Origin of the sequence: Frateuria sp., from assembly GCF_035944355.1 — a bacterium.
Taxonomy (GTDB): Bacteria; Pseudomonadota; Gammaproteobacteria; order Xanthomonadales; family Rhodanobacteraceae; genus Frateuria_A.
Genome location: NZ_DASZBH010000008.1, coordinates 1 through 52,954, shown reverse-complemented (window position 1 = coordinate 52,954; position 52,954 = coordinate 1). Strand labels below are relative to the sequence as shown.

The following is a 52,954-nucleotide window of genomic DNA, read 5'->3' as shown; positions in this document are numbered from 1 at the left end:
CGGCGTGGTTCGCCTGACCGGCACCGTGGGCAGCAACAAGGAGAAGAGCCGTGCGGTGCACGTGGCCCGCAAGGTCAAGGGCGTCAAGAGCGTGGACGCCACCGGCCTGACCGTGGAACCCAAGACCAAGAGCACCACCACCACGACCACGACGACCGAACCGGCATCCAGTTCGACCTCGGGCATGTAATCCACCCGGTTCGCCCGGAAACAAAAAGGAGCCCGCAGGCTCCTTTTTGTTTCCCCGCCGGCCGACATAAGCCGCATATCGGCCCGGAGAAGGGTCAACGGCGAAGCATGCCGCCGCCGAACTGGCTGTTGTCGCGGGTATCTTCGAGTTCCACGCCTTCCAGGCCCTGCGACAGGGTATGCGCATCGCCGCCCTGGGCCAGCTTGATGCGCAGGCGCACCTCGTTGGAGCTGTCGGCGTGGCGCAGCGCGTCCTCGTAGCTGATCTCGCCGGCGTGGTAGAGCTCGACCAGGCTCTGGTCGAAGGTGCGCATCCCCAAGTTGGTCGATTCCTTCATCACGTCCTTGATCTTGTGGATCTCGCCCTGGCGGATGTAGTCCTGCACCAGCGGCGTGCCCAGCAGGACTTCCACCGCCACCCGGCGCGCCTTGCCGTCGGGCGTGGGGATCAACTGCTGCGCCACGATGCCCTTGAGGTTGAGCGACAAGTCCATGAACAGCTGCTGGCGCCGATCCTCGGGGAAGAAATGCAGGATGCGGTCGATCGCCTGGTTGGCGTTGTTGGCGTGCAGCGTGCACAGGCACAAGTGGCCGGTTTCGGAGAAGTTGATCGCGTACTCCATCGTTTCGCGGGTGCGCACTTCGCCGATGAGGATCACGTCGGGCGCCTGGCGCAGGGTGTTCTTCAGCGCGTTCTCCCAGTTGTCGGTGTCGATGCCGATCTCGCGCTGGGTGATGATGCAGCCCTCGTGCTTGTGCACGTACTCGATCGGGTCCTCGATGGTGATGATGTGGCCGGTGGAGTTCTGATTGCGGTAGCCCACCATCGCCGCCAGCGAAGTGGACTTACCCGAGCCGGTGGCGCCGACGAAGATGATGATGCCGCGCTTGGTCATCGACAGCGACTTGAGCACCGGCGGCAGCGTGAGCTCCTCGAAGGTGGGAATCTTCGATTCGATCCGTCGCAGCACCATGCCCACGCAGTTGCGCTGGTAGAAGCACGAGACGCGGAAGCGGCCCACGCCCTGCGCGGAGATCGCGAACTGGCACTCGTGGGTCTTCTCGAACTCCTCGCGCTGCGAGGGCGTCATCACGTTGAGCACCATGTCGCGCGCCTGCTGCATCGACAGCGGGCTCTGCGTGATCGGCACGATGCGACCCTGCAGCTTCATCGACGGCGCCACGCCGGCGGTGACGAACAGGTCCGACGCCTTCTTGTGCACCATCAGCTTGAGGAAGGAGGTGAAGTCGAAGTCGCTCATGGCGTGGTTCCTCCCGGGGCGGGGAACGGGGAACAGGGAACGGGGAACGTGAGGAACGAGGCGTGCTTGCAGGCCGGGCCCGGATCAAACGCCGGAACAGAGCCCAAGCTTGCGGGGTGCCGTGCGCCGCACGTTCCCCGTTCCCCATTCCCCGTTCCCCGCCTCACTTGAAAATATCCTTGTTCTTGGCATAGCCGATCGCCTCCTGCCGCGCGACGACGCCGCGCTTGACCAGGTCCTGCAGGTTCTGGTCCAGCGTCTGCATGCCGAACTGCTGGCCGGTCTGGATCGAGGAATACATCTGCGCGACCTTGTCCTCGCGGATCAGGTTGCGGATGGCGGGGATGCCGACCATGATCTCGTGCGCCGCGATGCGCCCGCCGCCGACCTTCTTCAGCAGCGTCTGCGAGATCACCGCACGCAGCGACTCGGACAGCATCGAGCGGACCATCGGTTTTTCGCCGGCGGGGAACACGTCGATGATGCGGTCGATCGTCTTGGCGGCCGAACTGGTGTGCAGCGTGCCGAACACCAGGTGCCCGGTTTCGGCGGCGGTCAGCGCCAGGCGGATGGTCTCCAGGTCGCGCAGCTCGCCGACCAGGATGTAGTCCGGGTCCTCGCGCAGCGCCGAGCGCAGCGCCTCGTTGAACCCATGCGTGTCGCGGTGCACCTCGCGCTGGTTGACCAGGCACTTCTGCGAGGTGTGCACGAACTCGATCGGATCCTCGACCGTGAGCATGTGCCCGTATTCATTCTTGTTGATGTGGTCGACCATGGCCGCCAGCGTGGTCGACTTGCCCGAGCCGGTCGGCCCGGTGACCAGGATCAGGCCCTGCGGCTGCTCGATCAGTTCCTTGAAGATGCGCGGCGCACCCAGGTCTTCCAGCGTCAGCACTTCGGAAGGAATCGTGCGGAACACGGCGCCGGCGCCGCGGTTCTGGTTGAACGCGTTGACGCGGAAACGCGCCAGGCCCGGAATCTCGAAGGAGAAGTCGGTCTCGTAGAATTCCTCGTAGTCGCGCCGCTGCTTGTCCGACATGATGTCGTAGATAAGCGAGTGGACCTGCTTGTGCTCCAGCGCTGGGATATTGATGCGGCGCACGTCGCCGTCCACGCGGATCATCGGCGGCAGGCCGGCGGAAAGATGCAAGTCCGAGGCTTTGTTCTTCACCGAGAAGGCCAGCAGTTCGGCGATGTCCATCGGGTTCCCCTTGAGCGTTCATCTGGATGAAAAGCGGCATTGCGCAGGGGACCGCCCGGCCGTGCGCCTGCGCGCACCCACCGTCGCCATGGAGCCGGCCATTCCACATCCCCCTTGCTTGCGGCCGATACTACTCGCGCCAATGGCTGTGGGGCCAGTAGGTTGCGGCATCTTCCTGCGGAAACTGCGACCGCCTCCCGGATGCGACGGCGCCATCCCATCGAAGCCCGGACGCCATCCGCCGGACAGCCGCTTCGGGTTAATGTAGCGGCCTGAAGCAACCTCTAAGGACCGGCATGACACGACTTGCCTTCATCGGCGGCGGCAACATGGCGCGCAGCCTGATCGGCGGCCTGCTCAAGACCGGCGCCGCGGCCTCTTCCATCCGCGTGGCCGAGCCGCAGGCGCAGGCGCGCGATGCGCTCGGGCGCGAATTCGGCGTGGTCACCTTCGCCGAGAACCGGCTCGCCGCCGAGGGCGCCGAGGTGCTGCTGCTGGCGGTCAAGCCGCAGGTCATGCCGGCGCTCCAGGCCGAGCTGCGCGACGTGCTGCAACGCCAGCGGCCGCTGCTGGTCTCGATCGCCGCCGGCGTGCGGCTGGACCAGCTGGAACGCTGGTTCGGCGCGCTGCCGATCGTGCGCTGCATGCCCAACACCCCCGCGCTGATCGGCGCAGGCGCCACCGGGCTGTGCGCCAACGCGCGGGTCAGCCCGCCGCAGAAGGCGCAGGCGCAGCACATCCTGGATGCGGTGGGCCTGACCCGCTGGATCGACGACGAAGCGCAGATGGATACGGTCACCGCGCTGTCCGGCTCCGGCCCGGCCTATTTCTTCGCGCTGGTGGAGGCGCTGGAGGACGCTGCCGTGGCCCAGGGCATGCCGCGCGACACGGCCCGCGCGCTGGCCGCGCAAACCTGCCTGGGCGCCGGCCGCATGCTGGCCGAGAGCGGCGAAGCGGCCGGCGAGTTGCGCCGGCGCGTGACCTCTCCCAACGGCACCACGCAGGCGGCGCTGGAAAGCTTCGCCGCCGACGGCCTGGCGCGCGTGGCCGCGCGCGCCCTCGCCGCAGCCACCCGCCGCGGCGCCGAGCTGGCCGCCGAACTGGACGCCAAGGAGTCCCGCCCGTGACCTACCTGCTCAATGCGTTTTCGCTGCTCGTGGAGATCGCCTTCGACGCGCTGGCCACGTTGTTCGTGTTGCGCCTGCTGGCCGAGGCCGGACGGGCCGACTTCCGCAACCCGGTCAGCCAGTTCGTCTACCGCTACACCAATCCGCTGCTGGCGCCGATCCGCCGCGTGCTGCCGAACTGGCGGCGCATCAACCTGGCCGCGCTGCTGGTGTGCTACCTGGTGATGCTGCTCAAGCGGCTGGTGCTGTTCGCGCTGATCGGCGCCTTGCCGCACGTGGGCGGCCTGCTGGTGCTGGCGCTGGCCGACCTGCTCGACTTCGTGCTGCTGTTCTACCTGGTGCTGGTGTTCGGCTGGTCGCTGCTGAGCATGTTCCAGGTCAGCCCCTACCACCCGGTACTGCAGCTGGTCGAGGCGATCGTCGACCCGCTGCTGCGTCCGCTGCGCGGCAAGCTGGTGGTGGGCATGCTGGATTTCTCGCCGGCCGTGGTGATGATCGTGCTGCTGCTCGCGCGCATCCTGGTCGCGGCGCCGCTGTTCGACTGGGGCAGCCAGCTCGCCCGCGGCTTCTGATCTAGCGCCGCGAGGCCCAGGCGCAGATGATCCGGTGCAGTTCGGCCAGCCCGTCGAACAGCGCCGCCGGCCCCGGCTGCAGGATGATCGGCGATTTGACCTCGTGCAGCTCGCCGTCGCGCACCGCGGGGATCGCCGCCCAACCCGGCCGTGCCGCCACCTTTTCCGGACGGAAGCGCTTGCCGCACCACGAGCCCAGGATGATGTCCGGCGCGCGGCGCACCACTTCGCCGCCATCGGCCAGGATGCGCTGTCTGGCCAGCGGCTCGCGCGCGAGTTCCGGGAACGCATCCTCGCCACCGGCGATGCCGATCAGCTCGGCCACCCAGCGGATGCCGGTGATGATCGGCTCGTCCCATTCCTCGAAGTAGACCTTCGGCCGTCGCGGCAGGCGCGCCGCCGCTGTCCGTATCTGCGCGATATGCGCTTCCGCGCGCTGCGCATAAGCCTCGGCCTTGTCGCCCGAGCCCACCATCGCACCCAGTCGCCGAACGTAGGCGAGGATGCCTTCCACGCTGCGGTGGTTGCTGATCCACACTTCCACCCCTGCCTTGATCAGCTCCCGCGCGATGTCGGCCTGGATGTCGGAAAAGCCGATCGCCAGGTCGGGCTCGAGCTTGAGGATCTCGCCGATCTTCGCGCTGGTGAACGCAGAGACCTTGGGTTTCTCCCGGCGCGCGCGGGCCGGGCGCACGGTGAACCCGGAAATGCCGACGATGCGATGCTCCTCGCCCAGCGCGTAGAGCACTTCGGTCGGCTCCTCGGTGAGGCAGACGATGCGTTGCGGGAAACCGCCCATCAGCGTCCCAACACGCTCACCGTGACCTTGCGCTGGTGCGGGTCGTGGCGGTGCTCCCACAGGTAGATGCCCTGCCAGGTGCCCAGCTGCGGCCTGCCGCCGTGCACCGGCACGGTGAGGCTGACGCCGGCGAGGATCGAGCGCACGTGGGCGGGCATGTCGTCCGGGCCTTCGGCGTCGTGCTCGAACATCCGGTCGCCGTCGGGCACGGCGCGCGCGAACCAGCGCTCGAGGTCGGTGCGCACGGTGGGGTCGGCATTCTCGCAGATCAGCAGCGAGCAGCTGGTGTGCTGGGTGAAGACGTGGGCGATGCCGGTCTGCACGTGGCTGGTGGCGACCGCGTCGGCGACCTTGCCGGTGACGTCGCTGAAACCGCGCCCGCGCGTGTGCACGACGAAGCCGCCCTGGGCGACGTGCGGCGCGGGCTGCGCGTGGGTCATGGATAGAGCAGCCGGCTGGTCCAGGTCTGGCCGTGGCGGCTCCAGCGCACGCGGTCGTGCAAACGGAACTGCGCGCCGTACCAGAACTCGACCATGTCCGGCTCCACCACGAAGCCGCCCCAGTGCGGCGGGCGCGGCACGTCGCGGCCCTCGAACTCCTTCTCGCACCGCGCCATGCGTTGCTCGAAGGTTTCCCGGTCGGGCAAGGTCTGCGACTGCAGCGAGGCCCACGCGCCGATCTGGCTGCCGCGGGCGCGACTGGCGAAGTAGGCGTCCGACTCCTCCGCCAGCAGCTTGCGCGCCACGCCCTCCACGCGCACCTGCACGCCTTCGCGCAAGTGCTTCCAGTGGAAATTGAGCGCCACCTGCGGGTGGGCTTCCAGCTGCACGCCCTTGTCGCTTTCGTAGTTGGTGTAGAAGCGGAAGCCGCGCTCGTCGGCCCCTTTGAGAAGCACGATGCGGGAGCTCACCCTGCCGGCCGCGTCGGCGGTAGCCAGGTTCATCGCCGTGGGTTCGGGATCGCCGCCGTCGATGGCCTCGTCCAGCAGCCCGAGGAAGGTATCCAGGATCTCGCGTTTGAGCATGACTCTTGCATCGTGGCGGCGCCGCGCCATCATGCGCGGATGACCATCGATGCTAGCACGCAGAACGTCGCCCTCGCCGGCTATCTGCTGGACCACTACGCCGGGCGCATCGCGCGTTCACGCCGCCCCTACATCCTGGGCCTGTCCGGCCTGCAGGGCAGCGGCAAGAGCACGCTGGCGCGGGTGATGAAAGCGGACGCCGAGTCACGCGGCTGGCCCACCGACGTGCTCACGCTGGACGACTTTTACTACCCGCGCAGCGAGCGCGAGGCGCTGGCGCGCGAGGTGCATCCGCTGCTGCGCACGCGCGGCGTGCCGGGCACCCACGAGATCGAGCTGCTGCTCTCGGTGCTGGCGGCCCTGCCGCAGGCGTCGGAAAAGCTGCCGGTGACCTGGCCGCGCTTCGACAAGGGCCGTGACACCCGCGTGCCGCCCTCGCGCTGGCCGAAGGTGAGCCGTCCGCCGAAGCTGGTGATCCTCGAAGGCTGGGCACTCGGGCTGCGCCCGCAGCTGCAGGCGGCGCTGGAGACGCCGGTGAACCGGCTCGAACGAGAGGAAGACCCGGATTGCCGCTGGCGCCACTGGGTCAACAAGCAGCTGCGCGCGTATCAGCCGCTGTGGCGCAAGCTCGATGCGCTGATCGTGCTGCAGGCGCCGAACTGGGATGTGGTGCGCCGCTGGCGCGGCGAGGAGGAGGAAGCCCTGCTCGCACGACACGCGCCGCTGGCGATGGACGCCGAAGCGATGGTGCGCTTCCTGGCCCACTTCGAACGTCTGAGCCGGCATGCACTGGCCACCCTGCCCGCGTTGGCCGACAGCGTGGTCGAGTACGACGACAACCGCCACGTCACTGGCATGGCCCACGCCTGACGCCTCTCCCTTAGCGAGGGAATTCGGTGAAGCGCCGCTCTCGCCACGAGACGGCGCAAGAGCGATGTACGAGCGGCGCCTTTCCCGCGGTCCCGCCCTCGCCCCGCCGCTCTCCCCCGGCGGGAGAGAGGCAAGCGGCTACCCGCCCAGCAATGCCGCGTAACCCGAGCGCGCGTCCGGCCAGCGCGGCACGAACCCGCTCGCGCGCAGGCGTGCATTGCAGAGCCGCTTGCTGCCGATGCCAGCGGGCGCAGGCCCTGCCGGTGGACGCGGCGCGCCGGCCAGTCCGGCCAGATGGTCGTACAGCACATCGAGCGGCAGCGGCGTGTCGTCGGCGCCCAGGTAAAGCGGGGCGGCATCGGGCAACAGGAGCAGATGGGCGATCGCCGCCGCGGCATCGTCGACGTGGATGCGGTTGGCCCAATGAACCCGCCCACGCGGCACGGCCACCGTGCCCGCACGCAGCCGATCGAGCAGTTGCAACCGTCCCGGCCCGTACAGGCCGGCCAGCCGCACCACCGTGGAAGCCACCGGCTGGGCCTCGAGCCAACGCTCCGCTTCGAGCAACACGGCACCGTTGAAGCCGGGCGGCCGGGCCGGCGTGTCCTCATCCACCCATTCGCCGGCATGGTCGCCGTAGACCGCGCTGGAGGAGACGAACAGCACGCGCCGCAGGGCTGATCGGTCCAGCGCCGCAAACATGGCGCGCAGGCCACCGAGGAAGACGGCCTCATAGGTGGCCCGGTCGCGCGCATCGGGCGCCGGCAGGTAGGCCACCCGGGTCATGCCTGCGGGCAGGCTGCGACATGTCGCGGGCGAGGTCAGGTCGCCGGCAAGCCAACCGATGCCGTCACCACGCTCTGCCGGCGGGCGCCGACGCAGCGCGAACACCTCGTGCCCCTGCGCACGCAGTTGGCGCGCCACGCGCAGTCCCACGTCGCCGCAACCGGCCAGCAAGACGCGTTCGCCCGTGGTTGCTAGCATGCGCGCATGAACCCCTCGTGCAACCTGTTCCTGGTCGGTCCGACCGGTGCCGGCAAGACGTCGATCGGCCGACGCCTCGCCGCGCATTATGGCCTGCCGTTCCTGGATCTGGACCAGGAGATCGAGCGGCATTGCGGCGTGGACGTGCGTTGCGTGTTCGAGATCGAGGGCGAGGCGGGTTTCCGCCAGCGCGAAACGGCGTTGCTCGATGAGATCACCGCGCGCACGGGCGTGCTGCTGGCCACCGGCGCCGGCGCCGTGCTCGATCCGGCCAACTGCCGGCACCTGGCCGAGCGCGGCTTCGTGCTGTGGCTGGACACCACCGTGGAGCAGCAGCTCGAACGCCTGGCGCGCGACACCAAGCGCCCCTTGCTCGCGGGCGAGGACCGGCGCGGCAAGCTCGAGGCGATGGCGCAGATGCGCGCACCGCTCTACCGCGCAATCGCCGACCTGCGCATGCCCGGCGAACACGAAGGGGTAGCGACGGCGAGCGAACGCTGCCTGGCGCTGCTCGACCAGCATTGGCAACGGCAGCAGGCCGCGTGAACCGCATGAACGAAACGGACGTCCGGACGATCGAAGTCGCGCTCGGCGCACGCCGCTATCCCGTGTGGATCGGCCATGGCCTGCTCGGCGACGGTGCCCGCTGGCGGGCGCGCCTGCGCGGGCGCCACGCGCTGGTGGTCAGCAATACCACCGTGGCGCCGCTGTATCTGGAGCAGCTGGCCAAGGGCCTCGACGGACTGCAGTGGTCGAGCTTCCTGCTGGACGATGGCGAGGCGCACAAGAGCTTCGCGAACGTCGGCCGGGCGCTGGACGCGCTCGCCACGCTGGGCGCCACCCGGGATGCCTGCGTGGTCGCGCTGGGTGGCGGCGTGGTCGGCGACCTGGCGGGCTTCACCGCGGCCTGCTGGATGCGCGGCATCGATTTCATCCAGATCCCGACCACGCTGCTGGCGATGGTCGATTCCTCGGTCGGCGGCAAGACCGGCGTCAACCTGCCCGCAGGCAAGAACCTGGTCGGCGCCTTCCACCAGCCGCGCGCGGTGGTCGCCGACGTCGACACCCTGGCGACCCTGCCCGACCGCGAATACCGGGCGGGCCTGGCCGAAGTGGTCAAGGGCGCGGCGATCGGCGACGCCGCGTTCTTCGCCTGGCTCGAAGCGCATGCCGATGCGCTGGCCGCCCGCGACACCTCCATCGTCATCGAGGCGATCGCGCGCAAGGTGCGCTACAAGGCCGGCGTGGTCGCCCGCGACGAAACCGAACGGGGCGAGCGTGCCCTGCTCAACCTGGGCCACACCTTCGGCCATGCGCTGGAAACCGCCGGCCGCTACACGGCCCTGTTGCACGGCGAGGCCGTCGCGATCGGGATGCTGCTGGCGGCATCGCTGTCCGAGCGGCTGGGCATGAGCGAATCGGCCGACGCCGTCCGCCTGCAGCGCCTGCTCGACCGGCTCGGCTTGCCGACCGCGATGCCGGCCGGTTCCGACCCCGAGCAGTTGCTCACCCTGATGCGGCTGGACAAGAAGAACACCGCAGGCACGCTGCGCCTGATCCTGTGGCGAGGCATCGGTCGCGCCGAGATCGTCGACGGCGTGGACGAGGCGCCGGTGCTGGCGGTGCTGCGCGAGGCCTCGTCCGCGGCTTCCTAGCAAGCGTCTGAGCCCCACCAGCACGATACCGCCACGTCGGCCGCACGCGGCCCTGCACGTACCACGCCGGCGGAAACCCGGGCGTCACCGGCCCCGGCGGACCACGCCCCGGCAGCAGCGACAACACGTGCGCTCGCCAGCCTTGCCGCGGCCTTCTAGAATGGCGCGCCTGCGGCGCCCTTGCCGCACCATCACGGACACCATGCGTCTCTACCTGCAAACCATGCCCGCCTCGGCCGAGGCGCCGCGCTACGTGCAGATCGTGCTTGAGCAGGACCTGCTCGGCGGCTGGACGCTGTACCGCGAAAGCGGCACGCAGGGCGGCAAGGCCACGCTCAAGCGCGAGCAGTTCCTCGAGCGCGACGCCGCCATCGCGGCGTTCGAGAAGGCGCGCGACGCGCAGCTCAAGCGCGGCTTCCGCGTGATGTTCGCCCAGGGCCTGGACGGCCCGCACGGCCGCTGACGACATGAACGCACCGCTGAAAAACGACCGCTTCCTGCGCGCCCTGCGCCGCGAGCCGACCGACACCACGCCGATCTGGGTGATGCGCCAGGCCGGCCGCTACCTGCCCGAATACCGCGCCACGCGCGAGCGCGCCGGCAGCTTCATGGGCCTGGCGCAGAACCCCGAGTTCGCCTGCGAGGTGACGCTGCAGCCGCTGGAGCGTTTCGAACTCGACGCCGCCATCCTGTTCTCCGACATCCTCACCATCCCCGACGCGATGGGCCTGGGGCTGTCCTTCGCCCAGGGCGAAGGCCCGCAGTTCGCGCGCCCCCTGCGCAACGCCGCCGACGTCGGGCGGCTGGCCGTGCCGGACATGGACCGCGAGCTGCGCTACGTGATGGACGCCGTGCGGCTGATCCGCACAGAGCTCGACGGCCGCGTGCCGCTGATCGGTTTCTCCGGCAGTCCATGGACGCTCGCCTGCTACATGGTCGAAGGCCGGGGCTCGCGCGATTTCGCCACGCTCAAGGCGATGTGCTGGAACGAACCGGCGCTCGCCCACCGGTTGCTCGACACGCTGGCGCGCGCGGTTTCCTGCTATCTCGCGGCCCAGGCCGCCGCGGGCGCGCAAGCGCTGATGGTGTTCGATACCTGGGGCGGCCTGCTCGGGCCGGCTCCCTTCCGCGAGTTTTCGCTGCGCTACATGCGCCAGGTGGTCGCCGCCTTGAAGGCCGACCCGCACGCACGCGAACTGCCGGTGATCCTGTTCTCCAAGGGCGCCGGCTTGCACCTGGCCGAAATGGCGGACTCCGGCTGCGCGGCGCTCGGCGTGGACTGGACCATCGATCTGGATCAGGCCCGCCGCGCGGTGGAAGGCAAGGTCGCGCTGCAAGGCAACCTCGACCCGGCCGTGCTGCGCTCCAACCCCGACGTGATCCGCCGTGAGGCGCGCGCGGTGCTGGACAGCTACGGCAACTATCCCGGCCACGTGTTCAACCTCGGCCACGGCATCACGCCGGAGGTCGAGCCGGAGCACGTCAAGGTGCTGGTCGACGAAGTGCACGCCCACGGGCGCAGCTTGCGGGCAGGCCGCTGATGGCCTGGCTCGTCACCAAGTACCTGGTCACCGCTGCCGTGGTGGTGCTGGTGTCCGAGGTGGCCAAGCGCAGCGACCGGCTCGGCGGCCTGCTCGGCGCCCTGCCGATGGTGACCCTGCTGGCGCTCATCTGGCTCCAGGTGGAGCACCAGCCGCAGCAGAAGATCGCCAACCACGCCTGGTACACGTTCTGGTACGTGCTGCCGACCTTGCCGATGTTCCTGATCTTCCCGGCGCTGCTGCCCCGGTTGGGTTTCTGGCCCACGCTGCTCGCTTGCGCCGTGATCACGGCGGCGTGTTTCGGCCTGTTCGCGCTCGCGGTGCGGCGGTTCGGGATCGAACTGCTCTAGGCTGCTCGAACGCCGCTTAACATACCCTGCTTGCTCTGTCCATACCTGCGGCGCATGATGAGGCCGCCGGCAAATGGCCGGTCGGCAAAAGGCAGGGGGTGCCGTCATGTCGCGAAGCAATCCTTTCAGCGCGCCGATTCCGGGCGCAGACGATGTTGCGCAACCGTACGTTTTTCGGTCGCCGACCACGCTGGGCAACGGCTTGCGAGGCGTGCTCGCCGCGTTCGTGCTGCTCACGCTGGCGGTCGTCGCCGTCATGCTCCACGGACTGCAGTTGCTCCAGCAGGGTATCGATACGGGCATCAGTACGGGCCTTCAGGACGAATTGGCAGGCACCGGCCGACTGCAATTGAACCTGTTCCGCCTGCAGCTGGTACTGATGCTGGCCTGCTATCTGTGGGCCGGTAGCTGGGTCCACCGGGTGGCCTGCAACGTCCGCGCGCTCGGCGCCAAGGGCCTGGACGACTCACCCGGCTGGGCGGTGGGCTGGTATGCCGTGCCGGTCATGAATCTGATGCGACCGATGCGGGCGATGACCCAGGTCTGGCTGGCGTCGCATGCGCCTACGCGCTGGCAGAAACTCGGCACGCCGCGGTTGCTGATGGCGTGGTGGTGCTTCTGGGTCGCGGGCAACCTGTGCTACTGGTTCGTCACGCAGTACCTGCGGCCGGAGCACACCTTCGAAGGCCTGCATACCCAGCAATGGTTGCTGCTCTGCGGGCAGGCGCTGAACCTGGTGGCCGCCGCGCTGTTCCTGCTCGTCGTGTCGCGGCTGACCCGCATGCAGGTGGAAGAGCGCGAGCGCCAGCAGGCAACGCCGGCGATCCCGACACCTTCGCTGGCCGACGCCTTCATCGCCTAGGCAATCGGGCCCCGATGCGGCCGACCCGAGGCCCCGGCTCGAGCCGGGGCCTTTTTGCTGCCTGCGCCGCCATGGCTTGGGGCCATCACGCCCGCCCCGTACAATCGCAGGCTTACCTTCCATGACGCGCGCGCCGCACGGCGCGCCATCGCGAGTCTCCGATGGACAAGAGTTTCGAGCCCGGCCAGATCGAATCGACGTGGTACGCCCGCTGGGAGGAAAGCGGCGCGTTCAAGCCGACCGGCCAGGGCGAGCCTTACTGCATCCTGCTGCCGCCGCCGAACGTCACCGGCACGCTGCACATGGGCCATGCGTTCCAGCAGACCGTGATGGACATGCTGATCCGCTACCAGCGCATGCGCGGCATGAAGACGCTGTGGCAGGTCGGCACCGACCACGCCGGCATCGCCACGCAGAAGATCGTGGAGAACCAGCTCGCCGCCGAGGGCAAATCGCGGCACGACCTGGGCCGCGAGCCCTTCGTCGAGCGCGTGTGGCAGTGGAAGGAAGAGTCGGGCTCCACCATCACGAACCAGATGCGGCGCCTGGGCGTGGCCGCCGACTGGTCGCGCGAGCGCTTCACCATGGACGAGGGGCTCTCGGCCGCGGTGCGCAAGGTGTTCGTACAGTGGTACCGCGACGGCCTGATCTACCGCGGCAACCGCCTGGTGAACTGGGACCCGGCGCTGGGAACGGCGGTGTCGGACCTGGAAGTCAACAACGTCGAGCGCGACGGCCACATGTGGTCGATCCGCTACATGACCGCCGACGGCGCGGGCTCGGTGGTGGTCGCCACCACGCGCCCGGAAACCATGCTGGGCGACGTGGCGGTGGCGGTGCATCCGGAGGATGAGCGCTACGCGCACCTGATCGGCACGATGCTGCATCTGCCGCTCACCGGCCGCGAGATCCCGGTGATCGCCGACGACTATGTCGACCGCGAGTTCGGCACCGGCTGCGTCAAGATCACCCCCGCGCACGACTTCAACGACTACGCCATCGGCCACCGCCACAAGCTGGAGCCGATCAACATTTTCACGCTCGACGCCAAGGTCAACGACAACGCGCCGGCGAAGTACCGCGGCCTGGAACGCTACGAGGCGCGCAAGGCGGTACTGGCGGACCTCGAAGCGGCGGGCCTGCTGGTCGAGACCAAGCCGCACAAGCTGCAGGTGCCGGTCAGCCAGCGCTCGGACGCGGTGATCGAGCCGATACTGACCGACCAGTGGTTCGTCGACCTCACCTCCGAGGTGCTGGCGGACGGCCGTCCCGGCGGGCGCACGGCGATCACCGAGCCGGCGCTGGAAGCGGTGCGCTCGGGCGCGATCCGCTTCGTGCCGGAGAACTGGACCACCACCTACACGCAGTGGCTGGAGAACATCCAGGACTGGTGCATCAGCCGCCAGCTCTGGTGGGGCCACCGCATCCCGGCGTGGTACGACGAGGCGGGCAACATCTTCGTCGGCGAGGACGAGCTCGACGCGCGCCGCCACGCGACCACCGAGGTCGTCGGAGCGCTCCGCCAGGACGAGGACGTGCTCGACACCTGGTTCTCCTCCGCGCTGTGGCCCTTTTCAACGCTGGGCTGGCCGATGCAGGGGCCGGTGCGGAACGAGCGCGGCGAGATCGTCGCCGACTGGAGCCAGGACAAGCTGTTCCTGCCCAGCGCCGTATTGGTCACCGGCTTCGACATCATCTTCTTCTGGGTCGCGCGCATGGTGATGGCGACCCTGTACTTCACCAGGCAGGTGCCCTTCCGCGAGGTCTACATCAACGCCATCGTGCGCGACGCCGAAGGCCAGAAGATGTCCAAGTCCAAGGGCAACACGCTGGACCCGCTTGATCTGATCGACGGCATCGACCTGGAACCGCTGGTGCAGAAATCCACCCGCTCGCTGCTGATCCCGCAGGTGCGCGAGAAGGTGGAAAAGCGTATCCGCAAGGACTATCCCGCCGGCATCCCGGCGATCGGCACCGACGCGCTGCGCTTCACCTTCGCGGCGCTGGCCAGCTACAGCCGCACGATCAACTTCGACATCAAGCGCGCCGAGGGCTACAAGGCGTTCTGCAACAAGCTGTGGAACGCGGCGCGCTTCGTGCTGATGAATGTGGATGAAGCCGGTAACGGGGAACGCGAAACGGCGAACGCGCGGCCGGCGACGGAGGCGGAGCGCTGGATTCTCACGCGTTTGAAGCACACGCTGACCGAGGTCGAGGGACACTACGCGACCTACCGCTTCGACCTGCTGGCGCAGGCGCTCTACGAATTCGTCTGGAACGAGTACTGCGACTGGTTCCTGGAGTTGTCCAAACCCGCCTTGAACGGCGACGACGCGGCCGCTGCCGCCTCCACCCGGCATACCCTGCTGGTGGTGCTGGAGACGGTGCTGCGTGCCCTGCACCCGGTCATCCCCTTCATCACCGAGGAGATCTGGCAATCGGTGGCCCCACGCCTGGGCATCCAGGCTTCGAGCATCATGCTGCAGCCATGGCCGACGGCCGCCGGGCTCCCGGCCGACGAGGCGGCCAGCGCCGAAATCGAGTGGGTCAAGGCAGTGCTCTCGGGCATCCGCCGCATCCGCTCCGAGATGAACATCGCGCCGGGCAAGACCATCCCGCTGCTGCTGGCCGACGGCGAGCCAGCCGATCGCACACGCGTGGCCAAGTTCGCCGCGCAGATCGCCTTCCTCGCGCGCACCGAGACGCCGCGATGGGTCGAAGCGGGCACCGAGGAGCCCGCGGCGGCCGCGGCGGTGGTCGGCAGCCTGCGCGTACTGATCCCGCTCGCGGGGTTGATCGATCTCACCGCGGAGAAGGCGCGCCTTGCGAAGGAAATCGCCCGCATCGAGGGCGAGATCCGCAAGTGCGAGGGCAAGCTAGGCAATGCCAGCTTCGTGGCCAACGCGCCGGCCGAAGTGGTGGCGCAGGAGCGCCAGCGCATCGTCGACTGGAGCACGCAGCTGGAGGCGTTGCGGGAGCAAGCACGCAAGCTGGGGTAGTCACCGCCTTACTGGCCACTCGATGCCGCATCCCCTCATCGAATCCTTCCCCACGCGAACGCGGGGGAAGATACCGACAGGCGGATGGGGCGCCCTTGGGCCGGATGCTGGTGAGCCTTTCCCACGAATCGCCCGTCCAGGCACCTCATCCCGCAGACCACACCCTCAGGCGACAAGGGGATGTTCCAACTTGCGCGTGGGCTCAGGAACCGGCCGGGTCCAGCGCCATTACGATGGCGTCCTCGCGCCCGCCCTTGGCCGGGTAATAGCGCGGACGCCGGCCGATCTCCTTGAAACCGACCGAGGCGTACAACTGCTGCGCCACCGGGTTCGACGGGCGCACCTCGAGGAACACCCGTTCGGCGCCGCTCCAGCGCGCCACGTCCAGCAGGCGGCCCAGCAGGTGACGGCCCAGGCCCTGGCCGCGCCAGTCCGGACCGATGCAGAGATTGAGCACGTGCGCCTCGCCGGCTGCCACCGACAGGATGCCGTAGCCGGCCACCACGCCGTCGCTGCAGAGCACCCAGCACGGGTGCCCCGCCTTCAGGCAGTCGCCGAAGATGCCGGCGGACCAAGGGAAGTCGTACGAGGCGTTTTCCAGCGCGCTGACCGCGGGCAGGTCCTCGCGACGCATGGCGCGCACTTCCACCCGTGGGCGCGCCACCGCCACCATCACACGCCCTCCGGCGCGGCGAGCGTTCGCCGCAACTGGCGCAGCGCGGTCCATAGCCGGCGTTTGCCCTCGCCGCTGGCAAGCACCTGCTGCGGCTCATCGGCGAGCACGATCTGCGCCTGATTCATCACCGCAGCGGGCAGCTCGCGCCCCAATGCATGTGCCTGTGCCTGGCCGAACACCAGGTAGGCGCGCACGGGCGGCACGGTGGCGGCGGGACGCCCATCCCGCACCAGGATGCGGCCGGCCCGCGCCAGTTCCGGCCCATAGGCGGCGAGCGCGCGGCCGAGCAGGTCCAGCTCGCGGGGCGCGCAACCCTCGGGCAACAGCACCACGCAGGAAGCCGGCGCGACCGCCGCCGCTGGCGCCGGCCCCGGGGACGGCTCGGCCGGCGCCGTGCCGATACGGCGCACCCATGGGGTGATGCCCAACGCGCGCAGCATCCGCGCGCGGCGCGCGGTGGGTTCGCTGCTGGCCGGCAGGGCGCTCACGGCCTGCCGCGGCGAATCCGCCGGCGATGCGCGGCGCGGCCCCACAGCGTGACCACCGGACCGGACAGCAGGTACAGCGTGAACACCACGAACAGCACCCGCGGCGGATCGATCAGGAAGGGCACCAGCACCAGCACGCCGGCCAGCACCCACAGGAACGGCACGCGGTCGCGCTCGCCCATCGGCAGCGACTTGAAGCTGAAATAGCGGAAGCGGCTGACCATCAGCAGCCCCACTACCACGGCCACCACCAGCGTGACGAAACACAGCACCTGACCGTTGATGTCCTGGCCCTCGGCGCGGAATTTCTCCACGCTCCACACGAAGGACATGCACACGGCGGCCGCTGCCGGACTGGCCAGGCCCTGGAAATAGCGTTTGTCGATCACTCCGACCTGGGTGTTGAACCGCGCCAGGCGCAACGCGGCGCAGGCGGCGTAGAGGAAGGCCGCGGCCCAGCCGATCTTGCCCCAGACCGGCCCGAAGCCCTTCAGCGAGGACAGCGACCAGTTGTACATCACCAGCGAGGGCGCCAGGCCGAAGCTGACCAGGTCCGACAACGAGTCGTACTGCACGCCGAACTCGCTCTGCGTGCCGGTCAACCGGGCCACGCGGCCGTCCATGCCGTCGAGCACCGCCGCGACGAAAACGGCGACCGCCGCCTCGGTGAAACGCCCGCCGATGCTCGCCACCACGGCGTAATAACCTGCGAACATCGCCGCCGTGGTGAACAGGTTCGGCAGCAGGTAAATGCCCCGGTGGCGCGGGGTGCGAACTGGCGCGTTCTCGCTCATGCAACGATCCGTGACGTACTGCGCGAGAGTGTAAACCATCGTCCGTCGCCTGCTCCCGCGCGCTTGAGTCCGGCGCGCCGGAGTGTTAACTAGTGCCGGGCCCACCCGCCGGAGAAACCCATGCGCCGCCTGCCCCTTGCCCTCGTGTTGCTGCTGCTCGCACCCGCGGTCGCGGCGCAGGTATACAAGTGGACCGATGCGCAGGGAACCGTGCACTACTCCGAGATGCCGCCTCCGCAGGGCACCGCCTTCAAGCGCATCACCACTACCGGCGTGGTCCAGGCGCCGCCGCCGGCGCCCAAGCCGGCCGGCGCCGAGCCCGACGACAAGCCCCAACCGGAACAACCCGCCCCGGTCGCCGACACGCCGGAGAACCGCGCCAAGCTGTGCAGTTCGCTCAAGGCCAACCTCGATACGCTCAGGAGCAAGGGGCCGGTGGTGATGGAGCAGCAGGGCAAGCCGGTCGCGCTGGACGACGACCAGCGCAAGCAGCAGATCGCCACCGCCGAAAAGCAATACGTGCAGTTCTGCTCGCAGTAACCGCCGGCAATCCCGACCGGCGGGGGCCGTATAATCGGCCTCTTTGCCGATCCGGATCGCCCGCCATGCGCCTCAGCCAATTCCACCTGGCCACCGTCAAGGAAGTTCCCGCCGACGCCGAAATCGCCAGCCACCGGCTGATGCTGCGCGCCGGCATGATCCGCAAACTCGCTTCGGGCCTGTATACCTGGACGCCGCTGGGCCTGCGCGTATTGCGCAAGGTCGAACAGGTGGTGCGCGAGGAAATGAACCGCGCCGGCGCCATCGAATTGCTGATGCCCGCCGTGCAGCCGAAGGAGTTGTGGGAAGAATCCGGCCGCTGGGACAAATTCGGCGACCAGCTGCTCAAGATCCGTGACCGCAAGGACCAGGAATTCTGCTTCGGTCCGACCCACGAGGAAGTCATTACCGACTTCGCCCGCAACGAGCTCAAAAGCTACAAGCAGCTCCCGCTCAATTTCTACCAGATCCAGACCAAGTTCCGCGACGAGATTCGCCCGCGCTTCGGCGTGATGCGCGCGCGCGAGTTCCTTATGAAGGACGCCTATTCCTTCCATCTCTCGGCCGAATCGCTCGGCGAAACGTACGAAGCGATGTACCGCGCCTACTCGCGCATTTTCAGTCGGCTGGGCCTTTCGTTCCGCGCGGTGCAGGCCGATACCGGCGCGATCGGCGGCAACGCCAGCCATGAATTCCAGGTACTGGCCGACTCGGGCGAGGACGCGATCGCCTTTTCCGACGGCTCCGATTACGCGGCCAATGTCGAAAAGGCCCAGGCGCTCGCGCCTGCCGTCGCACGTCCTGCCCCGCATGCGGAACTCGAGCGCGTGGACACGCCCACGCAGAAGTCCATCGCCGAAGTGAGCGCCTTTCTCGGCGTATCGCCGCAGCAGTGCATCAAGACGCTGCTCGTGCGCGGGCGCGATGGGCTGGTCGCGCTGTGCCTGCGCGGCGACCACGAGATCAACGAGGTCAAGGCCGGCAAGCTGCCCGAGTTGCCTGACCAATCGGTGCTCGCCTCCGAGGAGGAGATTCTCGCCGCCACCGGCGCGCGCCCGGGCTTCATCGGCCCGGTCGGCCTGCCTGTGGGCATTCCGGTGATCGTCGACCGCGATGCGGCGGTGCTCGCCGATTTCGTCTGCGGCGGCAATGCCGATGGCACCCATTACACCGGCGCCAACTGGGAACGCGACGCGCGCATCACCCGTGTCGAGGACATCCGCCAGGTCGTCGAGGGCGACCTCTCGCCCGACGGCCACGGCACGCTGCATATCGCCCGCGGCATCGAAGTGGGGCATATTTTCCAGCTCGGCGCCAAATACGCCCAGGCGCTGGGCGCCACGGTGCTCGATGACCAGGGCAAGAGCCAGGTGATGGTGATGGGCTGCTATGGCATCGGCGTCAGCCGCATCGTGGCGGCGGCGATCGAGCAATCGCACGACCCGGCCGGGATTATCTGGCCCGAAGCCATGGCGCCCTGGCGAGTGGCCGTTTGCATCATCAATCCGAAGAACTCGCCCGAGGTGACCGCGGCGGCCGAGGCGCTTTATCGCAAACTGGAACAGCGCGGTATCGAAACGCTTCTGGACGACCGTGGCCTGCGCCCGGGCCAGATGTTCGCGGACCTCGAACTGATCGGCATTCCGCACCGCGTGGTGGTGAGCGAGCGTGGCCTGGCTGCCGGCACGCTGGAATACCGCAGCCGCAGTGAATCGGACAACCGTGCCATTACCGAGGACGAATTGTTCACGCTACTGGCCGGAAAGTAGGCGCCCATTTGCACCATTAACGGGCCGTCGTTCCGCGCAAGACCGCTTATGGCTTCCTGATAATCCGCTCCTTTTGCAATCGCCCCCGCAATTGGGTGAGAATGGATCGGCACAGGACGCACCGCTCTCATGACGAGAAGCAAGGCACATAATCGAAAGACTTTCCGGGAGCCTACGCATGGCAGTCGATATCAAGAACCTCAATCACAACCAGCTCAATGAACTGATCAGCAAGGCGCAGGTGCGCCAGAATGAGCTGCGCAAGGAAAAGGTCGCCAAGCTGCGTGAAAAAATCCACGCGCTGGTGAAGGCCGAAGGCTTCACTTTCGAGGACGTTTTCGGCGGCGCCCGCAAGGCCCGCCGCAGCACCGGCACGGTCGCGCCGAAGTATCGCAACCCTGCCAATCCGGAACAGACCTGGTCCGGCCGCGGCAAGCGCCCGCGCTGGTTCAACGACGCGCTGAAGGCCGGCAAGAAGGAAAAGGATCTGGCGATCTGATTCCGGCGGCTGCCATGAAATGAAAACACCGGCCCAGTGCCGGTGTTTTTTTGTGCAGCCCTCACGCCCATGGGCTCCCGTTCCCGACGAGGAATGGGGACCGGCAACTCAGGCCGCGGTGCCGCCCACCGTCATGCCGTCGATCTTGAGCGTGGGCTGGCCCACGCCGACCGGCACGCTCTGGCCGTCCTTGCCGCACACGCCGATGCCTTCGTCGAGCTTGAGATCGTTGCCGATCATCGAGACGCGGGTGAGCACCTCGGGGCCGGAGCCGATCAGCGTGGCGCCCTTGACCGGCGCGGTGACCTTGCCGTCCTCGATCAGGTAGGCCTCGCTGGCGGAGAACACGAACTTGCCGCTGGTGATGTCGACCTGGCCGCCGCCGAAATTCACCGCGTACAGGCCGCGCTTGACCGAGCGGATGATCTCGGCCGGATCCTGCGCGCCGGCACGCATGTAGGTGTTGGTCATGCGCGGCATTGGCAGCTGCGCGAAGGATTCGCGCCGGCCGTTGCCGGTGGGCTTCATGCCCATCAGGCGCGCGTTCAACTTGTCCTGCATGTAGCCCACGAGGATGCCGTCCTCGATCAGCGTGGTGCACTCGCTGGGCGTGCCCTCGTCGTCGACGCTGAGCGAGCCGCGGCGATTGGGCAAGGTGCCGTCGTCGACCACGGTGACGCCGGGCGCGGCCACGCGCTGGCCGATGCGGCCGGCAAAGGCCGAGCTGCCCTTGCGGTTGAAGTCGCCCTCCAAGCCGTGGCCGATCGCTTCGTGCAACAGCACGCCGGGCCAGCCGGGGCCGAGCACGACGGTCATCTGCCCGGCCGGGGCATCGATCGAATCGAGGTTGACCAGCGCCTGGCGCACCGCCTCGTCGGCGAAGGCCAGCGCGCGGCCGTTCTCGATCAACTCGCGGTAGCCGTAGCGGCCGCCGCCGCCGGCGCTGCCCTGCTCGCGCCGGCCGCCGGCCTCGGCGATCACCTGCACGTTCAGGCGCACCAGCGGGCGCACGTCGGCGGCCAGGGTGCCGTCGGCGCCGGCCACCAGCACGGTATCCATGGTCGCGGCCAGGCTCACGATCACCTGCTTGACGCGCGGGTCGCGCGCGCGGGCATAGGCGTCGACTTCGCGCAGCAGCGCGATCTTGTCCGGATTGGGCAGGCTCTCGACCGGGTCGAGCGCCGGATAGAGCGCCCGCGCGCCGCCGAGCGCCAGCGGCTTGCCGGCGCCATTGCCGCCCTGGGCGATCGCACGCGCGGCCTTGGAGGCTTCCAGCAGCTGCGGCAGCACGATCTCGTCGGAATAGGCGAAACCGGTCTTCTCGCCGCTGATCGCGCGCACGCCCGCGCCCTGCTCGATCGAGTGGCTGCCGTCCTTGACGATGCCCTCCTCCAGCAGCCACGACTCGCTGCGCGAATGCTGGAAATAGAGATCGGCCGCATCGATCGACGGACCCATCAGTTGAGCGAAGACACGTTCCAGGTCGTGGGTGGCCAGACCACCGGGAGCCAGCAGTTTGTTCTCGACGTGGGCAATCAGTGAATCCATGGAGCCGGCGTCCTCGGGGCGAAAGGGATGACTATCCCACATGGGGCCGGACGGGGGCTTTAAAAGCGCGCCGCTGGCTGCGGCAATGCCACTCGCAGTTTCGCTACGGCGACAGGATCAACGGCCGGAACTCGATGCCGGCGCGGGTGCGGACGCGGCCGGGGCCGGCTGTACCTCGTGTTTCTCGATCAGGGTGAACACCGGCTTCTCCCAGCTGCCGCTGACGCGGTAGCGCGCGCTGGCCGCCTTGTTGAGGCCCTTGCCGAGCAGCCCCTGCACGGCGAAGCCGGCGGCAGCGCCGACCGGCCCGGCGACCACCGCACCGACCACCGGCAGGCTGTTGCCCAGGTGGGGCACCACGTAGACCTGCTGGTCGTAGTCGCGCGCGCGCAGGCCGGTGCGGCCGCGGATGTCGATGTCGGCGGCGGGGCCGAGGATCTTCAGGTTGTCGGTGGTGGCGTTGCCGCCGCCGAAACGGAAGTCGCCGCGGATCGAATCGAAAGCCAGCCCCTTGCCGAACACGTCACCGAAATCCAGCGTCAGCCGACGCGGCAGCTCGGCCACCGAAACCAGCCCGAACAGCCGTCCCACCCCGGGCCCAACCTCGAGGATGCGCCCGTGGCTGACGTCGACGGCGAGGCTGCCGTCCATCGTCGCCAGGGCGAGCGAGCTGGGCGCTCCCGGCCAGGTGGCGTCCAGCACGGCGTGCGTCTTGCCGCCGTTGAACAGTCCCTGGTAGCCGAAGGCGTTGAGCATGCTGCCTAAGTCCTGCGCGGAGAAATCGATGCGCATGTGGGTATGGCTGTCCTGCGCGTTGCCGTTCCAGTCCCCGCTGGCGTTGAGCTGCACGCTGCGCGACAGCGAGCGCAACTGGTCGATGCGCATGCCCTTGTCCGTCGGCCAGGTTTCCAGCCGCGCCTCGCCCAGCCTGGCGGTGCCCAGGCGCATGTCGCCCACCCACAGGTGCAGCGGCGGCAGGGCGGCCGGGTCGATGCCGGTGGCCGCGGGGTTGGCCGGCTCCTTCGCTGCCGCCTGGGCCTGGGCGGGCGCCGCCGCAGACTCCGCCGGCGCCGGCGGTGCTGCCTTGACCTCCGCCCCGCCGGCCGGCGGGGCGGCGCCCTGCGGCCAGTAGAGCCGCTGCAGGCGCGCCGTGATGCCGCGCTTGCGCAGGTCCGTCGAAGGCACGCCGACGTGGCCTGCCATCGCCTGACTGTCCACGTCGATGCCGAGCACGTCGGCCTGGGGCGTGGCCTGGATGCGCATGCCGGCGAATTCGTGTTCGAACACCAGCGCGCGGTCGGCACTGACGTCCAGGCTCTCCAGCCCCGGCCCTTCCCCGGCGCTGCCGGCCACTGCGTGTTGCACCCAGCCGGAGAGATCCAGCACGGAGGCATGACCACGGATGCGCAGGCCCTTGTCGGGCAGGCCCTCGGGCGCGGCCTGGCCGAGCCCGATCACTGCCGCGAGCGGCTGCATGTCGCCGGCGGGCAGGCGGAAGCGCGCGCGCATCACGTCGCCGAGCGCGAGGTCGAGGTCGCCCCCCTCCACCGGCACGCCCAATGTGAGGTGCAGCGGCAAGGCCGCGTCGGCAGGCTTGGACAGCGGGGCCGGCAGCGTGAGCGCGGTGCCGGCCAGCGTGCTGTCGGCGCTGAGGGTTTGCAGCAGCGCATCGCCGCTGCCGTGGCGGATGTCGAAGCCCAGCGTGTAGTCGCTGCGTCCCGCCGATGCGGCGCCCAGCCAGTCCAGTTGCGGATAGCCCTGGACCAGCTCGGCGATGCTGTAGCGCCCCTGCAGCCGCGCCGACAGCACGGTGTCGGCGCGGCCGGTGGCGCCGGCGATGGCCAGGTCCAGCGAGGAAGGCTGTCCGCGGAACCCGCCGGTGAGCGGGCCGGCGTGCATGCCGGCCGCGTCGAAGCTGAGCGGGCCGCCGAGCTTGTCCAGCTTGAGCTTCCACTCCGGCGCGTCCACGTCCACGTCCTTGAGCTGCGCGCTGCCGTCCAGCCGCAACGCCGCCACGTCCTTGACCGGCAGCGACAGGTGGAAAGCGAACGCGCCGCTGCCGCCCAGACGCAGTTTGCCGAGCGTATCGGCCTGGCGGCGGGCGATCGGGCTCTGCCGCAGGAACTGCAGCAGGCTCGCGCCGCTGCCGCTGCCCTGCGCGTTGAGATCGAGCACGGCGTCGCCGAAATCCGGAATCAGCGCCACCGCCCGCTCGAGCTTCACGCCGAGCGAACTGCCGCCGCTGGCCTGCACCAGCATGCCGTTGCCCACGAAGCTGGCCTCCGCATCGACACCGTCGGCGTGTGGCCAGCCTTCGCCGTAATCGAGCTCGAGGCCGCTGATCCGCGCATGCGCCTCGAAGCGGCCCTCGTTGTGGTGGAACGGCCAGTCCGCCAGGCTGCCGCGCACGACCAGGTCGCCTTCGTCGATCGTGCCGGCGACCAGCGCGCGGTCGAGCCATTCGATGGCCGTCGGCGGCATCGAGCCGGTGGGCCAGAACAGTTTGGCCGCCGGCACCTGCGCGTGATCGATGTGTGCGTACAGGTCCAGGAACGGCCGGCCGCCGTCGTCGGGCAGCGCGATGGTGCCGCGCGCGCTGCCGCCGAAACCATCGCCTTCGAAGGAAAGCGGATCGACACCGACCTGCCAGGCGCCATCGTCGTGCCAGGCGGCCACGGTGCCGGCCAGGCGCGACAGTACGAAGGGTTTGCGGAAGCTGTGCGACAGGTCGAGCACGGTGGCCTGTGCGGGCAATTCCAGCGCATAGCCCTGCGCATCCCCGCGCAGGCGGCCGTCGAGGTTGCCGATGCCCGGCAGCTTGCCCACCGCGTCGATGCCGGCATGGGCGAAGGTCGCCTCCAGTTGCTCCACGCCACCGGCACGCGACCACCGCAGCGCGGCCTGGCGCAGCAGGGCATGCGGGTGCCCGCCACCGAGCCACGCACCGAGCGCCGGGGCAAGCGAGGGCTTGAGCGCCAGCCACGGCAGCAACGGCGCCAGGTCCAGGTCGCGCACTTCCAGCGCCACGCGCGGACCGGACTCGGCCTGATGCAGCGCCAGCGCCAGCGCGCCGCCGCCGTCGGCGGCGTAGCGCACGTCGTAGCCGTCGGGGCGCTGCGTGATGCCGGCCAGCCCGCGCAGGGCACTCACCCGGGCGGTGCCCGCCGGCCCCTCGACGGCCAGGTCGGCAAGATCCAGGCGCAGCGTGGCGCGCACCACCTTGTGATCCTTCCAGTCCAGCCAGGCGGCCAGGCGACCGGTGCCGCTGCGGGCCGCATAGCCGTCGATCGCCACGTCGCCCATCAGCGCGTGCAAGTCGACCCGGTCGCCGGCCAGCCACAGGCGGCCCGCGCTGCCGTCCTCACGGAAGCTGCCAGCGCCTTGCCATTGGCCGGACGCGCCCTCGCGGCGCAGGATCGCGCCGAAGCGGATGCGGCTGCCCTGGCGGCTCAGCCGCAACTGGTCGGCCAGCAACCGGTAGTGACGGCCGCTGGCCTCGTCGGTGATCGCCAGCTGCAGGTCGCGCAACTGGATGCCCACCGAAACCGGACCCAGCGAGACACCCTGGCGCGAGCCGCCGTCCGGGCCGCCGATGCCGTTGACGTGCCAGCGCCCCTGCGCATCGCGGCCAAGGTCCAGCTCCAGCCCCCGCGCGCGCAGGTTGAGCAGGTGCCGTGAAGGCAGCAGCCAGCCGCCGAAGTCGATCTTCAGTTCGGACTCGGGCAGGCGCAGCGCGCTGCCTCCGGCCGCGCCGGGGCCGACGGTCACATCGCGCATCAGGAACAAGGGACCGGAGGCCTGCCAGCGTCCCTCCATCGAGGCGAAGCTCACCGGCCGCTGCAGGCGCTCGGAGAGCTGCGCGGCCACCCATTGCGGATGGCGCGCCAGCAACGGCAGCAGCAGCTGCGCCAGCGCCACCAGCACGGCCAGCGCCACCACGGCGACGCCGGCCGCCCAGCCAAGAGCACGCAACGGCAGGTGCAGGCGCCTGAGCCCGCGCGCGTTCACCTCGTTTCGCCCCGGCCGAGAGCCCGCCGCTTACAGCAAGACGACATCGAACTGTTCCTGCGAGTAATGCTCTTCCGGCTGGAAGCGTATGCTCTTGGAGATGAACTCCTCCAGTTCGGCGACCGCGGCCGATTCCTCCTCCAGGATGCGCGAGACCACCTTGGGGCTGGCCATCACCAGCAGCTTCTCGGCGTTGAACTGGCGCACGGCGCGGGTGATCTCGCGGAAGATCTCGTAGGTCACCGTCTCGGCGGTCTTCACCGTGCCGCGCCCGCCGCAGGCCGGGCAGGGCTCGCACAGCTGGCGCTCCAGGCTCTCGGTGGTGCGCTTGCGGGTCATTTCGACCAGTCCCAGCGCCGACATCGGGTAGACCGTGGTCTTGGCGTGGTCGCGCGCGAGGCCTTTCTCCAGCATGCGGATCACCTGGCGGCGGTGCTCCTCGTCGCTCATATCGATGAAATCGATGATGATGATGCCGCCCAGGTTGCGCAGCCGCAGCTGGCGCGCCGCCGCCTGCGCCGCCTCCAGGTTGGTGCGGTAGACGGTTTCCTCCAGGTTGCGCGTGCCGAGGTAGCCGCCGGTGTTGACGTCGATCGTGGTCATCGCCTCGGTCTGGTCGACGATCAGGTAGCCGCCGGATTTCAGCGGCACCTCCTTCTTCATCGCGCGCTGGATCTCGTCCTCCACGCCGTAGAGGTCGAAGATCGGCCGCTCGCCGGCATAGTGCTCGATGCGATCGTCCAGGCTGGGCATGAACTTGTGCACGAACTTGACCACTTTCTCGTGCGTCTCGCGCGAATCGACGCGCACCTTCTCGATGTCGTCGGTAAGCATGTCGCGCAGGCTGCGCAGCGGCAGCGAGAGTTCCTCGTAGACGCGCTCGCCCACCTTCGCCCTGGCGATGTTTTCCTGCACCACGCGCCAGACCTTGCTCAGGTAGGTCACGTCGAACGCCAGCGACTCGGCCGACTGGCCTTCCGCGTTGGTGCGCACGATGTAGCCCAGCCGGCCGCCCTCTTCGCCGATCAGGCCGCCGAGTACGTCCTTGAGCCGCGCGCGCTCGGCCTCGTCCTCGATGCGCGCGGAAATGCCCAGCGTCTTGGCATGCGGCAGCAGCACCAGGTAGCGCGAGGGAATCGACAGGTGGGTGGACAGCCGCGCGCCCTTGGTGCCGATCGGGTCCTTGACCACCTGCACCACGATCTCCTGGCCCTCGTGCACCAGCTCGCTGATCGACGGGGTGGTGTGGCCGTTGCCGTGCGCCTCGGCGCCCTCGGGCAGCGGCGGGCGCACGATGTCCGAGGCGTGCAGGAACGCCGCGCGTTCCAGCCCGATCTCCACGAACACCGCCTGCATGCCGGGCATCACCCGCTGCACGCGTCCCTTGTACACGTTGCCCACGTAGCCGCGGCGGGAGGCGCGCTCGACGTGCACTTCCTGCAGCATGCCGTTCTCGACCACGCCCACGCGGGTTTCGCGAGGCGTCACGTTGATCAGGATCTCTTCGCTCACACCCACCCCCGGAAACGTCCGTCTTTATAGCGGGTGGGCGCGCGGACTGTCGATGCGCCGCCGCAGGCTTCACGGGCGCGCCACGGATCCCGTACAGCGTGCTGGGCCAGGAGCTACCCTACTCGCTAGACTTGCCGCCCGCCCGTGCCTGCTCAAGGGACACCCATGAAGCTCCTGCTGGTGGAAGACTCAGAACGCCTGCGCTCGACCCTGCAACACGGGCTGCGCGGCGCCGGCTTCGCGGTCGACGCGGCCGCCGACGGCGTGGAGGCCAAGGGCTTCCTGGCCAGCTACGACTACGAGCTGGTGGTGCTGGACCTGATGCTGCCGCGACTGGACGGCCTGGGCGTGCTGCGCGCCTTGCCGGGCGGCGGGCGGCGGCCGCGAGTGCTGGTGTTGTCGGCGCGCGACCAGGTGGGCGACCGCATCGAGGCGCTCAACGCCGGCGCCGACGATTACCTGGTCAAGCCGTTCGCCTTCGACGAGCTGATGGCCCGCCTGCATGCGCTGGCGCGCCGCCCGCTGCAGGCGCAGCCGGCCGTGCTCAGCCATGGCCCGCTGGCCTGGGACCCGCTGGCCCAGCGTGCCAGCGTGGACGGTCAGCCGCTGGCGCTGACCCCGCGCGAGTTCGCCGTGCTCGGCCTGCTGCTGCGCCACCGCGGTCGCACCTTCACCCGCCAGGAGATCCTCGAGCGCACCGCCGGCAGCGATACCGAGGTGTCCGACCGCAGCGTGGAGGTGCTGGTGTTCGGCCTGCGCCGCAAGCTCGACGCCGCCGGCCTGGTCGGGCTGATCGAGACGCGCCGCGGCGCCGGCTACCTGATCCCGTGAAGCCGCCCTCGCTCGCCGCGCGCATCACCCTGCTGCTGGCGGCCACCAGCCTGGCGGTGCTCGGCGGCGGCGCGCTGGCGATGGACTGGCGCATCGACCGCGCCATGGACGCGCGCTTCCGCGGCAACCTGCTGACCCAGGCGCAGGCGCTGATCACGGTAGTGGAAGTCGAACAGGCCGCAGGCACGCCGCGCAATCCGCCCGCGCTGTTGGCGGGCGAAGGGCGCGTCTATTACGAGCTGCGCTGCGATGGCCTGCCCGTGCTGCATACCACGCCCCCGCCGCCGATCCTCCCGGCCGGTTGGCCGCAAGCGGCCGGAGTGGTTCCGCGCTTTGCCAACCTGCCGCATGCGAAGGGCCGGCTGGGCACCGTGATGTTCGCCTTCCAGGAACCCTCCAACCACGGCCCGCCCACCCGCAATTGCGCCCTGCTGTACGCGCAGGATCGGCACTCCTTCGACCGCCTGCTGACCGCGCTGGATTGGATCCTCGGACTGGGACCGGCGCTGGCCCTGCTGGTCGCGCTGGTGGCCGTGCCGCTGATCGTGCGGCGCGGGCTCCGGCCCGTGCGCGCGCTGGTCGAGCGCATGCGCGTCATCGGTCCGCACGCCCCCGGCCAGCGTCTGCCGGCCAGCGGCACGCGCGAGCTCGACCCGCTGGTGGCGCGCTTCAACGACGTGCTCGCGCGCATGGACGAAGGCCTCGCGCGCGAACGCCAGTTCGCCAGCGGCCTGGCCCACGAGACGCGCACGCGGCTGGCCGAGCTGCGCGCGCTCACCGAAGTGGAAAGCCGCTATCCCAGCGGCCGCAGCCTGCCCGACATCCTGCACGAGGTGGGGACCATCGGCGCCGAACTGGAAGCCACGGTGGCCGCATTGCTGCTGCTCACCCGCCTGCAGTCGGGCCTGGAACGGCCGTGCCTGCAGTCCCTGGCACTGGCGCCGTGGCTGGACCGCCAACTGCAGCGTCACCGCGCGCTGGCCGCCGGGCGCGGCGTGGCGCTCGCGATCGAAGGCACGCCGCCGGCGGAGCTGCACACCGATCCGGCGCTGCTGGAAGTGGCCATAGGCAACCTGCTCGGCAACGCCGCCGCCTATGCCCCCGCCGGCGATACGGTGCGGTTGCGGCTGGAACCGGCGCGGTTGCGTGTCGACAACGCCGCACCGGAGCTGGAGCCGCAGGACCTGGCCAGCTTCGGCCAACGCTTCTGGCGCAAGCAGCCGCCGCACGCCGGCCATGCCGGCCTGGGCCTGGCCCTCGCCCGCGCCGCGGCGGAGGCACTGGGCATGTCGCTGGATTTCGAATTGCGCGACGGGCGGGTGCACGCGACGCTGGCATGGAGGCCGGGCTGAGCGCGCCACCGTGGCTCCGCCTCGGGCGTGGATCGATGGCTTTCCGGTTTTGCTCGTCTTCACGGTCGCAGGAAACAAGCTGCCCGCCCGCACGTATCCCTCACCCGCCCGGCTTCTCCACCGTGCTCCTTACCTCTCGTTCCTCCCATTGCGCCCGCAACCTCGGCAGGCCCTGCGGGTAGTGCTGCTGCACGAAGCTGATGACGCCCTCGCGCACGGAGCAGCGCAGGTCCCAGTTGCTGCTCGAGTCGGCCGAGCTGGCCAGGATGCGCAACTGGATCGCGTGCTCGTTCGCATCGGTTACCTGCAGCACGCACACGCGCCCGTCCCATTGCGGCGCGGCCCTGCACAGGCGTTTGACCTCCTCGCGCAAAGGCTCCAGCGGCACGCGGTAGTCCAGCCAGAGATACACCGTGCCGATCAGCTGCGCGCTGGTACGCGTCCAGTTCTGGAACGGGTTCTCGATGAACCAGTTCAGCGGCACCACCAGCCGCCGCTCGTCCCAGATGCGCACCACCACGTAGGTGCCGGTGATTTCCTCGACACGTCCCCATTCGCCTTCGATGATCACCACGTCGTCCAGCCGGATCGGCTGGGTGATGGCGATCTGCACGCCGGCGATCAGGTTGCTCAGCACCGGCTTAGCCGCCAGGCCTACCGCCAGCCCGGCCAGCCCCGCCGAGGCGAGCAGGCTGGTGCCGATCTCGCGCACGCCCGGAACCATCATCAGGCAGGCGGCCAGGCCGACCAGGATCAGCAGCACGCTGGCCGAGCGCCCGAGCACGCGCGCCTGGGTGAGCACGCGGCGCGCGCGCAGGTTGTCCTTGGTGTCGACCGGGAAGCGGCTGCTGAAGAAGTACTCCACCGCGTTGACGCAGCGCACACCCAGCCAGGTAACCACCGCGACCAGCGCGATCGCCAGCCCCTGGGCCAGGGTCGCAGCCAGGTGCAGGCTGGCCGCTTCCGGCCGCGTGCGCAGGGCCACCACCAGCACCAGCAGCGGCACCAGCCAGCCCATCGGCGCGCGCGCCTGCCTGAGCATCTCGCGCGCCATCGGGTGGCCGTCGCTGAAGCGCCACAGCAGCGCGCGCGCCAGCCGGTGCGCCGCGATCGCGATCAGCAGCGCCACGATCACCGTCACGCCAAGGCGGATCCACGGCTGGTGGTTCCAGAGGTCCAGCAGGTTGTCCGTCATGCGGACCACCCTGCCCGGCTGCGCGTCCACGGCACGTGGTCAGGCCATCGCCGGAAGGTTCAGGCCGCCGCGCGCGTGCCTTAGAGTAGGCCGATGAACACAACGCCCATCCTCCTCGCCTGGAGCGGCGGCAAGGACTGCCTGATGACCCTCGGGCGGCTGCGCGCCGATCCGCAGTGGCAGGTGGTCGCGCTGCTGACCACCGTCAACCGCACCTACGGGCGCATCGCCATGCACGGCGTGCGCCGCGACATCCTGCAGGCGCAGGCCCGGGCGCTGGGCCTTGCGCTGCTGGAAGCGGAGATGGACTGGCCCGGCAGCAACGAGGCCTACGAGGCGGCCCACGAAAACGCGCTTGCCCAGGCGCGCATGCGCTGGCCCGGCATCCGCCATTGCGCGTTCGGCGACCTGTTCCTGCAGGACGTGCGCGACTACCGCGTACGTCAGCTCGGGCGCGCCGGGTGGCGTGCGGTGTTTCCGCTGTGGGGCGAGGACACCGCCGCGCTCTCGCGCCGCTTCGTCGGCGAAGGCCACCGCGCGATGCTTTGCTGCGTGGACACCCAGCAGCTGGACGCCGGCTACTGCGGCCACGCCTACGACGGCGCCCTGCTCGACGGCCTGCCCGCCGGCGTCGATCCCTGCGGCGAACGCGGCGAGTTCCACACCTTGAGCTACGGCGGCCCCTTGTTCGCCCGTGACTTGGCCCTGCGCCGCGGCGAATCGGTGCTGCGCGACGGCCGCTTCCAGTTCACCGATTTCCTGCTCGATGAAGCCCTCGGCTGAAAGGCACGTTCTGCCCGACCTGCTGCGACCGGGTCTGACGCTGGTGTTCTGCGGCACCGCCGCCGGCGAGCGCTCCGCGCGCGAAGGGGCCTACTACGCGCATCCGGGCAACCTGTTCTGGCGGGCGCTTTGCGAGGCGGGCATCACGCCGCGGCGGTTCGCCCCTGCCGAGTTCTCCATCCTGCCCGGGCTCGGCATCGGCCTCACCGACCTTGCCAAGCGCCACAGCGGCAACGATGCCGACCTGCCGCGCGATGCCTTCGACGTGCCCGCGCTGCTCGCCAAGATCGAACGCTATCGACCTCGCCTGCTCGCCTTCACCAGCAAGGCCGCCGCGCGCGCCGCCCTCGGCCGGCCGGTCAGCGCCTACGGTGAGCAGACCGAACGGATCGGCCGCACCCGCGTGTTCGTCCTGCCCTCGCCCTCGGGACAGGCGCGAAGGCACTGGGACATCGGTCCATGGCGCGAACTGGCGCGGCGCATGCGCGAGGGGATAGCCAGGGCCTGCCTCGCCAACGGAAAGCATCGGGAACACGCATGTGGCCCACAGGGACGGACGCTCTTGGCACCAGGCCCGCCGCGCAGGTAGGACTGCTCGCCCAGGCGCAACGGCAGTGCGCCGCATCGAAGAAAGCTAAGCTTTGACCTGTTGCGTCGCTGGCCAACATGGACGCTGACCTTGCGCGTCCATTGGCTTCAATCCACCGGCGTGTGGCGGTAAGCCGCCACGTCGCGCTCCATCACCGCCGGCGCGGCGTTGTTCCAGGCGTGGCGGACGTAGCTGACCACCGCGGCGACGTCCGCATCGCTCAACTGCTGGGCGAACGGCGGCATCGAGTAGGGGCGCGGATGGGTTGCGGTGGAAGGCGCGAAGCCGCCCAGCAGCACGAGGCGGATCGCGTTGATGCCGGTCGGTTCGGTGACCGAGCCGTTGCCGGCCAGCGGCGGATAGACGCCGTTGACACCTTCGCCGTCCTTGCCATGGCAGCCGGCGCATTGCTGCTCGTAGAGCCTGCCGCCGCGGGTGAGCAGCGCCGTCGTGTCCAGCGGACTCTCGACGGTCGCGGGCGCGGGCCGCGGCGGCAGCGAGCGCAGGTAAGTGGCGATGGCGCGCAGGTCGTCCTCGCGCAGGTGCTGGGTGCTTTGCATCACCACGTCGGCCATCGGGCCGAAGGCCGCGCCCTTGCCGGACTGGCCGGTCTTCAGCAGCGACACGATGTCGTCCGCGCTCCAGCCCTCCAGGCCGCCGTGGGCGCGCGTGCTCAGGTCGGGGGCGTACCAGTTCTGCGCGGGAATCTGCCCGCCGGTGAGCGCCTCGCTCTCGCGTGGCAGGCCGCCGAGGTTGTCGCGCGTGACGTGGCACTCGTTGCAGTGGCCCAGTCCCTGCACGAGATAAGCGCCGCGGTTCCACTCGGCCGACTGCTTGGGATCGGGCACGAACCCGCCGGGGCGGAAATACAGCGTGCGCCAGGTGGCCAGGCTCGCTTTCAGGTCGTAGGGAAAACGCAATGAGGGCGCCGCCGTTTCGCTGCGCACCGGCGGCAACGACTTCAGGTAGGCGAACAGCGCGAACGCGTCGTCGCGGCTGACCCGGGTATAAGAGGTGTAGGGAAACGCCGGATAGAGCGCGCGCCCGTCCCGGCCGATGCCTTCGTGCAGCGCGCGCCAGAACGCATCGAAGGACCATCGCCCCAGTCCGGTGGCGTCGTCCGGGGTGAGGTTGGGCGCGGGCACGTCGCCGAAGGGCGTAGCCAGTGCGCGCCCGCCGGCATAGGGCTCGCCGCCCTGGGCGGTGTGGCAGGCGGCACAATCGCCGAGGGTCGCCAGGTAGGCGCCGCGGGCGACCAGTGCAGGATCCTGCAGCCTCGCCTCGGTGGTGGTGGCCGCCGGCAGCGCAGGGTGGTGCTGGGCGGACAGCCACCAGGCGACACCGGCGATCGCCAGCACCAGCACGGCCAGGAACGTGCGCAGCACCCACTTCATCGTGCGGCCTCCGTCGCGCCGAGCACGCCGCAGGCAAGCGGCGGCGTGACCGAACCGGCAGGCTGCGCGTGGGCGCCGGCGGGCACCTCGCGGGTGGCCAGCCAGGCGGACACGGCGGTGATGTCGGCCTCGCTCAGGCGGTTGGCGACGGTCGCCATGCAGTCGGGCGCCACCATAGCGCGCGTATGCGTGCGCCACGAACCCAGCTGCGCACTGATGTAGTCGTAGGGCAAGCCGACCAGGCCGGGGATGTCGGGTTCCACGCCGGTCAGCTGCATACCGTGGCAAGCGGCGCAGGCCGGGATCTTGCGCGTGCCGTCGCCCTGGGTCGCCAAGGCCTCGCCGCGCCGGAGCATCGCATCGGAAATGCGCGGCAGCGGCGAGCGCTCGTAGGGTACCTGTTGAGTGGCGAAGTAGTGCGCGATCTCGTGCGCGTACTCCGGCGAGAGGCCGCGCACCGTGTACTCCATCGGCGCGTACTTGCGCAGGCCGTCCTGGAAATTCCGGATCTGCCGCGCGAGGTAGCCGGACGGCTTGCCGGCCAGGCGCGGAAAGAAGCCGCTCTGGGGCGTGCCCTGGCCCTGTTCGCCGTGGCAGGCGGTGCAGGCGGCGATGCGCTGCTTGAGCGTATCGGGCACGGTCGGCGCATCGGCGGCGCGCACCGCGGTGGTGAACACGGCGGCGGCCAGCAGCGCCGGCGCAAGGCACACGGAGGAAAGCAGGCTCATGGGTGGGATTATAGGTACCGTCCTGCGCGCGGCATGCCCATAAGGCGGGCTATGCTGCACCGGCGCGACACCATGCCGCACCGCACCCATTGCACACCGACTCACCGGAGGCCGCCGTGAAACGATCGCCCGCCCAGCTTGCCCCGTTCCTCACCCTGCTGCTCGCCGCCCCGGCGATGGCCGCTCAACCGGCTTCGCCGCTGGCCTGGGCCTCGATCGACCAGCTGCAGCAGCAGATGGACGCCGGCACGCTGGACAGCCGCACGCTGGCGCGTCAATTCCTCGAGCGCATCGAGCAGATCGACCAGGCCGGCCCCACGCTGCACGCCGTGATCCAGACCAACCCCGATGCGCTCACACTCGCCGCGTCGCTGGATGCCAGCCGCAGCAAGGGCAAGCGCGGACCGCTGTACGGCATCCCGGTGCTGCTCAAGGACAACATCGACACCGGGGACCGCATGCTCACCACCGCCGGCTCGCTGGCGCTGGCCGCCGCGCCGGCACCGCGCGACGCGGGCCTGGTCGAACGGCTGCGCAAGGCCGGCGCGCTGGTGCTGGGCAAGACCAACCTGAGCGAATGGGCCAACTACCGCTCCAACCATGCCAGCAGCGGCTGGAGCGGGCGCGGCGGGCAGACCAGGAATCCCTATGTGCTCGACCGCAACCCGTGCGGGTCGAGCGCAGGCTCCGGCGCGGCGGTGGCGGCAGGCCTGGTGACGGTGGCGATCGGCACCGAGACCGACGGCTCGATCATCTGCCCCGCGGCAAGCAACGGCATCGTCGGCCTCAAGCCCACGCTGGGCCTGGTCAGCCGCAGCGGCATCGTGCCGATCGCGCACAGCCAGGACACCGCCGGCCCGATGGCGCGCAGCGTGGCGGACGCGGCGGCACTGCTCAGCGTGATCGCCGGCAGCGACCCGCGCGATCCGGCCACCGCCGAAGCAGACCGGCATGCGACCGATTACACCCGCTTCCTCGACCCGAACGGCCTCAGGGGCAAGCGCATCGGCGTCGTGCGCCAGCTGGCCGGCGCCGAACCCAACGCCGACCGCGTGCTGGAGCGGGCGATCGCACTGATGAAGGCGCAAGGCGCGGTCATCGTCGATCCGGTTACTGTGCCCCATCTGGGCGACCTGGGCAGGCCGGAGCTCACCGTGCTGTCCTATGAGTTCAAGCACGACATCGACGCCTACCTCGCCACCCGGCCCAACCTGAAGGTGAAGTCGCTGGCCGACCTGATCGCCTTCGACAAGGCCCACGCGGCGCAGGAGATGACCTGGTTCGGCCAGGAGCTGTTCGAGGAAGCGCAGGCGCGCGGCCCGCTCACCGAGCAGAAGTACATCGACGCACAGGCCAAGGCCAAGCGGTTCGCCGGCCCCGAGGGCATCGACGCGGCGCTGGCCAAGGATCATCTGGACGCCTTGCTGGCCCCGTCGTGGGGGCCGGCGTTCGTCACCGATCTGGTGCTCGGCGACCACGTCGTCAGCGGCGATCCGACCGTGGGCGGCGCCTCGCAGCCGGCGGCGGTCGCGGGCTACCCGTCGATCACCGTCCCGGCCGGCTTCGCCCACGACCTGCCGGTGGGCATCGTGCTGTTCGGCGCCAAGTGGAGCGAGCCCAAGCTGATCTCGATCGCCTACGGCTTCGAACAGCACGCCAGGGCGTGGCAGGCGCCGCGCTTCCTCGACACGGTCGGCGGCAAGCCGGTCGCGACCTCGCCCTGACCCCATGCGTGAGCCGTGCCTGCAAAGCACGTTGACCTGCCCGCAGTGCGGGCACCGGTCGGCAGAAACCATGCCGACCGATGCCTGCCTGTTCTTCCACGACTGCCCCGCCTGCGGCGCGCTGCTCAAGCCCAGGCCCGGCGACTGCTGCGTGTTCTGCTCGTACGGCGACGTGCCCTGTCCACCGGTGCAGGCCGAGCGCGGGTGCTGCGGATAGGCCACAGGCTGGCCGAGCCGCAGCACGGCGACATCGTGATCATCGACTCGGCCGACCGGCGAGCGGCTGCTGAAACGCATGGTCGTCCTGCCTGGCGATCGCGTCGACTGCGCGGCAACGTGCCTTACCTCAACGGCGGGCCATTACCCGGCGCATCGCGAACGCGACCGGCTCGCCGACGACCAGGCGCAGCCGGCAGGTTATGCGGAGAAGTCTCTCGCGGGTCGCCATCACCGGCGGGCGCGTTATCCGCAGCTGCTGCGGCGCCTGCATGCTCCCCGAACGGGCGAGTTCAGACGGTCGAGGCCGCGGACTTGCGCACGATCAGCATCGCCAGCTCCAGCGATTGCTCGTAGTTGAGCCGCGGATCGACCATGGACTTGTAGGCGCGCTTCAGGTCCGCCTCGGACAGGTCGCGGGCCCCGCCCATGCACTCGGTGACATCCTCGCCGGTCAGCTCCAGGTGCACGCCGCCCAGGCGCGTGCCGGCCGCCGCATGGATGTCGAAGGCCTGGTCCAGCTCGCCCCGGATGTTGTCGAAGCGCCGCGTCTTGTAGCCGTTGGAGGTGCTCTCGGTGTTGCCGTGCATCGGATCGGCCACCCACAGAACGCGCCGCCCCTCGCGCCGGACCGCCTCGAGCAACGGCGGCAGCGCGCGGGCGATGTCGCCGTGGCCCATGCGATGGATCAGGGTCAGCCGGCCCGGTTCGTCCTGCGGGTTGAGTGCGTCGATCAGCGGCAGCAGCTGCTCGGGGGTAACCGACGGCCCGACTTTCACCGCGATCGGATTGCGGATGCCGCGGAAGTACTCCACGTGCGCGCCATCCAGCGCCGCCGTGCGCATGCCGATCCAGGGGAAATGAGTGGACAGGTTGAACCAGCCCGGATTGCGCGGCACCTGCCGGGTGAGCGCCTCCTCGTAGTGCAGCAGCAGCGCTTCGTGCGAGGTGAAGAAATCCACCCGCGAGAAGCTGGCGATCGGGCCGGCCAGGGTTTCCATGAAGCGCAGCGAATCGCCGATCGCGGCGACCATGCGGCGGTATTCGGCGGCCAGCGGCGAATGTTCGACCCAGGCCAGATCCCAGTATTCGGGGTGATGCAGGTCGGCGAAACCGCCGTCGATCAGTGCGCGCACGAAGTTCATCGTCAGCGCCGAATGCGCGTGCGCCTGGATCAGCCGCTGCGGGTCGGCACGCCGCGCTTCGGCGGTGAATGCCGGGTCGTTCACCACGTCGCCGCGGAAACTCGGCAGCGTCACGTCCCCGCGCGTCTCGGTGTCGGCCGAGCGGGGCTTGGCGTACTGCCCCGCAAAGCGGCCCACGCGCAGCACCGGCCGCTTGAGACCGTGCACCAGCACCAGGCTCATCTGCAGCAGTACCTTCAGCCGGTTGGAAATGACCGGGCTGGTGCAATCGGCAAAGCTTTCCGCGCAATCACCACCCTGCAGCAGGAAGCGCTGGCCATCCTGTGCCTCGGCCAGTGCCTGCTTGAGCGCGAGCACCTCCCAGGAGGTGACCAGCGGCGGCAGCGCGGCGAGCCGGGCGGTGGCCTGGGCCAGTTCGGCGGGATCCTCGTAATGCGGTTGCTGCAGCGCCACGCGCTGTTGCCAGGAGGCAGGCGTCCAGGCACCGGGCGAGCCGGCCAAGGGAATCGGGCGATCGTTCACGGTCGATCCTCGCAATCAGACGGTACGACGGCGCAGCGCCGCCGCGAGCGCGAGCACCGCCAGCGCTACGAACCAAAGCAGGGTCCAGGCGGGCATCGGCAGGCCGAGCACCGGCTCGACCTTGGCGCACTCGCCCGAGCCGGTGAACACCATGCGCAACACCTGCGCGAACGGGAAGGCGTCGAACATGTAATCGAGCGGCGGCCCGCACGAGGGCACCTGGTCGGCCGGCAGCGACTGGATCCAGAGATGCCGTCCGGCCACGGCGATGCCCCACAGCGCGCCCAGCCATACGCCGCCGACATAGACCCAACGCAGGCCGCGGCGCGGCCCGTGCAGTGCGCCGACCAGGAAGAACAACGCCATCACCAGGAAGCCGATGCGCTGGAAGATGCACAGCGGGCAAGGAGTCAGCCCCCACGCGTACTCGGTATACAGCGCAAAGCCCAGCAAGGCCACGCAAACCAGGAAGCCCACGAGGAAGCTGACGCGGTAGGACCAGTGCAGAGGATTCATGGCGGCATGTTGCGTTGCGGAAAGTCGACATTACCCGCTTGCTCGCCCGCTGTCAGCAAACATCGCCGGAAAACGAAAAACCCCGGCAGGTCGCCCGGCCGGGGTTGGTCGTTTGGACGTCTGGACGCCCGTACGTGCGATGCTTACTCGGCGTCCGCGGCGGCAGCCGTCTGCGGGCGATCGACCAGCTCGACGTAAGCCATCGGCGCATTGTCGCCGGCGCGGAAGCCGCACTTGAGGATGCGCAGGTAACCGCCGGGGCGCTGCTGGTAGCGCGGGCCCAGCTCGACGAACAGCTTGCCGACCGCTTCCTTGTCGCGCAGGCGCGCAAAGGCGAGGCGGCGGTTGGCGACGCCGTCGACCTTGGCCAGCGTGATCAGCGGCTCGGCGACACGGCGCAGTTCCTTGGCCTTGGGCAGGGTGGTGCGGATCAGCTCGTGCTTGATCAGCGAGGCGGCCATGTTCTTGAACATCGCTTCGCGGTGCGAGCTGGTGCGGTTGAGCTTGCGGCCCGATTTCTGGTGGCGCATGGGAAGAACTCTCTCTGTCTGTTGTTATGAAAAGCCGGCGGTTGTGTCCGGCTTCCCGCGGTTACCCGCTGTTCCGGGCCCTTTCACAACAGGCCCTCGTGAGAAGTGCGGCCATCGATGGCCGTCTATTGCTCTGGCGGCCCAGAGGACCGCTGGGCCAGCGAGGCCCATCACCGGGCAGCCAAGAGGGCTGCTCCAAAAGGCGTCTGGCGATTCCGCCAGCCTGAAACTTCGGCGGCGATCCTTCGATCGCCGCCGCAAACATCAACCCAGCTGCATGCCGTGCGACAGGCCCGGCGGCGGCCAGTTCTCGAGCTTCATGCCGAGGGCCAGGCCGCGCGAACCGAGCACGTCCTTGATCTCGGTGAGCGACTTCTTGCCCAGATTCGGGGTCTTGAGCAGCTCGACCTCGGTCTTCTGCACCAGGTCGCCGATGTAGTAGATGCTCTCGGCCTTCAGGCAGTTGGCCGAACGCACGGTCAGCTCCAGGTCGTCGATCGGGCGCAGCAGCAGCGGATCGAAACCGCCCTTCTCCGCCTTGTCCGACGCGCTCTCGCGGCGCGAGAAGTCGCCGAACACCGACAGCTGGTCGTTGAGGATCTCGGCGGCCTTGCGGACCGCGTCCTCGGCGCCGATGGTGCCGTTGGTCTCGATGTCGAGCACGAGCTTGTCGAGGTTCGTGCGCTGCTCCACACGGGCCGCGTCGACCTCGTAGGCCACGCGCAGCACCGGAGCGAAGGAGGCATCGAGCTGCAGGCGACCGATCGGACGCGCTTCGTCGTCCGGATGCTGGCGCGCGCTGGCCGGCTGGTAGCCGACGCCGCGGCGCACCTTCAGGCGCATGTTGAGCGCGATGTCCTTGGTCAGGTGGCAGATCACGTGCTCGGGGTTGATGATTTCCACCGAGTGGTCGACGACGATGTCGCCGGCCGTGACCACGCCCTTGCCCTTCTTGGACAGGGTCAGGGTGACCTCGTCGCCCGAATGCTGGCGGATGGCCACGTCCTTGAGGTTGAGCAGGACTTCGATCACGTCCTCCTGCAGGCCCTCGAGTGTGGTGTACTCGTGCAGCACGCCATCGATTTCCACCTCGATGATGGCGCTGCCGGGAATCGAGGAGAGCAGCACGCGGCGCAGCGCGTTGCCCAGGGTGTGGCCGAAGCCACGCTCGAGCGGCTCCACCACCACCTTGGCGCGGTTGGCTCCGAGCTGCTCGACGCTGAGGCCACGGGGCCGCAGCACACTAGTTGACGAAACTGCCATGCAGGGCTCCGGTAATTACTTCGAATACAGCTCGACGATCAGGGCTTCGTTGATGTCCGACGGCAGGTCGCCGCGATCGGGCATCGACTTGAAAGTACCGGCGAACTTCTTCGCATCCACTTCCAGCCAGATCGGACGCAGGTCCATGGTGTCGAACACGGTCGCCGCTTCCTGCACGCGCAGCTGGGTGCGCGCGCGCTCGGTCAGCGCGACCTCGTCACCCGGCTTGACCTGGTACGAGGGGATGTTGACCTTCTTGCCGTTGACCAGCACCGCCTTGTGGCTCACCAGCTGGCGGGCCTGGGCGCGGGTCACCGCGAAACCCATGCGGTAGACGACGTTGTCCAGGCGGCTCTCGAGCAGGCGCAGCAGGTTCTCGCCGGTGTTGCCCTTGAGGGTCGACGCCTTGGCGTAGTAGTTGCTGAACTGGCGCTCGAGCACGCCGTAGATGCGCTTGACCTTCTGCTTCTCGCGCAGCTGGACGGCGTAGTCGGACATGCGCATGCGCTTGTTGGCGCCATGCTGGCCGGGCTTGTTCTCCAGCTTGCACTTGGAGTCCAGCGCGCGGGCCGGGCTCTTCAGGCTGAGATCCGCACCCTCGCGGCGGGCGAGCTTGCAGGTAGCTCCACGATAACGGGCCATGGGTTACTCCTTAGACTCGACGCTTCTTGGGGGGACGGCAGCCGTTATGCGGAATCGGCGTGACGTCGATGATGTTGAGGACCTTGTAGCCCAGCGCGTTCAGCGAACGCACGGCCGACTCGCGGCCCGGGCCGGGGCCCTTGATACGCACTTCCACGGTCTTCACGCCGTAGTCGCCGGCCGCGCGGCCAGCCTTCTCGGCAGCGACCTGGGCAGCGAACGGGGTGGACTTGCGCGAACCGCGGAAACCCGCGCCGCCGGCAGTCGCCCACGACAGCGCGTTGCCCTGGCGGTCGGTGATGGTGACGATGGTGTTGTTGAAGGAGGCCTGCACGTGGGCCACGGCATCCGTGACGACGCGCTTGATCTTCTTCTTGGTCTTGACAGGCTTGGCCATGATTGGTGTCCGTTACTTCTTGATCGCGCGACGCGGGCCCTTGCGGGTGCGCGCATTGGTACGCGTGCGCTGACCGCGCACCGGCAGGCCACGACGGTGGCGCAGGCCGCGATAGCAACCCAGGTCCATCAGGCGCTTGATGGCGATACCCACCTCGCGGCGGAGGTCGCCTTCGACGACGTACTTGCCGATTTCGTGGCGGAGCTTCTCCACCTCGCCCTCGCTCAAGGATTTGATCGGCGTGGTCGGAACCACTCCGGCATCCGCGCAGACCTTCTTGGCCCGGCTGCGGCCGATGCCGTAGATGCTCTGCAGGCCGACCCACACATGCTTGTGGACCGGCAAATTGACACCCGCGATGCGCGCCATGATGTACTTTCTCCGATGCGTTTCTTGCGCGGTAAACGCGCAATTTTAACCTGAATTACCGTAACAGGAAAGCCCTGCGGCGCCATGCCGCCCGCCTTCCAACGTGACCTACCTCGTTCGCCCCAGCAGCCACTAGTTGCGGCGGAGGTTGGCCTTCTTGAGCAGACTTTCGTACTGGTGGCTGACCAGATGCGCCTGCACCTGGGCGGTAAAGTCCATCACCACCACCACGATGATGAGCAGAGACGTGCCGCCGAAATAGAACGGTACGTGCCAGTAGTTCTGCAGGAACGTCGGCACCAGGCACACCAGCACCAGGTAGATCGCGCCCACGCCCGTCAGCCTGGTCATCACGCCGTCGATGTATTCCCCGGTCGCCCGGCCCGGACGGATGCCCGGGATCAGCGCACCCGACCGCTTGAGGTTGTCGGCCGTTTCCTGCGAGTTGAAGACGATCGCCGTGTAGAAGAAGGCGAACACGATCACCAGCACCGCGTAGATGATCTCGTACAGCGGCTGGCCCGGCGCGATCGCCTGGGTCAGGCTCTGCAGCCAGCGTGACTGATGGCCGGCGCCGAACCAGCTCACCGCGGTCGCCGGGAACATCAGCAGGCTCGAGGCGAAGATCGGCGGGATCACGCCCGACATGTTGATCTTCAGCGGCAGGTGCGAGGTCTGGTTCATGTACGCGCGCTGGCCACCCGACCGCCGCGCATAGTTCACGGTGATGCGCCGCTGCGCACGCTCCATGAACACCACGAAGGCCGTCACCGCCAGAATCACCACCACCACCAGGATCAGCTTCAACACCGACAACTCGCCGTTGCTGGCCATTCCCAGGGTGCTGGAGACAGCGCCTGGCAAGCCCGCCACGATGCCGGCGAAGATCAGCAGCGAGATACCGTTGCCGATGCCGCGCTCGGTGATCTGTTCGCCCAGCCACATCAGGAACATCGAGCCGGCCGTCAAGCCCACCACCGACGCCAGGATGAAGCCGAAACCCGGGGTGTACACCACCGAGGCGCCGCCGGCGGCCGTCTGCGTCTGCAGCGCCGCGGCGATGCCGAACGCCTGGAACGCCGAGAGACCTACCGTGCCGAAGCGCGTGTACATGGTCATCGTGCGACGACCGGCCTCGCCTTCCTTGCGCAGCGCCTGCAGGCTCGGCACCACCGAACCCATCATCTGCACCACGATCGATGCGGAGATGTAAGGCACCACGCCGAGCGCGAACACCGAGAAGCGCTGCAACGAACCACCCGAGAACATGTTGAACATGTTCAGCAGGCCGCCGCCGCCCTGGATCAGCCGGGTCATGGCTTCCGGGTTGACGCCCGGCACCGGGATGAACGAGCCGAGACGGAAGACGACCAGCGCACCGATCACGAAGAAGATGCGCTGGCGGAGTTCCGTCAGCTTGCCGAGCGCACCGAGCGCATTGCCCTGGGCTTGCGCCACCGTCTTACTCCACGCTGCCGCCGGCGGCCTCGATGGCCGCCTTGGCGCCGGCCGTGGCGAGCACGCCGGAGAGCTTCACCGCACGGCCGATCTCGCCCTTGGCGACGACCTTGATTTTCTTGGCCTTGCTGTCCACCAAGCCAGCCTGGTGCAGCGCGATCGGGTCGATCACGTCCACCTTCAGGTTGGCCAGCTGATACAGGAACACTTCCTGGCTCTCGGCCTTCTTCTTGGAGCGGAAGCCGACCTTGGGCAGGCGCCGCTGCAGCGGCATCTGGCCGCCTTCGAAGCCGAACTTGTGGGTGCCGCCGGCGCGGGCGTGCTGGCCCTTGTGGCCGCGGCCGGCAGTCTTGCCAAGACCCGAACCGATGCCGCGACCGACGCGCAGGCGCGTCTTGCGCGAACCGGCAGCCGGCTTGATGTCGTTGAGACGCATGATGATTACTCCTCGACCCGGACCAGGTAGTAGACCGTGTTGATCAGGCCACGCACCTGCGGGCTGTCCTTCAGTTCACGGACATCGTTGAGCTTGTTCAGGCCCAGCGCCTTGACGCTCAGGCGATGACGCCCCTGCACGCCGCGCAGGCCCTTGACCAGGCGCACGCGCACGGTGGCGGCGGTGTCGTTGTTCTTAGCCATTGCCCATCACCTCTTCCACGGTCTTGCCACGCTTCGCGGCGATGCGCTTGGGCGAGGCGATCGCCTGCAGGCCCTTGATGGTGGCGCGCACCAGGTTGATCGGGTTGCGCGAACCGACCGCCTTGGCCAACACGTTCTTGACGCCGACCACTTCCAGTACGGCGCGCATCGCGCCGCCGGCGATCACGCCGGTACCTTCGGAAGCCGGCTGCATGAACACGCGAGCCGCGCCGTGGTTGGCCTTGATGGCGTACCACAGGGTGCCGTTGTTCAGGTCGATGCTCACCATGTTGCGGCGGGCGCGGTCCATGGCCTTGGAAATGGCGACCGGCACTTCGCGCGCCTTGCCATAGCCGAAGCCGACCTTGCCCTCGCCGTCGCCGACGACGGTCAGCGCGGTGAAGCTCATCTGGCGGCCACCCTTGACGGTCTTGGCCACGCGGTTGACGGCGATCAACTTCTCGAGCAGGCCGTCGGAATTTTCGCGATCGGTAGAAGACATTGTTCGTTTCCGTATGCCCGGACCATCCGGGACTTTTGCTTGCGGCTGGGCCGCTTGTTGTTGTTTGTGGAGCCGTGAATCGGGAATGGTCGATGGTGAATCGAAGCCGAGCAGCGCTTCTTACGATTCCCTATTTCCCAATTCCCGATTTACACGTCAGAACTTCAGACCCGCTTCACGCGCTGCATCGGCCAACGCCTGGATGCGGCCGTGATAGCGGAAACCGGAGCGGTCGAAGGCGACCGACTCGATGCCGGCGGCGAGCGCGCGCTCGGCCACCGCCTTGCCCACCGCCGCGGCGGCAGCCAGGTTCTTCGTGCCCTTCAGGCCTTCGGCCACCGACTTCTGCACGGTGGAGGCGGCCGCCACCACCTTGGCGCCGGAGGCATCGAACACCTGGGCGTAGAGATGCTGGCCGGTGCGGTGCACCGACAGGCGCGCCACGGCGAGCTTGCGGATATGGGCTCGCGTGGACTTGGCGCGACGCAGGCGGGATTCGTTCTTGTTCATCTGTCTGTTTCCTAGAAGCGGATCGGCAAATAGCTAGTGGCTCTTTGTGAAGAGTGCCGCCATGGATGGCGGCTTCTACACGCAGGGACTGCGTACTAACTACTCAGGCCTTCTTGGCTTCCTTCAGGGTGATCTTCTCGCCGGCGTAGCGCACGCCCTTGCCCTTGTAGGGCTCCGGCGGACGGAACGCGCGGATCTTGGCGGCAACTTCGCCGACGCGCTGCTTGTCCGAACCCTTGATCAGGATCTCGGTCTGCGACGGGGTTTCGAGCGTGATGCCTTCCGGAGCGTTGAACACGACCGGATGCGAGAAGCCCAGGCTCAGGTTCAACGCCTTGCCGGCCATCGAGGCGCGGTAACCCACGCCGACCAGCTCCAGCTTGCGCTCGTAGCCTTCGGAAACGCCCCTGACCATGTTGGCCAGGAGGGCGCGCGCGGTACCGCCGAACTTGTCGTCGGCGCCATCGGCGAGGGCGATGTTGGCGACGCCGTCATTGACGGCCACCGACACGCCAGGCAGTGCGTGCACCGACAGCGTGCCCTTCGGGCCCTTGACGGAGATGCCATTGGCATCGGACTTCAGTTCCACGCCCTTGGGCAGGTTGATCGGTTTCTTGGCAACGCGGGACATGCGAACTCCTTACGCCACTTGGCCGATGACTTCGCCGCCCAGGCCGCGCGCGCGGGCCTGCGCATCGGTCATCAGACCGGCGGAAGTCGAGATGATCGAGATACCCATGCCGCCGAGCACCTTCGGCAGCTCGTCCTTGCCGCGATACACGCGCAGGCCGGAGCGGGAGACACGGGAAATGGCCTCGATGGCCGGGCGGCCTTCGAAATACTTGAGCTTGATCTCGAGCACCGGCTTGCCTTCCGCATCGGAAGTCTTGGCGTCGAGGATGTAGCCCTCGTTCTTGAGGAGGTTGGCGATCGCCAACTTCAGCTTCGACGACGGCATGCTTACGGCCTGCTTGCCCGTGAGCTGGGCATTGCGGATACGCGTAAACAGATCGGCGATGGGATCAGTCATGCTCATGAAAACATCCTTCAGAGTGCACCGATATCCGAGTAACCGGAAATCTTCTAAGTTGTGAGGCGGCCATTCACCGCCTGTCTGCTTTGAGCAGACGGACGACTATAGCAGCTTTTTCCGGTCAAGCGAATATCCGTGCGAAATATGCACCGGCAGGCCAGCGCGGCCTGCCGTTGGATGCGGGCGGGCGCCGAGGCGCCCTTCCCTTGGGTTTTACCAGCTGGCCTTGCGCAGACCCGGCACGTCGCCGCGCATGGTGGCTTCGCGCAGCTTGTTGCGGCCCAGGCCGAACTTGCGGTACACGCCACGCGGACGACCGGACAGCTCGCAGCGGTTGCGCTGGCGCACCGGGCTGGCGTCGCGCGGCAGCTTCTGCAGCTTCGACTGCGCGTCCATCTTCTCGTCGTACGAAGCGTTCGGGTTCAGCACGATCGCCTTCAGTTCGGCGCGCTTGGCGGCGTACTTCTTGACGAGCTTGGTCCGCTTGATGTCGCGGTTGACCATCGAGGTCTTTGCCATGTGTTTCTCTCGCTCTTAAGGGGCGGCGCGCGTCAGTTGCGGAACGGGAAGCTGAAGGCTTCCAGCAGCGCCTTGGCCTCTTCGTCGGTCTTGGCGGTGGTGGTGATGGAGATGTCCATGCCACGCATCGCGTCGATCGCGTCGAAGTCGATTTCCGGGAAGATGATCTGTTCCTTGATGCCGAAGTTGTAATTGCCACGGCCATCGAAGGCACGGCCGGAGACACCGCGGAAGTCGCGGGTACGCGGCAGCGAGATGTTGATCAGGCGGTCCAGGAATTCCCACATGTTGGCGCGGCGCAGGGTGACCTTGCAGCCGATCGGCCAGCCGTCGCGGATCTTGAACGAGGCCACGGACACGCGCGCCTTGGTCGTGATCGGCTTCTGACCGGCGATCTTGGTCATGTCGGCCACGGCGTTCTCAAGAATCTTCTTGTTGCCGGCAGCCTCGCCCACACCCATGTTCAGGGTGATCTTGGTGATGCGCGGAACCTGCATCACGTTCTCGTAGCCGAACCGCTCGGTGAGCTTCGGCACGACTTGCTCTTTGTAAATCTTCTCAAGGCGCGTCATGACATTTGTTCCTTACGCGTCCAGCTGTTCGCCGTTGGAGCGGAACACGCGGACCTTGCGCCCATCGGAGAGCGTCTTGGCACCCACGCGCTCACCCTTGCCCGTGGCGGGGTTGAACGGCTGCACATTGGAGATGTGGATCGAGGCCTCGCGCTCGACGATGCCGCCGGCCTGGTTGGCCTGCGGGTTCGGCTTGGTGTGGCGCTTGACGATGTTCACGTTGGAGACGAACACGCGATCGCCATCCACGCGCAGCACATCGCCGCGCTGGCCCTTGTTCTTGCCGGCGATCACGAGGACCTGATCACCCTTGCGGATACGGTTCATGGTTCTTATCTCCGCTCAAAGCACTTCGGGCGCGAGGGAGACGATCTTCATGAACTTCTCGCCGCGCAGCTCACGCGTCACCGGCCCGAAGATACGGGTGCCGATCGGCTCGAGCTTGTTGTTGAGGAGGACCGCTGCATTGCCGTCGAAACGGATCAGCGAGCCATCGGGGCGACGCACGCCCTTGGCGGTACGCACCACCACGGCGTTGTAGACCTCGCCCTTCTTCACCTTGCCGCGCGGAATGGCATCCTTCACGGTGACCTTGATCACGTCACCGATCGCGGCGTAGCGGCGGTGCGAGCCGCCGAGCACCTTGATGCACATAAGTTCCTTGGCGCCGCTGTTGTCGGCCGCGGAAAGCGTGCTCTGCATCTGGATCATGTCTGCACCCTCCTCAGACGGCCGCGCGCGTGACGATTTCGACCACGCGGTGATGCTTGGTCTTGGACAGCGGACGGCACTCGGCGATGCGCACGAGGTCGCCCTCGTTCGCACCCAGGTCGTCCTGCGCGTGCAGCTTGGTCGACCGGCGGATGATCTTGCCCAGCAGGCCGTGCTGCACCTGGCGCTCGATCAGGACGGTGACCGTCTTGTTCATCTTGTTGCTGATGACGCGACCCTCGAGGGTGCGCGCCCCGCTCTTGGCAGCGGTGTTCTGGTTGTCGCTCATGTCGGCGGTCCCTTACTTCTTCGTGCCGAGCACGAACTTCGTGCGGGCGATGTCGCGCCGGACGCGGCGCAGCTGGTGCGGCTGGCTGAGCTGGCCGGTACCCTTCTGCATGCGCAGGTTGAACTGCTCCTTGCGCAGGTCCAGCAGGTGCTGCTTCAGCTCGTCGGCCGACTTGGTGTTCAGATCGTTGGTGGCCATCACATCACCGCCCGGGTCACGAATTGGGTCTGCACGGAGAGCTTGGCGGCGGCCAGGCGGAACGCCTCGCGCGCCGTAGCCTCGTCGATACCCTCGATTTCATAGAGCATGCGGCCCGGCTGGATCGGGGCGACCCAGAACTCGACGCCGCCCTTGCCGGCGCCCATACGCACTTCGATGGGCTTCTTGGTGATCGGCTTGTCCGGGAACACGCGGATCCACAGCTTGCCGCCACGCTTGACGAAACGGGTGATGCAACGACGGCCGGCCTCGATCTGGCGCGCGGTCAACGCGCCATGGGTGGTCGCCTTCAGGCCGTACTCGCCAAAGCTGACGAGGTTGGCGCACTGCGCCAGGCCATCGTTGCGGCCCTTGAACTGCTTGCGGAATTTGGTTCGCTTCGGTTGCAACATGGCAACTCTCCTTACTTCGCCGTCCGCTCGCGGCGGCCTTCACCGCCCTCGCGACGCGATTCACGACGACCCTCGCCACCTTCGCGGCGCGGCTGCGACTGCTCGTCCTTCGACTCCTGCGACGCCGCCGCCAGGTCGAAGATCTCGCCCTTGTAGACCCACACCTTGATGCCGATGATGCCGTAGGTGGTCTTCGCCTCGGCAAAGCCGTAGTCGATGTCGGCACGCAGGGTGTGCAGCGGCACGCGGCCCTCGCGGCTCCACTCGGAGCGCGCGATCTCGGCACCGTTCAGTCGGCCGGACACGTTGATCTTGATGCCCAGCGCGCCCAGGCGCATCGCGTTGCCGACCGCACGCTTCATGGCGCGGCGGAACATGATGCGGCGCTCCAGCTGCTGGGCGATCGACTCGGCCACCAGCTGCGCGTCGAGCTCGGGCTTGCGCACTTCGTTGACGTTGATGTGCGCCGGGACGCCCATCATGTCGGACACTTCCTTGCGCAGCTTCTCGATGTCCTCGCCCTTCTTGCCGATCACCACGCCCGGCCGGGCGGTGTGGATCGTCACGCGGGCGGTCTTGGCCGGACGCTCGATCTGGATCTTGGAGATGCCGGCCTGCGCCAGCTTCTTGCGCAGCATCTCGCGGACCTTGAGGTCAGCCGCGAGATACTTGGCGTACTCGCCCTTGTTGGCGTACCACTTCGAATTCCAGTCCTTGGCGATGCCGAGGCGGATACCGGTGGGATGAACTTTATGACCCATCGTCTTCTGTCCTCTTACTCGCCGACGACCACGGTGATGTGGCTGGTGCGCTTCAGGATGCGCGAACCGCGACCCTTGGCGCGGGCATACATGCGCTTCATCGCCGGACCTTCGTCCACGAAGATGCGCGAGACCTTCAGCTCGTCGACGTCGGCGCCGAGATTGTTCTCGGCGTTGGCGACGGCCGAGAGCAGCACCTTGCGGACAAGGTGAGCGGCCTTCTTGTTGGTGAACTGGAGCACGTCGCTGGCGCGGCCCACGGGCATGCCGCGGACCAGGTCAGCCACCAGGCGTGCCTTCTGAGCCGAGATGCGGGCGCTGCGCAGGATCGCTTTGGCTTCGGTGCTCATCTTACTTGCCCTTCTTGTCGCCGCCGTGGCCCTTGAAAGTGCGGGTCACCGCGAACTCGCCGAGCTTGTGCCCGACCATGTTCTCGTTGACGAGCACCGGCACGTGCTGGCGACCGTTGTGGATGGCGATGGTCAGGCCCACCATTTCGGGCAGGATCATCGAGCGGCGCGACCAGGTCTTGATCGGACGCTTGTTGTTGGCGGAAACGGCGGCTTCCACCTTCTTTGCGAGGTGCAGGTCGATGAACGGACCTTTCTTTAGGGAGCGCGGCATGATCGTTTCCTGTTACTTGCGACGACGCACGATGAACTGCTGCGTGCGCTTGTTGTTGCGGGTCTTGTAACCCTTGGTCGGCGTGCCCCACGGGCTGACCGGATGACGGCCGCCGGAGGTACGGCCTTCACCACCGCCGTGCGGATGGTCGACCGGGTTCATCACCACGCCGCGCACGGTCGGGCGGATGCCCTTCCAGCGGTTGGCGCCGGCCTTGCCCAGCTTCTTCAGGCTGTGCTCGGAGTTGCCGACTTCACCGATGGTGGCGCGGCAATCGACCGGCACGCGGCGCATCTCGCCGGAGCGCAGGCGCAGCGTGGCATAGCCGGACTCGCGGGCGACCAGCTGCACGGAGGCGCCGGCGCTGCGGGCGATCTGCGCGCCCTTGCCTGCCTTCATCTCGATGCAGTGGATGGTCGAACCGACCGGAATGGCGCGCAGCGGCAAGCTGTTGCCGGCCTTGATCGGCGCGTCGGAGCCGGACACCAGGCGGTCGCCCACCTGCACGCCCTTGGGCGCGATGATGTAGCGGCGCTCGCCGTCGGCGTAGCACAGCAGCGCAATGTGCGCGGTGCGGTTCGGATCGTATTCGATGCGCTCGACCTTGGCGGCGATGCCTTCCTTGTCGCGCTTGAAGTCGATGATGCGGTAGGCCTGCTTGTGGCCACCACCGCGATGACGCGTGGTGATGCGACCGTAATGGTTGCGGCCACCGGTCTTGGACTGCGATTCGGTCAACGGCGCGTACGGCGCGCCCTTGTGCAGGCCTTCGGTGCGGACGCTGACAGAGTCGCGGCGGCCCGGCGAGGTCGGCTTGTGAGTGATCAGTGCCATCTCAATTCAACTCCTTGAGCTCAGGCCTTGGCCGAAACGTCGATGGTCTGGCCATCGGCGAGGCGGACGTAGGCCTTGCGCTTGCCCTGGCGGCTGCCAGCGCGGAAACGGAAGGACTTGACCTTGCCCTTGGCGTTGACGAGGTTCACCTGCTCGACCTTGACGTCGAACATCTGCTCCACCGCCGCGCGGACGTCGGCCTTGGTCGCCTCGGGGGCGACCACGAATACGTACTGGTTGTTCTCGGCCAGGCGCGCGGACTTCTCGGAGATGTGCGGCGCACGCAGCGTGTTGAGAATGCGTTCGTTGCTCATGCCAGCCATTCCTCGATCTTCTTCACGGCCTCGGCGGTCATTACGACGTAGTCGGAACCGACCAGGCTGACCGGGTTCAGCGCCATCACGTCGACCACGTGCAGGTACGGGATGTTGCGGGCGGCCAGGAACAGCGCCTCGTTGGCATCCTCGGACACCAGCAGCACGCGACCGGCGACCTGCAGCTCGGCCAGCTTGGCGACCATCGCCTTGGTCTTGGCTTCCTCGATGCCGAAGCCTTCGACCACCTTCAGGCGGTCCTGGCGGTTCAGCTCGGAAAGGATCGAGCGAATCGCGACGCGATAGGCCTTGCGGTTGACCTTCTGCTCGAAGCTGCGGGGCTTGGCCGCGAAGGTGACGCCGCCGCCGACGAAGATCGGAGCGCGATAGTCGCCGTGACGGGCGCCGCCGCCCTTCTGCTTCTTGAACTTCTTGGTGGTGCCCGACAGCTCACCGCGCGACAGCTGCGCCTTGGTGCCGGCGCGACCGCCGGCCTGGTACGCGACCACCACCTGGTGGATCAGGGCTTGCTTGAACTCGGTGCCGAACACTTCGTCGGACACGGCGAGCGGCTTGGCGCCAATGACATTCAGTTCCATGGCGTCTCTCCTCAACCCTTGGTGGTCGGGCGGATCACGACGTCGCCGCCGGTCGCACCCGGCACGGCGCCCTTGACCGCGATCAGGTGACGCTCGGCGTCGACCTTGACCACTTCCAGACCCTGCTGCGTGCGGTTCACTGCACCCATGTGGCCGGCCATCTTCTTGCCCGGGAACACGCGGCCCGGCGTCTGGCGCTGGCCGATCGAACCCGGCGCACGATGCGACAGCGAGTTACCGTGCGTCGCGTCGCCCATCGAGAAGTTGTGGCGCTTGATGGTGCCCTGGAAACCCTTGCCCTTCGAGACGCCGGCGACGTCGACGATCTGGCCGGCCGAGAAGATCTCGTCCGCCTTGATCTCGGCGCCGACGCTGTACTTGCCGAGGTCCTCGGCAGCGACGCGGAACTCCCACAGACCACGGCCCGGCTCGACCTTAGCCTTGGCGTAGTGGCCCTTCACCGGCTGGGTCAGCAGCGAAGCGCGCTTGACGCCTGCAGTGACCTGGATCGCGGTGTAACCATCGTTGTCTTCGGTCTTCAGCTGGGTGACGCGGTTCGGGGTCGCTTCAATCAGCGTCACCGGAATCGAGCGTCCGTCTTCAGTGAAGAGCCGGCTCATGCCGCACTTGCGGCCAACCAGTCCGATACTCATCTTCGTATCCTGTCTATCGCTCAGCCGAGCTTGATCTGGACGTCCACGCCAGCGGCGAGGTCAAGCTTCATGAGCGCGTCCACGGTCTTGTCGTTGGGGTCGACGATGTCGAGCACACGCTTGTGGGTGCGCGTTTCGTACTGATCACGCGCATCCTTATCGACATGCGGCGAGACCAGGATGGTGTAGCGCTCGATCTTGGTCGGGAGCGGGATGGGGCCGAGCACCGTAGCGCCGGTGCGCTTGGCCGTCTCGACGATCTCGCTGGCCGAGCGGTCGATCAGACGATGATCGAACGCCTTGAGGCGGATGCGAATCTTCTGGTTCGCCATAAAACCGTGTCCTGTTATCGAAAGAACAAATGCTTGTCCCGAGGTGGCTTCTCACCGCCCCGCACAACCCTTTTGAAGCCGCCCGATGCACCTGGGTGCGTCGGGCGAAAAAGCTAGGCGAGCACAAACGGCTCGCCTAGACAGAAAATTATAAGTCGCGCAACGAACAAAGGTCAACAGAATGTCATCTGTGACCCAGGGTTACGTTGCGAGGGCCCTCCCGGCCTGCGAACTCGAAGTACGTCCTGTACCTCATTTCGCGGTAGCGACTCCGAGCAACACAGAGCCGTCAAGCTAGCGAGTATAGCAGCCTTCTCACACGCGATGCCAGCAGTCTTGCCGGCATCTGTGCAAAAGCGGCGGCCCGGGGGACCGCCGCCAGGGGTCTTACTTGATGACCTTGGCCACCACGCCGGCGCCGACGGTGCGGCCGCCTTCGCGGATGGCGAAGCGCAGGCCCTCGTCCATCGCGATCGGGTGGATCAGGCTCACCACCATCTTGATGTTGTCGCCCGGCATGACCATCTC

Annotated in this window: 64 protein-coding genes and 1 pseudogene (1 of these 65 cut by a window edge); 20 read left to right on the top strand and 45 right to left on the bottom strand. The window is 68.2% G+C overall.

Going from position 1 to position 52,954, the window contains the following annotated elements:
- Positions 1-190, top strand: the end of a protein-coding gene (locus VGU03_RS05055; RefSeq protein WP_327479097.1) for a BON domain-containing protein. 245 nt of this gene lie to the left of the window's left edge; only the last 190 of its 435 coding nucleotides appear in the window; the start codon falls outside the window, past its left edge; its stop codon occupies positions 188-190.
- Between the two features lie 94 nt (positions 191-284).
- Here VGU03_RS05055 and VGU03_RS05050 read toward each other — a convergent pair whose 3' ends face one another.
- Both VGU03_RS05050 and VGU03_RS05045 read right to left on the bottom strand, forming a co-directional pair.
- Complete coding sequence (locus VGU03_RS05050; protein ID WP_327479096.1) at positions 285-1,451, bottom strand: PilT/PilU family type 4a pilus ATPase; 1,167 nt, start codon at positions 1,449-1,451, stop codon at positions 285-287.
- Positions 1,452-1,614: 163 nt separating this feature from the next.
- Entirely contained in the window at positions 1,615-2,652 is a 1,038-nt protein-coding gene (locus VGU03_RS05045) for a type IV pilus twitching motility protein PilT (protein ID WP_327479095.1), read from the bottom strand.
- Positions 2,653-2,948: 296 nt separating this feature from the next.
- Between VGU03_RS05045 and proC the strand changes: the two genes are divergently transcribed.
- Together proC and VGU03_RS05035 are read left to right on the top strand one after the other, a co-directional pair.
- Positions 2,949-3,779 carry a pyrroline-5-carboxylate reductase gene (gene proC / locus VGU03_RS05040; RefSeq protein WP_327479094.1) on the top strand — a complete coding sequence of 277 codons (831 nt, stop codon included), beginning with the start codon at positions 2,949-2,951 and terminating at the stop codon, positions 3,777-3,779.
- A complete protein-coding gene (locus VGU03_RS05035) occupies positions 3,776-4,351 on the top strand; it encodes a YggT family protein (RefSeq protein ID WP_327479093.1) in 576 nt (191 codons plus the stop codon). Before proC ends, VGU03_RS05035 begins: the two co-directional genes overlap by 4 nt.
- 1 nt (position 4,352) lies before the next feature.
- On the opposite strand, the gene VGU03_RS05030 is transcribed toward VGU03_RS05035, so the two are convergent.
- From VGU03_RS05030 to pdxH, 3 genes are read right to left on the bottom strand one after another with little or no spacing between them, the layout of a single operon-like run.
- Positions 4,353-5,150: a cobalamin-binding protein gene (locus VGU03_RS05030; RefSeq protein WP_327479092.1), complete on the bottom strand. Its 798-nt coding sequence runs from the start codon at positions 5,148-5,150 to the stop codon at positions 4,353-4,355.
- The gene (locus VGU03_RS05025) at positions 5,150-5,590 is read right to left on the bottom strand and encodes a secondary thiamine-phosphate synthase enzyme YjbQ (protein WP_327479091.1); all 441 of its coding nucleotides are present in this window, start codon (positions 5,588-5,590) and stop codon (positions 5,150-5,152) included. The genes VGU03_RS05030 and VGU03_RS05025 overlap by 1 nt, the downstream gene beginning before the upstream one ends.
- Positions 5,587-6,174, bottom strand: coding sequence for a pyridoxamine 5'-phosphate oxidase (gene pdxH, locus VGU03_RS05020; protein WP_327479090.1), 588 nt, complete (start codon positions 6,172-6,174; stop codon positions 5,587-5,589). Before pdxH ends, VGU03_RS05025 begins: the two co-directional genes overlap by 4 nt.
- 39 nt (positions 6,175-6,213) lie before the next feature.
- Here pdxH and VGU03_RS05015 point away from each other — a divergent pair, with 39 nt between their 5' ends.
- The gene (locus VGU03_RS05015; protein WP_327479089.1) at positions 6,214-7,044 is read left to right on the top strand and encodes a kinase; all 831 of its coding nucleotides are present in this window, start codon (positions 6,214-6,216) and stop codon (positions 7,042-7,044) included.
- Between the two features lie 138 nt (positions 7,045-7,182).
- Here VGU03_RS05015 and VGU03_RS05010 read toward each other — a convergent pair whose 3' ends face one another.
- Entirely contained in the window at positions 7,183-8,028 is an 846-nt protein-coding gene (locus VGU03_RS05010; protein WP_327479088.1) for an NAD-dependent epimerase/dehydratase family protein, read from the bottom strand.
- A gap of 6 nt (positions 8,029-8,034) precedes the next feature.
- Between VGU03_RS05010 and VGU03_RS05005 the strand changes: the two genes are divergently transcribed.
- The 7 genes from VGU03_RS05005 (at position 8,035) to VGU03_RS04975 (ending at position 15,435) form a co-directional block, all read left to right on the top strand.
- The gene (locus VGU03_RS05005) at positions 8,035-8,574 is read left to right on the top strand and encodes a shikimate kinase (protein ID WP_327479087.1); all 540 of its coding nucleotides are present in this window, start codon (positions 8,035-8,037) and stop codon (positions 8,572-8,574) included.
- Positions 8,575-8,579: 5 nt separating this feature from the next.
- Positions 8,580-9,683, top strand: a complete 1,104-nt coding sequence (gene aroB / locus VGU03_RS05000) for a 3-dehydroquinate synthase (RefSeq protein ID WP_327479086.1) — start codon at positions 8,580-8,582, stop codon at positions 9,681-9,683.
- Between the two features lie 202 nt (positions 9,684-9,885).
- On the top strand, positions 9,886-10,146 hold the full coding sequence (locus tag VGU03_RS04995; RefSeq protein WP_091340633.1) for a WGR domain-containing protein: 261 nt from the start codon (positions 9,886-9,888) through the stop codon (positions 10,144-10,146).
- Positions 10,147-10,150: 4 nt separating this feature from the next.
- Complete coding sequence (hemE, locus tag VGU03_RS04990) at positions 10,151-11,224, top strand: uroporphyrinogen decarboxylase (protein ID WP_327479085.1); 1,074 nt, start codon at positions 10,151-10,153, stop codon at positions 11,222-11,224.
- A complete protein-coding gene (locus VGU03_RS04985; RefSeq protein ID WP_327479084.1) occupies positions 11,224-11,574 on the top strand; it encodes a DUF3147 family protein in 351 nt (116 codons plus the stop codon). Before hemE ends, VGU03_RS04985 begins: the two co-directional genes overlap by 1 nt.
- Before the next feature lie 211 nt (positions 11,575-11,785).
- Entirely contained in the window at positions 11,786-12,436 is a 651-nt protein-coding gene (locus tag VGU03_RS04980; protein ID WP_327479083.1) for a DUF4328 domain-containing protein, read from the top strand.
- A 161-nt stretch (positions 12,437-12,597) separates the two neighbouring features.
- Entirely contained in the window at positions 12,598-15,435 is a 2,838-nt protein-coding gene (locus tag VGU03_RS04975; protein WP_327479082.1) for a valine--tRNA ligase, read from the top strand.
- A gap of 202 nt (positions 15,436-15,637) precedes the next feature.
- Here VGU03_RS04975 and rimI read toward each other — a convergent pair whose 3' ends face one another.
- The 3 genes from rimI to VGU03_RS04960 are packed head-to-tail and all read right to left on the bottom strand — an operon-like array spanning position 15,638 to position 17,393.
- Positions 15,638-16,108: a ribosomal protein S18-alanine N-acetyltransferase gene (gene rimI / locus VGU03_RS04970; protein WP_327479081.1), complete on the bottom strand. Its 471-nt coding sequence runs from the start codon at positions 16,106-16,108 to the stop codon at positions 15,638-15,640.
- Entirely contained in the window at positions 16,108-16,599 is a 492-nt protein-coding gene (locus tag VGU03_RS04965; protein ID WP_327479080.1) for a hypothetical protein, read from the bottom strand. The genes rimI and VGU03_RS04965 overlap by 1 nt, the downstream gene beginning before the upstream one ends.
- A complete protein-coding gene (locus VGU03_RS04960) occupies positions 16,596-17,393 on the bottom strand; it encodes a phosphatidylcholine/phosphatidylserine synthase (protein WP_327479079.1) in 798 nt (265 codons plus the stop codon). The genes VGU03_RS04965 and VGU03_RS04960 overlap by 4 nt, the downstream gene beginning before the upstream one ends.
- 120 nt (positions 17,394-17,513) lie before the next feature.
- Between VGU03_RS04960 and VGU03_RS04955 the strand changes: the two genes are divergently transcribed.
- From VGU03_RS04955 to VGU03_RS04945, 3 genes are all read left to right on the top strand, one after another.
- Positions 17,514-17,933, top strand: a complete 420-nt coding sequence (locus tag VGU03_RS04955) for a DUF4124 domain-containing protein (protein ID WP_327479078.1) — start codon at positions 17,514-17,516, stop codon at positions 17,931-17,933.
- Positions 17,934-17,998: 65 nt separating this feature from the next.
- Positions 17,999-19,702 (top strand): proline--tRNA ligase, encoded by a 1,704-nt coding sequence (locus VGU03_RS04950; protein ID WP_327479077.1) that lies wholly within the window; start codon positions 17,999-18,001, stop codon positions 19,700-19,702.
- 178 nt (positions 19,703-19,880) lie between these two features.
- Positions 19,881-20,201: an H-NS histone family protein gene (locus tag VGU03_RS04945; protein WP_327479076.1), complete on the top strand. Its 321-nt coding sequence runs from the start codon at positions 19,881-19,883 to the stop codon at positions 20,199-20,201.
- 108 nt (positions 20,202-20,309) lie between these two features.
- Here the strand turns inward: VGU03_RS04945 and tldD are convergent, their stop codons facing one another.
- The 3 genes from tldD to rng form a co-directional block, all read right to left on the bottom strand.
- The gene (gene tldD, locus VGU03_RS04940) at positions 20,310-21,749 is read right to left on the bottom strand and encodes a metalloprotease TldD (protein ID WP_327479075.1); all 1,440 of its coding nucleotides are present in this window, start codon (positions 21,747-21,749) and stop codon (positions 20,310-20,312) included.
- Between the two features lie 117 nt (positions 21,750-21,866).
- Positions 21,867-25,757, bottom strand: coding sequence for a YhdP family protein (locus tag VGU03_RS04935; RefSeq protein WP_327479074.1), 3,891 nt, complete (start codon positions 25,755-25,757; stop codon positions 21,867-21,869).
- Between the two features lie 30 nt (positions 25,758-25,787).
- Complete coding sequence (gene rng, locus VGU03_RS04930) at positions 25,788-27,269, bottom strand: ribonuclease G (RefSeq protein ID WP_327479073.1); 1,482 nt, start codon at positions 27,267-27,269, stop codon at positions 25,788-25,790.
- A 165-nt stretch (positions 27,270-27,434) separates the two neighbouring features.
- Here rng and VGU03_RS04925 point away from each other — a divergent pair, with 165 nt between their 5' ends.
- Both VGU03_RS04925 and VGU03_RS04920 read left to right on the top strand, forming a co-directional pair.
- On the top strand, positions 27,435-28,100 hold the full coding sequence (locus tag VGU03_RS04925) for a response regulator transcription factor (protein ID WP_327479072.1): 666 nt from the start codon (positions 27,435-27,437) through the stop codon (positions 28,098-28,100).
- Positions 28,097-29,452 carry an ATP-binding protein gene (locus tag VGU03_RS04920; RefSeq protein ID WP_327479071.1) on the top strand — a complete coding sequence of 452 codons (1,356 nt, stop codon included), beginning with the start codon at positions 28,097-28,099 and terminating at the stop codon, positions 29,450-29,452. Before VGU03_RS04925 ends, VGU03_RS04920 begins: the two co-directional genes overlap by 4 nt.
- Positions 29,453-29,552: 100 nt before the next feature.
- On the opposite strand, the gene VGU03_RS04915 is transcribed toward VGU03_RS04920, so the two are convergent.
- Positions 29,553-30,647: a mechanosensitive ion channel family protein gene (locus VGU03_RS04915; RefSeq protein ID WP_327479070.1), complete on the bottom strand. Its 1,095-nt coding sequence runs from the start codon at positions 30,645-30,647 to the stop codon at positions 29,553-29,555.
- A gap of 93 nt (positions 30,648-30,740) precedes the next feature.
- On the opposite strand from VGU03_RS04915, the gene VGU03_RS04910 reads away from it, so the two are divergent.
- On the top strand, positions 30,741-31,430 hold the full coding sequence (locus tag VGU03_RS04910) for an ATP-binding protein (RefSeq protein ID WP_327479069.1): 690 nt from the start codon (positions 30,741-30,743) through the stop codon (positions 31,428-31,430).
- Positions 31,414-32,019, top strand: a complete 606-nt coding sequence (locus VGU03_RS04905; RefSeq protein WP_327479068.1) for a mismatch-specific DNA-glycosylase — start codon at positions 31,414-31,416, stop codon at positions 32,017-32,019. The genes VGU03_RS04910 and VGU03_RS04905 overlap by 17 nt, the downstream gene beginning before the upstream one ends.
- A 107-nt stretch (positions 32,020-32,126) precedes the next feature.
- Here VGU03_RS04905 and VGU03_RS04900 read toward each other — a convergent pair whose 3' ends face one another.
- Positions 32,127-33,413 carry a cytochrome c gene (locus tag VGU03_RS04900; RefSeq protein WP_327479067.1) on the bottom strand — a complete coding sequence of 429 codons (1,287 nt, stop codon included), beginning with the start codon at positions 33,411-33,413 and terminating at the stop codon, positions 32,127-32,129.
- Entirely contained in the window at positions 33,410-34,141 is a 732-nt protein-coding gene (locus VGU03_RS04895; RefSeq protein ID WP_327479066.1) for a c-type cytochrome, read from the bottom strand. Before VGU03_RS04895 ends, VGU03_RS04900 begins: the two co-directional genes overlap by 4 nt.
- Before the next feature lie 176 nt (positions 34,142-34,317).
- Between VGU03_RS04895 and VGU03_RS04890 the strand changes: the two genes are divergently transcribed.
- Positions 34,318-35,865 carry an amidase gene (locus VGU03_RS04890; protein ID WP_327479508.1) on the top strand — a complete coding sequence of 516 codons (1,548 nt, stop codon included), beginning with the start codon at positions 34,318-34,320 and terminating at the stop codon, positions 35,863-35,865.
- Positions 35,866-35,869: 4 nt separating this feature from the next.
- Positions 35,870-36,082 (top strand): GDCCVxC domain-containing (seleno)protein, encoded by a 213-nt coding sequence (locus VGU03_RS04885; protein WP_327479065.1) that lies wholly within the window; start codon positions 35,870-35,872, stop codon positions 36,080-36,082.
- Positions 36,083-36,374: 292 nt separating this feature from the next.
- Here VGU03_RS04885 and VGU03_RS04880 read toward each other — a convergent pair whose 3' ends face one another.
- The 30 genes and pseudogenes from VGU03_RS04880 to tuf form a co-directional block, all read right to left on the bottom strand.
- Positions 36,375-37,748, bottom strand: coding sequence for a class II 3-deoxy-7-phosphoheptulonate synthase (locus tag VGU03_RS04880; protein WP_327479064.1), 1,374 nt, complete (start codon positions 37,746-37,748; stop codon positions 36,375-36,377).
- A gap of 15 nt (positions 37,749-37,763) precedes the next feature.
- Positions 37,764-38,264, bottom strand: a complete 501-nt coding sequence (locus VGU03_RS04875) for a disulfide bond formation protein B (protein WP_327479063.1) — start codon at positions 38,262-38,264, stop codon at positions 37,764-37,766.
- A 143-nt stretch (positions 38,265-38,407) separates the two neighbouring features.
- Positions 38,408-38,794 (bottom strand): 50S ribosomal protein L17, encoded by a 387-nt coding sequence (gene rplQ / locus VGU03_RS04870; protein ID WP_327479062.1) that lies wholly within the window; start codon positions 38,792-38,794, stop codon positions 38,408-38,410.
- A gap of 264 nt (positions 38,795-39,058) precedes the next feature.
- Entirely contained in the window at positions 39,059-40,057 is a 999-nt protein-coding gene (locus tag VGU03_RS04865) for a DNA-directed RNA polymerase subunit alpha (protein ID WP_327479061.1), read from the bottom strand.
- A 15-nt stretch (positions 40,058-40,072) separates the two neighbouring features.
- Positions 40,073-40,699: a 30S ribosomal protein S4 gene (gene rpsD / locus VGU03_RS04860; protein WP_327479060.1), complete on the bottom strand. Its 627-nt coding sequence runs from the start codon at positions 40,697-40,699 to the stop codon at positions 40,073-40,075.
- A gap of 10 nt (positions 40,700-40,709) precedes the next feature.
- Positions 40,710-41,096, bottom strand: a complete 387-nt coding sequence (gene rpsK, locus VGU03_RS04855) for a 30S ribosomal protein S11 (RefSeq protein ID WP_007513384.1) — start codon at positions 41,094-41,096, stop codon at positions 40,710-40,712.
- Between the two features lie 12 nt (positions 41,097-41,108).
- On the bottom strand, positions 41,109-41,465 hold the full coding sequence (rpsM, locus tag VGU03_RS04850) for a 30S ribosomal protein S13 (RefSeq protein WP_209619614.1): 357 nt from the start codon (positions 41,463-41,465) through the stop codon (positions 41,109-41,111).
- A gap of 132 nt (positions 41,466-41,597) precedes the next feature.
- Complete coding sequence (gene secY, locus VGU03_RS04845) at positions 41,598-42,923, bottom strand: preprotein translocase subunit SecY (protein WP_327479059.1); 1,326 nt, start codon at positions 42,921-42,923, stop codon at positions 41,598-41,600.
- A 4-nt stretch (positions 42,924-42,927) separates the two neighbouring features.
- Entirely contained in the window at positions 42,928-43,359 is a 432-nt protein-coding gene (gene rplO / locus VGU03_RS04840; protein ID WP_327479058.1) for a 50S ribosomal protein L15, read from the bottom strand.
- Between the two features lie 5 nt (positions 43,360-43,364).
- A complete protein-coding gene (gene rpmD, locus VGU03_RS04835; protein WP_209619607.1) occupies positions 43,365-43,562 on the bottom strand; it encodes a 50S ribosomal protein L30 in 198 nt (65 codons plus the stop codon).
- Positions 43,555-44,064 carry a 30S ribosomal protein S5 gene (gene rpsE, locus VGU03_RS04830; protein WP_327477221.1) on the bottom strand — a complete coding sequence of 170 codons (510 nt, stop codon included), beginning with the start codon at positions 44,062-44,064 and terminating at the stop codon, positions 43,555-43,557. The genes rpmD and rpsE overlap by 8 nt, the downstream gene beginning before the upstream one ends.
- A gap of 156 nt (positions 44,065-44,220) precedes the next feature.
- Entirely contained in the window at positions 44,221-44,574 is a 354-nt protein-coding gene (gene rplR / locus VGU03_RS04825) for a 50S ribosomal protein L18 (protein WP_327479057.1), read from the bottom strand.
- 103 nt (positions 44,575-44,677) lie between these two features.
- Positions 44,678-45,205 carry a 50S ribosomal protein L6 gene (gene rplF / locus VGU03_RS04820; protein WP_327479056.1) on the bottom strand — a complete coding sequence of 176 codons (528 nt, stop codon included), beginning with the start codon at positions 45,203-45,205 and terminating at the stop codon, positions 44,678-44,680.
- A 9-nt stretch (positions 45,206-45,214) separates the two neighbouring features.
- Positions 45,215-45,610, bottom strand: a complete 396-nt coding sequence (gene rpsH / locus VGU03_RS04815) for a 30S ribosomal protein S8 (RefSeq protein WP_327477226.1) — start codon at positions 45,608-45,610, stop codon at positions 45,215-45,217.
- 210 nt (positions 45,611-45,820) lie between these two features.
- Positions 45,821-46,126 (bottom strand): 30S ribosomal protein S14, encoded by a 306-nt coding sequence (rpsN, locus tag VGU03_RS04810; RefSeq protein ID WP_091340522.1) that lies wholly within the window; start codon positions 46,124-46,126, stop codon positions 45,821-45,823.
- A 32-nt stretch (positions 46,127-46,158) separates the two neighbouring features.
- Positions 46,159-46,698 carry a 50S ribosomal protein L5 gene (rplE, locus tag VGU03_RS04805; protein ID WP_327477230.1) on the bottom strand — a complete coding sequence of 180 codons (540 nt, stop codon included), beginning with the start codon at positions 46,696-46,698 and terminating at the stop codon, positions 46,159-46,161.
- 12 nt (positions 46,699-46,710) lie between these two features.
- On the bottom strand, positions 46,711-47,025 hold the full coding sequence (rplX, locus tag VGU03_RS04800) for a 50S ribosomal protein L24 (RefSeq protein ID WP_327479055.1): 315 nt from the start codon (positions 47,023-47,025) through the stop codon (positions 46,711-46,713).
- 15 nt (positions 47,026-47,040) lie between these two features.
- Positions 47,041-47,409, bottom strand: a complete 369-nt coding sequence (gene rplN / locus VGU03_RS04795; RefSeq protein ID WP_014402147.1) for a 50S ribosomal protein L14 — start codon at positions 47,407-47,409, stop codon at positions 47,041-47,043.
- A gap of 13 nt (positions 47,410-47,422) precedes the next feature.
- A complete protein-coding gene (rpsQ, locus tag VGU03_RS04790) occupies positions 47,423-47,698 on the bottom strand; it encodes a 30S ribosomal protein S17 (RefSeq protein WP_327477234.1) in 276 nt (91 codons plus the stop codon).
- Between the two features lie 12 nt (positions 47,699-47,710).
- Positions 47,711-47,896 carry a 50S ribosomal protein L29 gene (gene rpmC, locus VGU03_RS04785; protein WP_091340512.1) on the bottom strand — a complete coding sequence of 62 codons (186 nt, stop codon included), beginning with the start codon at positions 47,894-47,896 and terminating at the stop codon, positions 47,711-47,713.
- Positions 47,896-48,309, bottom strand: a complete 414-nt coding sequence (rplP, locus tag VGU03_RS04780) for a 50S ribosomal protein L16 (protein ID WP_327477240.1) — start codon at positions 48,307-48,309, stop codon at positions 47,896-47,898. The genes rpmC and rplP overlap by 1 nt, the downstream gene beginning before the upstream one ends.
- Positions 48,310-48,320: 11 nt before the next feature.
- Positions 48,321-49,070: a 30S ribosomal protein S3 gene (rpsC, locus tag VGU03_RS04775; protein WP_327477242.1), complete on the bottom strand. Its 750-nt coding sequence runs from the start codon at positions 49,068-49,070 to the stop codon at positions 48,321-48,323.
- Between the two features lie 14 nt (positions 49,071-49,084).
- The gene (rplV, locus tag VGU03_RS04770) at positions 49,085-49,420 is read right to left on the bottom strand and encodes a 50S ribosomal protein L22 (protein WP_181300981.1); all 336 of its coding nucleotides are present in this window, start codon (positions 49,418-49,420) and stop codon (positions 49,085-49,087) included.
- Between the two features lies 1 nt (position 49,421).
- Positions 49,422-49,694, bottom strand: a complete 273-nt coding sequence (rpsS, locus tag VGU03_RS04765) for a 30S ribosomal protein S19 (RefSeq protein WP_056001708.1) — start codon at positions 49,692-49,694, stop codon at positions 49,422-49,424.
- A gap of 12 nt (positions 49,695-49,706) precedes the next feature.
- Entirely contained in the window at positions 49,707-50,528 is an 822-nt protein-coding gene (gene rplB / locus VGU03_RS04760) for a 50S ribosomal protein L2 (protein ID WP_327479054.1), read from the bottom strand.
- A 20-nt stretch (positions 50,529-50,548) separates the two neighbouring features.
- On the bottom strand, positions 50,549-50,842 hold the full coding sequence (gene rplW, locus VGU03_RS04755; RefSeq protein WP_414655835.1) for a 50S ribosomal protein L23: 294 nt from the start codon (positions 50,840-50,842) through the stop codon (positions 50,549-50,551).
- Positions 50,839-51,441 carry a 50S ribosomal protein L4 gene (gene rplD / locus VGU03_RS04750; protein ID WP_327479053.1) on the bottom strand — a complete coding sequence of 201 codons (603 nt, stop codon included), beginning with the start codon at positions 51,439-51,441 and terminating at the stop codon, positions 50,839-50,841. Before rplD ends, rplW begins: the two co-directional genes overlap by 4 nt.
- Before the next feature lie 11 nt (positions 51,442-51,452).
- Positions 51,453-52,094, bottom strand: a complete 642-nt coding sequence (rplC, locus tag VGU03_RS04745) for a 50S ribosomal protein L3 (RefSeq protein ID WP_091340490.1) — start codon at positions 52,092-52,094, stop codon at positions 51,453-51,455.
- A gap of 20 nt (positions 52,095-52,114) precedes the next feature.
- Positions 52,115-52,426, bottom strand: coding sequence for a 30S ribosomal protein S10 (rpsJ, locus tag VGU03_RS04740; RefSeq protein ID WP_014402136.1), 312 nt, complete (start codon positions 52,424-52,426; stop codon positions 52,115-52,117).
- A 387-nt stretch (positions 52,427-52,813) separates the two neighbouring features.
- A pseudogene (gene tuf, locus VGU03_RS04735) lies at positions 52,814-52,954 on the bottom strand (elongation factor Tu); the annotation flags it as partial.

What these genes read in the sequence shown, in the direction of transcription:
- VGU03_RS05050 (WP_327479096.1), bottom strand. Translation starts at nt 1,451, where the DNA reads ATGAGCGACTTCGACTTCACCTCCTTCCTCAAGCTGATGGTGCACAAG.
- VGU03_RS05045 (WP_327479095.1), bottom strand. Translation starts at nt 2,652, where the DNA reads ATGGACATCGCCGAACTGCTGGCCTTCTCGGTGAAGAACAAAGCCTCG.
- proC (WP_327479094.1), top strand. Translation starts at nt 2,949, where the DNA reads ATGACACGACTTGCCTTCATCGGCGGCGGCAACATGGCGCGCAGCCTG.
- VGU03_RS05030 (WP_327479092.1), bottom strand. Translation starts at nt 5,150, where the DNA reads ATGGGCGGTTTCCCGCAACGCATCGTCTGCCTCACCGAGGAGCCGACC.
- VGU03_RS05025 (WP_327479091.1), bottom strand. Translation starts at nt 5,590, where the DNA reads ATGACCCACGCGCAGCCCGCGCCGCACGTCGCCCAGGGCGGCTTCGTC.
- pdxH (WP_327479090.1), bottom strand. Translation starts at nt 6,174, where the DNA reads ATGCTCAAACGCGAGATCCTGGATACCTTCCTCGGGCTGCTGGACGAG.
- VGU03_RS05015 (WP_327479089.1), top strand. Translation starts at nt 6,214, where the DNA reads ATGACCATCGATGCTAGCACGCAGAACGTCGCCCTCGCCGGCTATCTG.
- VGU03_RS05010 (WP_327479088.1), bottom strand. Translation starts at nt 8,028, where the DNA reads ATGCTAGCAACCACGGGCGAACGCGTCTTGCTGGCCGGTTGCGGCGAC.
- VGU03_RS05005 (WP_327479087.1), top strand. Translation starts at nt 8,035, where the DNA reads ATGAACCCCTCGTGCAACCTGTTCCTGGTCGGTCCGACCGGTGCCGGC.
- aroB (WP_327479086.1), top strand. Translation starts at nt 8,580, where the DNA reads ATGAACGAAACGGACGTCCGGACGATCGAAGTCGCGCTCGGCGCACGC.
- VGU03_RS04995 (WP_091340633.1), top strand. Translation starts at nt 9,886, where the DNA reads ATGCGTCTCTACCTGCAAACCATGCCCGCCTCGGCCGAGGCGCCGCGC.
- hemE (WP_327479085.1), top strand. Translation starts at nt 10,151, where the DNA reads ATGAACGCACCGCTGAAAAACGACCGCTTCCTGCGCGCCCTGCGCCGC.
- VGU03_RS04985 (WP_327479084.1), top strand. Translation starts at nt 11,224, where the DNA reads ATGGCCTGGCTCGTCACCAAGTACCTGGTCACCGCTGCCGTGGTGGTG.
- VGU03_RS04975 (WP_327479082.1), top strand. Translation starts at nt 12,598, where the DNA reads ATGGACAAGAGTTTCGAGCCCGGCCAGATCGAATCGACGTGGTACGCC.
- rimI (WP_327479081.1), bottom strand. Translation starts at nt 16,108, where the DNA reads ATGGTGGCGGTGGCGCGCCCACGGGTGGAAGTGCGCGCCATGCGTCGC.
- VGU03_RS04960 (WP_327479079.1), bottom strand. Translation starts at nt 17,393, where the DNA reads ATGAGCGAGAACGCGCCAGTTCGCACCCCGCGCCACCGGGGCATTTAC.
- VGU03_RS04955 (WP_327479078.1), top strand. Translation starts at nt 17,514, where the DNA reads ATGCGCCGCCTGCCCCTTGCCCTCGTGTTGCTGCTGCTCGCACCCGCG.
- VGU03_RS04950 (WP_327479077.1), top strand. Translation starts at nt 17,999, where the DNA reads ATGCGCCTCAGCCAATTCCACCTGGCCACCGTCAAGGAAGTTCCCGCC.
- VGU03_RS04945 (WP_327479076.1), top strand. Translation starts at nt 19,881, where the DNA reads ATGGCAGTCGATATCAAGAACCTCAATCACAACCAGCTCAATGAACTG.
- tldD (WP_327479075.1), bottom strand. Translation starts at nt 21,749, where the DNA reads ATGGATTCACTGATTGCCCACGTCGAGAACAAACTGCTGGCTCCCGGT.
- VGU03_RS04925 (WP_327479072.1), top strand. Translation starts at nt 27,435, where the DNA reads ATGAAGCTCCTGCTGGTGGAAGACTCAGAACGCCTGCGCTCGACCCTG.
- VGU03_RS04915 (WP_327479070.1), bottom strand. Translation starts at nt 30,647, where the DNA reads ATGACGGACAACCTGCTGGACCTCTGGAACCACCAGCCGTGGATCCGC.
- VGU03_RS04910 (WP_327479069.1), top strand. Translation starts at nt 30,741, where the DNA reads ATGAACACAACGCCCATCCTCCTCGCCTGGAGCGGCGGCAAGGACTGC.
- VGU03_RS04905 (WP_327479068.1), top strand. Translation starts at nt 31,414, where the DNA reads ATGAAGCCCTCGGCTGAAAGGCACGTTCTGCCCGACCTGCTGCGACCG.
- VGU03_RS04900 (WP_327479067.1), bottom strand. Translation starts at nt 33,413, where the DNA reads ATGAAGTGGGTGCTGCGCACGTTCCTGGCCGTGCTGGTGCTGGCGATC.
- VGU03_RS04895 (WP_327479066.1), bottom strand. Translation starts at nt 34,141, where the DNA reads ATGAGCCTGCTTTCCTCCGTGTGCCTTGCGCCGGCGCTGCTGGCCGCC.
- VGU03_RS04890 (WP_327479508.1), top strand. Translation starts at nt 34,318, where the DNA reads ATGGCCGCTCAACCGGCTTCGCCGCTGGCCTGGGCCTCGATCGACCAG.
- VGU03_RS04885 (WP_327479065.1), top strand. Translation starts at nt 35,870, where the DNA reads ATGCGTGAGCCGTGCCTGCAAAGCACGTTGACCTGCCCGCAGTGCGGG.
- VGU03_RS04875 (WP_327479063.1), bottom strand. Translation starts at nt 38,264, where the DNA reads ATGAATCCTCTGCACTGGTCCTACCGCGTCAGCTTCCTCGTGGGCTTC.
- rplQ (WP_327479062.1), bottom strand. Translation starts at nt 38,794, where the DNA reads ATGCGCCACCAGAAATCGGGCCGCAAGCTCAACCGCACCAGCTCGCAC.
- VGU03_RS04865 (WP_327479061.1), bottom strand. Translation starts at nt 40,057, where the DNA reads ATGGCAGTTTCGTCAACTAGTGTGCTGCGGCCCCGTGGCCTCAGCGTC.
- rpsD (WP_327479060.1), bottom strand. Translation starts at nt 40,699, where the DNA reads ATGGCCCGTTATCGTGGAGCTACCTGCAAGCTCGCCCGCCGCGAGGGT.
- rpsK (WP_007513384.1), bottom strand. Translation starts at nt 41,096, where the DNA reads ATGGCCAAGCCTGTCAAGACCAAGAAGAAGATCAAGCGCGTCGTCACG.
- rpsM (WP_209619614.1), bottom strand. Translation starts at nt 41,465, where the DNA reads ATGGCGCGCATCGCGGGTGTCAATTTGCCGGTCCACAAGCATGTGTGG.
- rplO (WP_327479058.1), bottom strand. Translation starts at nt 43,359, where the DNA reads ATGCGTCTCAACGACATCAAGCCGGCTGCCGGTTCGCGCAAGACGCGC.
- rpmD (WP_209619607.1), bottom strand. Translation starts at nt 43,562, where the DNA reads ATGGCTAAGAACAACGACACCGCCGCCACCGTGCGCGTGCGCCTGGTC.
- rpsE (WP_327477221.1), bottom strand. Translation starts at nt 44,064, where the DNA reads ATGTCTTCTACCGATCGCGAAAATTCCGACGGCCTGCTCGAGAAGTTG.
- rplR (WP_327479057.1), bottom strand. Translation starts at nt 44,574, where the DNA reads ATGAACAAGAACGAATCCCGCCTGCGTCGCGCCAAGTCCACGCGAGCC.
- rplF (WP_327479056.1), bottom strand. Translation starts at nt 45,205, where the DNA reads ATGTCCCGCGTTGCCAAGAAACCGATCAACCTGCCCAAGGGCGTGGAA.
- rpsH (WP_327477226.1), bottom strand. Translation starts at nt 45,610, where the DNA reads ATGAGCATGACTGATCCCATCGCCGATCTGTTTACGCGTATCCGCAAT.
- rpsN (WP_091340522.1), bottom strand. Translation starts at nt 46,126, where the DNA reads ATGGCAAAGACCTCGATGGTCAACCGCGACATCAAGCGGACCAAGCTC.
- rplE (WP_327477230.1), bottom strand. Translation starts at nt 46,698, where the DNA reads ATGACGCGCCTTGAGAAGATTTACAAAGAGCAAGTCGTGCCGAAGCTC.
- rplX (WP_327479055.1), bottom strand. Translation starts at nt 47,025, where the DNA reads ATGAACCGTATCCGCAAGGGTGATCAGGTCCTCGTGATCGCCGGCAAG.
- rplN (WP_014402147.1), bottom strand. Translation starts at nt 47,409, where the DNA reads ATGATCCAGATGCAGAGCACGCTTTCCGCGGCCGACAACAGCGGCGCC.
- rpsQ (WP_327477234.1), bottom strand. Translation starts at nt 47,698, where the DNA reads ATGAGCGACAACCAGAACACCGCTGCCAAGAGCGGGGCGCGCACCCTC.
- rpmC (WP_091340512.1), bottom strand. Translation starts at nt 47,896, where the DNA reads ATGGCCACCAACGATCTGAACACCAAGTCGGCCGACGAGCTGAAGCAG.
- rplP (WP_327477240.1), bottom strand. Translation starts at nt 48,309, where the DNA reads ATGTTGCAACCGAAGCGAACCAAATTCCGCAAGCAGTTCAAGGGCCGC.
- rpsC (WP_327477242.1), bottom strand. Translation starts at nt 49,070, where the DNA reads ATGGGTCATAAAGTTCATCCCACCGGTATCCGCCTCGGCATCGCCAAG.
- rplV (WP_181300981.1), bottom strand. Translation starts at nt 49,420, where the DNA reads ATGAGCACCGAAGCCAAAGCGATCCTGCGCAGCGCCCGCATCTCGGCT.
- rpsS (WP_056001708.1), bottom strand. Translation starts at nt 49,694, where the DNA reads ATGCCGCGCTCCCTAAAGAAAGGTCCGTTCATCGACCTGCACCTCGCA.
- rplB (WP_327479054.1), bottom strand. Translation starts at nt 50,528, where the DNA reads ATGGCACTGATCACTCACAAGCCGACCTCGCCGGGCCGCCGCGACTCT.
- rplW (WP_414655835.1), bottom strand. Translation starts at nt 50,842, where the DNA reads ATGAGCAACGAACGCATTCTCAACACGCTGCGTGCGCCGCACATCTCC.
- rplD (WP_327479053.1), bottom strand. Translation starts at nt 51,441, where the DNA reads ATGGAACTGAATGTCATTGGCGCCAAGCCGCTCGCCGTGTCCGACGAA.
- rplC (WP_091340490.1), bottom strand. Translation starts at nt 52,094, where the DNA reads ATGAGTATCGGACTGGTTGGCCGCAAGTGCGGCATGAGCCGGCTCTTC.
- rpsJ (WP_014402136.1), bottom strand. Translation starts at nt 52,426, where the DNA reads ATGGCGAACCAGAAGATTCGCATCCGCCTCAAGGCGTTCGATCATCGT.